General features: G+C 69.5%; 49 protein-coding genes and 1 pseudogene (1 of these 50 cut by a window edge). 20 read left to right on the forward strand and 30 right to left on the reverse strand.

Going from position 1 to position 56974, the window contains the following annotated elements:
* The first annotated feature begins 282 nt into the window (after positions 1-282).
* Positions 283-729: a hypothetical protein gene (locus ACFWBT_RS04645; protein WP_385695846.1), complete on the forward strand. Its 447-nt coding sequence runs from the start codon at positions 283-285 to the stop codon at positions 727-729.
* On the opposite strand, the gene ACFWBT_RS04650 is transcribed toward ACFWBT_RS04645, so the two are convergent.
* The 4 genes and pseudogenes from ACFWBT_RS04650 to ACFWBT_RS04665 all read right to left on the reverse strand — a co-directional run bounded on the left by ACFWBT_RS04650 (position 710) and on the right by ACFWBT_RS04665 (position 3648).
* Positions 710-1138 (reverse strand): HIT family protein, encoded by a 429-nt coding sequence (locus ACFWBT_RS04650; protein WP_385695849.1) that lies wholly within the window; start codon positions 1136-1138, stop codon positions 710-712. The two genes, ACFWBT_RS04645 and ACFWBT_RS04650, sit on opposite strands and share 20 nt — an antisense overlap.
* Positions 1139-1140: 2 nt before the next feature.
* On the reverse strand, positions 1141-1581 hold the full coding sequence (locus tag ACFWBT_RS04655) for a TIR domain-containing protein (RefSeq protein WP_385695852.1): 441 nt from the start codon (positions 1579-1581) through the stop codon (positions 1141-1143).
* A 392-nt stretch (positions 1582-1973) separates the two neighbouring features.
* Positions 1974-2603, reverse strand: a complete 630-nt coding sequence (locus ACFWBT_RS04660; protein ID WP_385695855.1) for a hypothetical protein — start codon at positions 2601-2603, stop codon at positions 1974-1976.
* A gap of 425 nt (positions 2604-3028) precedes the next feature.
* Positions 3029-3648, reverse strand: a pseudogene (locus tag ACFWBT_RS04665) (replication initiator).
* Between the two features lie 454 nt (positions 3649-4102).
* Here ACFWBT_RS04665 and ACFWBT_RS04670 point away from each other — a divergent pair.
* From ACFWBT_RS04670 to ACFWBT_RS04680, 3 genes are all read left to right on the forward strand, one after another.
* Positions 4103-5098 (forward strand): toll/interleukin-1 receptor domain-containing protein, encoded by a 996-nt coding sequence (locus ACFWBT_RS04670; RefSeq protein ID WP_385695858.1) that lies wholly within the window; start codon positions 4103-4105, stop codon positions 5096-5098.
* Between the two features lie 216 nt (positions 5099-5314).
* Positions 5315-5701 carry a hypothetical protein gene (locus ACFWBT_RS04675; protein WP_385695861.1) on the forward strand — a complete coding sequence of 129 codons (387 nt, stop codon included), beginning with the start codon at positions 5315-5317 and terminating at the stop codon, positions 5699-5701.
* Between the two features lie 637 nt (positions 5702-6338).
* Positions 6339-6776 (forward strand): VOC family protein, encoded by a 438-nt coding sequence (locus ACFWBT_RS04680; protein WP_385695863.1) that lies wholly within the window; start codon positions 6339-6341, stop codon positions 6774-6776.
* Positions 6777-6824: 48 nt separating this feature from the next.
* On the opposite strand, the gene ACFWBT_RS04685 is transcribed toward ACFWBT_RS04680, so the two are convergent.
* The gene (locus ACFWBT_RS04685; RefSeq protein WP_385695866.1) at positions 6825-8015 is read right to left on the reverse strand and encodes an IS110 family transposase; all 1191 of its coding nucleotides are present in this window, start codon (positions 8013-8015) and stop codon (positions 6825-6827) included.
* Between the two features lie 339 nt (positions 8016-8354).
* Here ACFWBT_RS04685 and ACFWBT_RS04690 point away from each other — a divergent pair, with 339 nt between their 5' ends.
* The gene (locus ACFWBT_RS04690; protein ID WP_385695868.1) at positions 8355-9224 is read left to right on the forward strand and encodes a hypothetical protein; all 870 of its coding nucleotides are present in this window, start codon (positions 8355-8357) and stop codon (positions 9222-9224) included.
* Positions 9225-9492: 268 nt separating this feature from the next.
* Here the strand turns inward: ACFWBT_RS04690 and ACFWBT_RS04695 are convergent, their stop codons facing one another.
* The 5 genes from ACFWBT_RS04695 to ACFWBT_RS04715 form a co-directional block, all read right to left on the reverse strand.
* Complete coding sequence (locus tag ACFWBT_RS04695; RefSeq protein WP_385695870.1) at positions 9493-9795, reverse strand: hypothetical protein; 303 nt, start codon at positions 9793-9795, stop codon at positions 9493-9495.
* Positions 9792-10535, reverse strand: coding sequence for a GntR family transcriptional regulator (locus ACFWBT_RS04700; protein WP_385695872.1), 744 nt, complete (start codon positions 10533-10535; stop codon positions 9792-9794). Before ACFWBT_RS04700 ends, ACFWBT_RS04695 begins: the two co-directional genes overlap by 4 nt.
* A complete protein-coding gene (locus tag ACFWBT_RS04705; protein ID WP_385695875.1) occupies positions 10532-10756 on the reverse strand; it encodes a hypothetical protein in 225 nt (74 codons plus the stop codon). Before ACFWBT_RS04705 ends, ACFWBT_RS04700 begins: the two co-directional genes overlap by 4 nt.
* Before the next feature lie 208 nt (positions 10757-10964).
* Positions 10965-11147 carry a hypothetical protein gene (locus tag ACFWBT_RS04710; protein WP_385695877.1) on the reverse strand — a complete coding sequence of 61 codons (183 nt, stop codon included), beginning with the start codon at positions 11145-11147 and terminating at the stop codon, positions 10965-10967.
* 141 nt (positions 11148-11288) lie between these two features.
* On the reverse strand, positions 11289-11567 hold the full coding sequence (locus tag ACFWBT_RS04715; protein WP_385695880.1) for a hypothetical protein: 279 nt from the start codon (positions 11565-11567) through the stop codon (positions 11289-11291).
* A gap of 78 nt (positions 11568-11645) precedes the next feature.
* Between ACFWBT_RS04715 and ACFWBT_RS04720 the strand changes: the two genes are divergently transcribed.
* Both ACFWBT_RS04720 and ACFWBT_RS04725 read left to right on the forward strand, forming a co-directional pair.
* A complete protein-coding gene (locus ACFWBT_RS04720; RefSeq protein WP_385695882.1) occupies positions 11646-12401 on the forward strand; it encodes a GntR family transcriptional regulator in 756 nt (251 codons plus the stop codon).
* Between the two features lie 39 nt (positions 12402-12440).
* The gene (locus ACFWBT_RS04725; RefSeq protein WP_385695885.1) at positions 12441-12788 is read left to right on the forward strand and encodes a hypothetical protein; all 348 of its coding nucleotides are present in this window, start codon (positions 12441-12443) and stop codon (positions 12786-12788) included.
* A gap of 482 nt (positions 12789-13270) precedes the next feature.
* On the opposite strand, the gene ACFWBT_RS04730 is transcribed toward ACFWBT_RS04725, so the two are convergent.
* The 8 genes from ACFWBT_RS04730 to ACFWBT_RS04765 all read right to left on the reverse strand — a co-directional run bounded on the left by ACFWBT_RS04730 (position 13271) and on the right by ACFWBT_RS04765 (position 23018).
* Positions 13271-13948 (reverse strand): GAP family protein, encoded by a 678-nt coding sequence (locus ACFWBT_RS04730; protein ID WP_385695887.1) that lies wholly within the window; start codon positions 13946-13948, stop codon positions 13271-13273.
* A 229-nt stretch (positions 13949-14177) separates the two neighbouring features.
* Entirely contained in the window at positions 14178-14597 is a 420-nt protein-coding gene (locus ACFWBT_RS04735; RefSeq protein ID WP_384462218.1) for a roadblock/LC7 domain-containing protein, read from the reverse strand.
* Positions 14594-16612: a nitrate- and nitrite sensing domain-containing protein gene (locus tag ACFWBT_RS04740; protein WP_385695890.1), complete on the reverse strand. Its 2019-nt coding sequence runs from the start codon at positions 16610-16612 to the stop codon at positions 14594-14596. The genes ACFWBT_RS04735 and ACFWBT_RS04740 overlap by 4 nt, the downstream gene beginning before the upstream one ends.
* A 791-nt stretch (positions 16613-17403) precedes the next feature.
* Positions 17404-17823, reverse strand: coding sequence for a hypothetical protein (locus tag ACFWBT_RS04745; protein WP_385695893.1), 420 nt, complete (start codon positions 17821-17823; stop codon positions 17404-17406).
* 142 nt (positions 17824-17965) lie between these two features.
* Positions 17966-19447, reverse strand: a complete 1482-nt coding sequence (locus ACFWBT_RS04750) for a helix-turn-helix domain-containing protein (RefSeq protein WP_385695895.1) — start codon at positions 19445-19447, stop codon at positions 17966-17968.
* 309 nt (positions 19448-19756) lie between these two features.
* On the reverse strand, positions 19757-20884 hold the full coding sequence (locus ACFWBT_RS04755) for an HTTM domain-containing protein (RefSeq protein WP_385695897.1): 1128 nt from the start codon (positions 20882-20884) through the stop codon (positions 19757-19759).
* Positions 20874-21590, reverse strand: a complete 717-nt coding sequence (locus ACFWBT_RS04760; protein WP_385695900.1) for a DUF5819 family protein — start codon at positions 21588-21590, stop codon at positions 20874-20876. The genes ACFWBT_RS04755 and ACFWBT_RS04760 overlap by 11 nt, the downstream gene beginning before the upstream one ends.
* Positions 21591-21716: 126 nt before the next feature.
* On the reverse strand, positions 21717-23018 hold the full coding sequence (locus ACFWBT_RS04765) for an ice-binding family protein (protein ID WP_385695903.1): 1302 nt from the start codon (positions 23016-23018) through the stop codon (positions 21717-21719).
* Between the two features lie 783 nt (positions 23019-23801).
* Between ACFWBT_RS04765 and ACFWBT_RS04770 the strand changes: the two genes are divergently transcribed.
* Positions 23802-24467, forward strand: coding sequence for a DUF2637 domain-containing protein (locus ACFWBT_RS04770; protein WP_385695906.1), 666 nt, complete (start codon positions 23802-23804; stop codon positions 24465-24467).
* On the opposite strand, the gene ACFWBT_RS04775 is transcribed toward ACFWBT_RS04770, so the two are convergent.
* Complete coding sequence (locus ACFWBT_RS04775; protein ID WP_385695907.1) at positions 24461-25660, reverse strand: MFS transporter; 1200 nt, start codon at positions 25658-25660, stop codon at positions 24461-24463. The two genes, ACFWBT_RS04770 and ACFWBT_RS04775, sit on opposite strands and share 7 nt — an antisense overlap.
* A gap of 235 nt (positions 25661-25895) precedes the next feature.
* Here ACFWBT_RS04775 and ACFWBT_RS04780 point away from each other — a divergent pair, with 235 nt between their 5' ends.
* The 4 genes from ACFWBT_RS04780 to ACFWBT_RS04795 all read left to right on the forward strand — a co-directional run bounded on the left by ACFWBT_RS04780 (position 25896) and on the right by ACFWBT_RS04795 (position 29477).
* Positions 25896-26903, forward strand: coding sequence for an ArsR/SmtB family transcription factor (locus tag ACFWBT_RS04780; protein ID WP_385695909.1), 1008 nt, complete (start codon positions 25896-25898; stop codon positions 26901-26903).
* A 9-nt stretch (positions 26904-26912) separates the two neighbouring features.
* Positions 26913-27410 (forward strand): glutathione peroxidase, encoded by a 498-nt coding sequence (locus ACFWBT_RS04785; RefSeq protein ID WP_385695911.1) that lies wholly within the window; start codon positions 26913-26915, stop codon positions 27408-27410.
* Between the two features lie 66 nt (positions 27411-27476).
* Positions 27477-28343, forward strand: coding sequence for a MerR family transcriptional regulator (locus tag ACFWBT_RS04790; RefSeq protein WP_385695912.1), 867 nt, complete (start codon positions 27477-27479; stop codon positions 28341-28343).
* Between the two features lie 198 nt (positions 28344-28541).
* A complete protein-coding gene (locus ACFWBT_RS04795; RefSeq protein ID WP_385695915.1) occupies positions 28542-29477 on the forward strand; it encodes an alpha/beta fold hydrolase in 936 nt (311 codons plus the stop codon).
* 130 nt (positions 29478-29607) lie between these two features.
* Here the strand turns inward: ACFWBT_RS04795 and ACFWBT_RS04800 are convergent, their stop codons facing one another.
* Entirely contained in the window at positions 29608-31497 is a 1890-nt protein-coding gene (locus tag ACFWBT_RS04800; RefSeq protein WP_385695917.1) for an MFS transporter, read from the reverse strand.
* Positions 31498-31698: 201 nt separating this feature from the next.
* Complete coding sequence (locus ACFWBT_RS04805; RefSeq protein WP_385695920.1) at positions 31699-34728, reverse strand: D-alanyl-D-alanine carboxypeptidase; 3030 nt, start codon at positions 34726-34728, stop codon at positions 31699-31701.
* A gap of 221 nt (positions 34729-34949) precedes the next feature.
* Here ACFWBT_RS04805 and ACFWBT_RS04810 point away from each other — a divergent pair, with 221 nt between their 5' ends.
* The 3 genes from ACFWBT_RS04810 to ACFWBT_RS04820 all read left to right on the forward strand — a co-directional run bounded on the left by ACFWBT_RS04810 (position 34950) and on the right by ACFWBT_RS04820 (position 37515).
* Positions 34950-35705, forward strand: a complete 756-nt coding sequence (locus ACFWBT_RS04810; RefSeq protein WP_266759779.1) for a GPP34 family phosphoprotein — start codon at positions 34950-34952, stop codon at positions 35703-35705.
* Positions 35706-36164: 459 nt separating this feature from the next.
* Positions 36165-37022 (forward strand): helix-turn-helix transcriptional regulator, encoded by an 858-nt coding sequence (locus ACFWBT_RS04815; protein ID WP_351541387.1) that lies wholly within the window; start codon positions 36165-36167, stop codon positions 37020-37022.
* A gap of 283 nt (positions 37023-37305) precedes the next feature.
* A complete protein-coding gene (locus ACFWBT_RS04820) occupies positions 37306-37515 on the forward strand; it encodes a DUF397 domain-containing protein (protein WP_266759783.1) in 210 nt (69 codons plus the stop codon).
* Between the two features lie 133 nt (positions 37516-37648).
* Here the strand turns inward: ACFWBT_RS04820 and ACFWBT_RS04825 are convergent, their stop codons facing one another.
* Complete coding sequence (locus ACFWBT_RS04825) at positions 37649-38488, reverse strand: hypothetical protein (RefSeq protein WP_385695924.1); 840 nt, start codon at positions 38486-38488, stop codon at positions 37649-37651.
* A gap of 107 nt (positions 38489-38595) precedes the next feature.
* Here ACFWBT_RS04825 and ACFWBT_RS04830 point away from each other — a divergent pair, with 107 nt between their 5' ends.
* Positions 38596-39381, forward strand: coding sequence for an SDR family oxidoreductase (locus tag ACFWBT_RS04830; protein ID WP_385695926.1), 786 nt, complete (start codon positions 38596-38598; stop codon positions 39379-39381).
* A 401-nt stretch (positions 39382-39782) separates the two neighbouring features.
* Positions 39783-41354, forward strand: coding sequence for a sodium:solute symporter family protein (locus ACFWBT_RS04835; RefSeq protein WP_385695929.1), 1572 nt, complete (start codon positions 39783-39785; stop codon positions 41352-41354).
* Between the two features lie 71 nt (positions 41355-41425).
* On the opposite strand, the gene ACFWBT_RS04840 is transcribed toward ACFWBT_RS04835, so the two are convergent.
* The 3 genes from ACFWBT_RS04840 to ACFWBT_RS04850 all read right to left on the reverse strand — a co-directional run bounded on the left by ACFWBT_RS04840 (position 41426) and on the right by ACFWBT_RS04850 (position 48794).
* Positions 41426-42541, reverse strand: a complete 1116-nt coding sequence (locus ACFWBT_RS04840) for an ADP-ribosylglycohydrolase family protein (protein ID WP_385695931.1) — start codon at positions 42539-42541, stop codon at positions 41426-41428.
* Positions 42542-42710: 169 nt separating this feature from the next.
* Complete coding sequence (locus ACFWBT_RS04845; RefSeq protein ID WP_385695933.1) at positions 42711-46046, reverse strand: tetratricopeptide repeat protein; 3336 nt, start codon at positions 46044-46046, stop codon at positions 42711-42713.
* Positions 46047-46199: 153 nt separating this feature from the next.
* Positions 46200-48794 (reverse strand): bifunctional FO biosynthesis protein CofGH, encoded by a 2595-nt coding sequence (locus ACFWBT_RS04850; RefSeq protein WP_385695936.1) that lies wholly within the window; start codon positions 48792-48794, stop codon positions 46200-46202.
* A 195-nt stretch (positions 48795-48989) separates the two neighbouring features.
* Here ACFWBT_RS04850 and ACFWBT_RS04855 point away from each other — a divergent pair, with 195 nt between their 5' ends.
* From ACFWBT_RS04855 to ACFWBT_RS04865, 3 genes are all read left to right on the forward strand, one after another.
* The gene (locus tag ACFWBT_RS04855; RefSeq protein WP_385695938.1) at positions 48990-50504 is read left to right on the forward strand and encodes a CehA/McbA family metallohydrolase; all 1515 of its coding nucleotides are present in this window, start codon (positions 48990-48992) and stop codon (positions 50502-50504) included.
* An 81-nt stretch (positions 50505-50585) separates the two neighbouring features.
* A complete protein-coding gene (locus ACFWBT_RS04860) occupies positions 50586-50711 on the forward strand; it encodes a hypothetical protein (protein WP_385695940.1) in 126 nt (41 codons plus the stop codon).
* A gap of 321 nt (positions 50712-51032) precedes the next feature.
* Entirely contained in the window at positions 51033-51836 is an 804-nt protein-coding gene (locus tag ACFWBT_RS04865) for a DUF4232 domain-containing protein (RefSeq protein WP_385695942.1), read from the forward strand.
* A 25-nt stretch (positions 51837-51861) separates the two neighbouring features.
* On the opposite strand, the gene ACFWBT_RS04870 is transcribed toward ACFWBT_RS04865, so the two are convergent.
* From ACFWBT_RS04870 to ACFWBT_RS04890, 5 genes are all read right to left on the reverse strand, one after another.
* Positions 51862-52569: a TetR/AcrR family transcriptional regulator gene (locus ACFWBT_RS04870; protein WP_385695992.1), complete on the reverse strand. Its 708-nt coding sequence runs from the start codon at positions 52567-52569 to the stop codon at positions 51862-51864.
* A 119-nt stretch (positions 52570-52688) separates the two neighbouring features.
* The gene (locus ACFWBT_RS04875) at positions 52689-53438 is read right to left on the reverse strand and encodes an SDR family oxidoreductase (RefSeq protein WP_385695945.1); all 750 of its coding nucleotides are present in this window, start codon (positions 53436-53438) and stop codon (positions 52689-52691) included.
* Between the two features lie 265 nt (positions 53439-53703).
* Positions 53704-55182: an aldehyde dehydrogenase family protein gene (locus ACFWBT_RS04880; protein ID WP_385695947.1), complete on the reverse strand. Its 1479-nt coding sequence runs from the start codon at positions 55180-55182 to the stop codon at positions 53704-53706.
* Positions 55179-56909: an amidohydrolase family protein gene (locus tag ACFWBT_RS04885; protein ID WP_385695949.1), complete on the reverse strand. Its 1731-nt coding sequence runs from the start codon at positions 56907-56909 to the stop codon at positions 55179-55181. Before ACFWBT_RS04885 ends, ACFWBT_RS04880 begins: the two co-directional genes overlap by 4 nt.
* 14 nt (positions 56910-56923) lie before the next feature.
* On the reverse strand, positions 56924-56974 hold the 3' portion of the coding sequence (locus tag ACFWBT_RS04890; RefSeq protein ID WP_323178806.1) for an LLM class flavin-dependent oxidoreductase. 1068 nt of this gene lie beyond the right edge of the window; only the last 51 of its 1119 coding nucleotides appear in the window; its start codon lies beyond the right edge, outside the window; its stop codon occupies positions 56924-56926.

Raw genomic sequence — 56974 nt, forward strand, 5'->3', positions numbered from 1 at the left:
TCTCACCAATATCCGACCTGCCAGGGGCCTCGATGGCCGTCAACCCCCTCAACGCCAAGCGCGCATCAACCACACCTTGGGGACGCGACGTTAGGTCCACAGACTGCCCGACTCGCCATGAGCTTACGGGGCCATGATCACTCGCCCCAAAGCAGCTCCCGCCCAAAGCCGCTCCACCGACCTTGTGGGCTCAGCCGCCCGAGGCTGGGTGCCCTTGTGTATCGAAGCTCGGATGGGCTACTTATTAACCTTCGAAGCCTCGGCGCGAAATCAGGGGACCACGTGTCATCAGGTAGCTCCGCCAACCAATCCATCACTCAGGAAGAGATCAAGCACCTCGAATTTATACAAGCGATAGTGGCTCGACTGGGCAACGGATCATTCCTGATCAAGGGGTGGACGATGACCGTTGCTGGAGTCTTCTTTGGGATTTCAGCGAATAATCCCGGCTGGAAAATTGCCGCCGCCGGGATCATTCCAATTGGCGGGTTTTGGCTGCTCGACAGCTATTTCCTTCGCCAGGAGAGACTATTTCGCAAGCTCTATGACGACGTTAGAAAGCCTGCAACCCCTGTCGAGCTTTTCTCGATGAATGTTCAGCCATATCACGCCGTTGTGCCTTGGGGTAAGGTGATTCGATCCCACACGATGGTCAACTTTTATGGCACTCTGGCGCTTGTTGATATTGCTTTCATTGTAGGCGGAATAATCAGGGTCGCGAGGGGTTAAGTTCACGCCTCACCATGTCGGCGACTTCTGCTTTGACTTCACCGGCCCAGGGCTCACTCGGGGGCCAGATGTCACCAAATCGATCACCGGTCCATCTGGGAACCAGGTGCATATGAACATGGAAAACTGACTGAGTAGCTGCCTTGCCGGTTGAATTGATGAGGTTCATGCCGTCTGGACTCAGAGCTCTCCGCAGGCCCCGACCGACTCTGGCGACTGCCTGCGTGAGGCTTGCTACCGCGGGATCAGTCAACTCGAAGAGGTCGTCATAATGACGTTTTGGGATTATCAGAGTGTGGCCGACAACCGCAGGGCGGCGCGGGAAAAATGCCAGGTTTTCCTCGTCTTCCCAGACGACGATCGCTGGCGCTTCTCCCGTGCCGATGGCGCAAAAATCACATTCCTGCACGACTACCTCTCGTCATAAGCAGCTTCTACCCACTTACTCAAGTTATTGTACCCATCGTCGTTGACCCAGTCGTAAGTCGCGAACTCCGGGTCAAGCGGATTGATGCCCTTGCTATCCCTGTTGCCGTGCTGATCGCGGATGTTGTGGATGTAAATCCCGAAAAGCCCGTTCCCGCGCTCGATGCTCTGGGAAATCTCGTAATTAACCCAGCGCCTCATGCTCGTTTCAGCGCCAATGAGTACAGCAGTGACCGTGGTTCCGTATAGGGCGTCTGTGATGAGCTTGCGCAATGCGTCGTCTCCCTTGAGTTTCGACTCCTCCCAAAGGGAGGCATCGATAAACTCTGGAGAGATGTCCGGCTTGAGGACTGCACTCTTCCGTACCACCGCTGAACGCCAAACATCACGCTCGTAGTGGAAGCTGAAGAAAGTGCGACGAGCCATGGGCCCCCCTTTACCTAACGTCGAGAGCGCGATGTTCAAGCTCTGACGTGGCTGCTTAGCTGTGTCTCTGCGTAGCGTACTGCGACGTCCGGGGCGAGAGAGGGTAAACGCGGAGAACATCGGATCTTCGTTGTCCGGCCCGCTGGGCCAGCAGTTCCGACCCGCTGCGTTCAAGATTGATCACGTCCGCCTGCAATGCAGTGATCGTGAGCCAGCTCGCTGGGCCGTCGGAGACCACCAACGCTGACAGACAGCACGCACAGGTGACCACCCGCACCTCGCCCTGGCTGGGGTCCCGGCGATGATCTGCACACTGGAAGGGTTATGCCTGCACCCGCAGAACTTGCATCCTCAGCTGCCGAGGCTTGCGTCCGCCTGCTCACCGCTGCGGGTCAACCTGCGATTGGCAGCGCCTCGTGACGGTGCCAGATCAGATACCGGTCCTCCCTACGTAGCTCCGCAGAGCCCCACTCAATGCGCATGACTCCCTTCTCCATTGCGCAGGCGTAGGCGACCAGGACAAGCCGCACGTCTTCGGGAAGCAGCTCCAGGTCCGGGTGGACCTCGGCGTCCTCGAGCTCCCCGAGGTCCAGGTCGAATGCTTGCTGCATGGCCGGCGGGCCGTGGCGTCGGATCAGGTCTGCTCGGAAGCCTGTAGCTCGACGGAGACGTGCAGCCGTGACGGGCACATCCTTCTTGGCGTAGCGGAGGGGGTAGATAAGGTTCCCGCGAACAAGCATCATCGTGCGCCCTTGCAGGCGCACTGGTTCGCCAAACTTGGAGATGCCAGCGGCCAGTTCCTCGTATTGCACCGCATATAGGCCATGCCCATAGGCTTCGAGCGTCTGGGTATGGACGCCCTCCTGCCCCGTGCGTGCTCGATCATGAGCCCGGGAGAGGCAAGCTGGGATGTTGTCGGCCAGTTCGCTGGCTATGTCTCCGAAGGTCTCACGTGCCCACTGACTGGCTGAACCCACTACGTACCGCCCTTCCTTGGTGGACTTGCAGGCACCGAGCAGCATCCACCTAGACCGTGCTGCGGCCAGGCAGGTCACGCAAGGTCGCAACCAGCGCACGAAGGGAGCGCACACGCCGCCCGACCAGGGTTCTCTGGCACGTTCCGCTCGCGGGTCAACCGCGGTAGACCGTGGCCTTGACCGGCGTACTGCCAGTCGGCGAGGACGAGGACTGTGTCCGGCTCCTGGTCGTCGAGGCCGAGGGCGGCGTGTTCCTGGCCCCGCGGTAGTCGGCACGGGCCTGACGGAAGCGCCGAGAGTGGTCGAGTAGCGGCGGGACTTGGAGGAGAAGTGGCCTCGGAAGCCGAGCTGGTCCTCGGCGGCCGGGATCGAGACGAGGTGTACGAGTGTGCGACGGCCGCGCGGATGGCATCGGCGAGGAGGTCGACCGTTGCCCAGGCGGGCGGTGGTGCCGGGGCCGTCAAGGCGGATCACGGCACAGAAGTGCAGGGCGCCGCGTTTCTGAGTTCGGCGACCTTGCCGTACGAGACGCGTAGGTCGTCGGCGAGTTCTCGGCGGGTGAAGCCGGCGCGGGCGGCGATCTCGCGGCGGAGCCGGGTAGTGAAGCGCTGCCAGAGCTGCCCGGCGTCGTTGTGAACAGGACGGCACCCGAGTAGTCGTACGTTGCCGGGTCGAGGGCGGTGCCCAGAGCCGGGTCGTCGGCGGCCTGGTGGGTGCCGCAGCGACAGATGCCTCGGCCGGGCCGGTTGTGTACCGGGCCGATCGAAGGTGCGGTGAGGGTGGCGAAGACGCCGGGGTGGTCGCTGATGGTGGCTGGGATGGCGCGTCGGTCGTCACCGGCGAGCCCGCACGGATGAGGTCGTAGGTGTCGCCCGCGTAGGTCCAGGCCTAGGCCGGGCAACGGGAGGCGGCGGTTGCCGCAGGCGAGACAGAGTCCGGCGGGCCCGTGTTCGGTGAAGTAGTGGTGCACGGGCCTCGCCGGTCGTCTTGTCCTTGTGGAGGACCCAGCCGGCCAGGTAGACGGGGTCTGAGCAGCCGCCCGTGCGGCGGATTGGTCTTCCCAGCGGTGGTAGTCGGGAGCCGAAGCCACCCTCGCAGATTGCGACGCAACAGGATCATTTGCGACTCTCTGGACCTTGGAGTGGCCAAGGTCGTCTGCGGGGAGTGCCGTCGACGGCGCTGACTCCTATGCGCGCAGCGCCGCCGCCGACGCCCGAGTTGCGGGTCGGTGCACGCCGTATCAATTAGCGACGCGGATTGCTTAGATCGGTTCGTAGTAGGTGCCAGACACGATCAACCATACCGAACTAACACGCGAGTTCTACTGTCAGCTCAAGAGCTAGATACAAAAGGTCAAGCCCTACAGTGATGGCAATATCGAACACGCAATCGAGCTCGAGCGGCGACCAGTCGACCTAGGAGTAGGACTAGGACATATAGACATTGCTTAGCTAACCGCAGTACCATCGGCGAAGTTACTTAGGACTTAAGCACGGTCCGGCGTAGCGCGCATCGCCGAATCGTAGGCCGAAACGGGGCGCCCTGTGGGAAATAAGAAGGCATTCGTTTTTATCAACTACCGACGGCGTGACACATCCGCCTATGCCGGATGGCTTCATCACCGCCTGACAGGCCACTTAGGGGCTCCAAATATATTCAAAGACCTTGACAGCGTACCCGCTGGAACAGACTTCACGACTCACATAGCGGAAGCAATCGCGAAGTGTGACGTATTGTTGGCGCTAGTTGGCGCCAATTGGAATGCCGAAAGCGCTGGCGGGATACCCTCCCTACATGCTAAAAACGACTGGGTCCGCAAAGAAATTGAGTCGGCGTTAAGCCAAGGCAAGGAAATAATTCCTATCTTGGTCGAGGGTGCCAAACTCCCATCGCCGGTCACCCTTCCTCAAAGCTTGCAAGGCCTTCTATCTAAGCAAGCACTCACGCTGAGCGCAGATAGCTTTGACGACGACTTTCGCCGCATCCTGTCAGCAATCAGACTACTGACAGGGCCTCAAAATGAAGTTCCTCAGGGAGCAACAAGGGACCAGGCCGCTCGATTTATCGAAGTCGAGCGAATCTTCCGCAAAAAGGTCCAGGTTCCCAATTTTTTGGGCAGGATTCCGGACAAGTACACGGCCACATACAGGAGGAAAGAATTAGATCGCCTAGTCGCTTCCCTGGGTAGGCATCAGGAAATTGAGATCGTCAACTTGGCAATTGGACGCTTCCTTGTTTCCTCAAATTATGAGGTAGAGAAGGAGAAATCTGATCTGAAAAAGGCGTGGGATGTGGCAAAGCCCGTCACGCCACCATATGGCCTCCTAGCCCTGACCGCTCATGCCATAATGTATGTTCCGCGCAGGCAGCGTGAGCCAGTTGACCGCATCGCCTATGAGCGCGTTGTGGGGCTCGACGCGTCAACCTTGGGCGGGATTACCGTAACCCTTTCAAGCCATAACGTCGGAATTATTGTTAGCCCCATAGGGAAAACTATGGAACTATATGCAGACATAAAAGAGAGGCTTCATAGAGCGTAAATGGACGGCAAGCGTGACAAGTCCACCGAGACGAACAACAAGGGCACCCAGATCGAGCGAGGAATGGCCAGGGATCCGCTACGTCCAACGAGACCACGAACGGGGCGTAAAACCGGGTCAGCTCGGTACCGGGAGCCCGCAGCTTCCCAAGCTGAGGGCTCACGGTCAGCTTGTGTTCAGGCGTATACGATCCGTCACAGGCGTCGAGGGGGGACCATGGGAGCCAGCGACAACACCATGTCGGGGAAGACCTGGATCGGTAAAAGCCGGCACACCTTCTGCATCAACACGGCCCGGCACTTCGAAGCACAGCAGCGCAAGGCACTCGAGAACGGCAACAGCGAGGCCGCCGAACAGTACCGGCTCTGGGGACTCGGGTTCCTCCACGAGACAGCGGAAATCATCTCTGGGAAGCCGAAGCGGATCGTCTCCGACACGGAGGCAGCACGGCTACGGGCGGCCGAGGACGAGGCAAAGCAGGCGTCCGCCGACGCGGAACACCTGGCCGCGCTGAAGAAGAAGCTTGGTATCACGCCTCGTGCGAACGGCTCCGCATACCGCCCCTTCCGCGGCGGCCTTCCCACCCTCGGCAAGGACCGTTGACACTCAGGTGGGTACGAGGATGTGCCGGGTCCGCTCCAGAGCAGGAGTGGGACATCAGGCGCCCAGCCAGTGAGTGTCTAACTGCGTGACAACACCGACGAACGACGGCGGACGGGCGCGGACGACTGCGGACTATCTGCGCAGGTGAACTGCACACCAGCCCAAGGCAGTGCCCTCACCCAAGTTGCTTCGGGACGAAGGGGTCATCGTCCAAAGTTCCACTCCCTACGCTTCCGGTTCGGCGGTCGTCCTCGCCGTCCACGCCAACGCGTCGGCCGCTCGTAGGGGAGGACGGATGCGTGATCACGCGATGCGGTCCGGACCTGCTTTCAAGATCATCCGAGACGGGCGGCTCCACATTGCAGTGAGTCATCCGGTGGGCCGCTGGCGCCATCCCGTTGCCGCCAATAGGGATGGAAGAACACCTGAGCAGGCAGTCGATACAGACACCGCCGCAGCTCGGTTCGACCGGGCGGGCGGCGAGCGGCCGGTAGGTGGCGCTCCACTCCTGCTGCGCTTGTGTCCCGGGCCACCGATTCCTAATGCCGTTCGTCAAGCCGCGGCGCACGCTTGAGGTAGCGGGCAGGATGTGTCGGAGGTGCGCGGTACAGTCCGTTCATCCGACTGGGGAGGGCTCATGGCGACCAAGTGGAGCTTGACGATCGACTGCGCGTACCCGGCGAAACTGGCCGCGTTCTGGGCGCTGGCGTTGGGCTACGAGGAGAAGCCCGCGCCCGCAGGGTTCGGGAGCTGGGAGGAGTGGTTCTCGCATCATGAGGTTCCGGAGGACGAGTGGGATGACGGGGCGTACCTCTCAGATCCGGACGGCGTGGGCCCCACCTTGTCCTTCCTGAAGGTGCCGGAGCCGAAGGTGGCGAAGAACCGGCTGCATATCGACGTGCAAGTTGGTGGCGGCCGTGAAACCCCGTGGGAGGTGCGCTGGCCGCGCGTGGTCGAGGCGGTGGAGCGGTTGACCGCTGCGGGCGCGACCGTGGTCCGCGAGGACGAGTTGCAGGGCAGGCCGGATCACGTGGTGATGGCAGACCCGGAAGATAACGAGTTTTGCCTGGTCTGACGGGGTCGGTCAGACCAACTGGCCGCGCGCAGCGTGTCGCGTCCCTTCCTATGCGGCAGCCCTTGCCGGCGGAGCCGGCTCGTAGCGCCGTCCGTCCCGCAGAAGGGCCCAGAGGACGTTGACGCGGCGGCGAGCGAGAGCCAGGACGACCTGGGTATGACGCTTACCCTCGGCACGTTTGCGATCGTAGAACCGCCGGGATTCCTCGCACGTTCGGATGCTGAACAAGGCGGAGGTGTAGAAGACGCGTTGGAGTCTGCGGTTGTATCGCTGGGGGCGCCGTAGATTGCCGCTGATCTTCCCGGAATCTCGTGGTGCTGGGGCGACGCCTCCGAAGCCGGCGAGGCGGTCGGGAGTGCCGAAGACGCTCATGTCGCCGCCGGTGGCGGCCAGGAACTCGGCACCGAGGATGATGCCCAGGCCGGGCATGCTGGTGATTACTTCGAAGTGGTGGTGCTCGCGAAACCGGGCCTCGATGAGCTTGTCGATCTCGGCGACTCGCTGGTTGAGGCCCATCACCTCCGCCGCCAGCGTATGCACCATCCGAGCGGTCAGTCCCTCGCCCGGCAGGCTGGTGTGCTGGCGCTCGGCCGCTTCAAAGGCGACCTCGGCCAGCTGGTCGGCGCGAAGGACCTTGCGGTTGCGCAGCCACGTCTCCAGCCTCTTGCGGCCGATCCGGCGGAGGGCGACCGGCGTTTGGTAGCCGGACAGCAAGACGAGCGGGCCGACGTTGGTGACGTCGAGCGCACGCTCCAGACCGGGGAAGATGCCGGTGAGTTGAGCACGGAGCCGGTTGACGGTGCGGGTGCGGTCGGCGACCAGGTCCATGCGACGGCCGGTGAGAATCTTGAGGTCGGTGACGGTCTCGTCGCCAGCCCGTAAGGGGTGAAGGTCGCGGCGGATACGAGCCTGATCGGCGATGACGGCGGCGTCTTTGGCGTCAGTCTTGCCTTCGCCGCGGTAGCCCTCGGAGGCCCGGTGGATGGCCCGGCCGGAGAGGTAAAGCACCGGCTGGCCGTGATTGAGGAGGAGCGTGATGGCGAGGGCGGCTCCGCCGTCGGCCAGATCGATGCCCCAGGTCACCGTCTCGCCCAGGGCCAGGACGTCGGCGAGGAGTTGGAGAAGTTCGGGTTCGTCGTTGGCGACGCGCCGGGACAGCAGCCGACGGCCGCTCTCGTCGATCGCGACGCAGTGGTGATGGGTCTTGCCTGCGTCGATGCCGGCCCAGATCCTGGCCATGGTGCCTCCGTGCGGGGGTGTGCTGGTGCCTCCCGACGGACGACCTCGCTGTCGATTCCCTACGGAGCGATCATTCGCAATTCCTAATTGGCAGCCGAGTCGTCGTGGGGCATCGGGCGGCCAATCGATGGAAGCCACAGGCGGCAGAACCTTGAAAGCCACACCCGACGCCCCTGGGTGGGCCAACCATACGAAGGGCTCGCCCGGTCCCGCAGAACAACGTAGGGAAGCTTGAGCGGCGCAACTGGGGTTCACGGTCGCGCGGTCAGCCCGCTGGATAGTTCTCAATTCTGCGGTTCCTATGGCGAGACTGATGCTTGATGACCATGCTGGTCAGCTATGGGTAATGAGCCGTCGCCGGAAAGTTCCTCGTCGTCACAGTTGACGCGGCTCGGCCGCTTGGTCGGCGTCACCGTGGGTGCCGGAGCCGTGATCGCAGGGATTGCATGGGTCATCCCTCGGCTTTCCGAAGGCTCGACGAAGGGTGATTCGGCGGCCTGGTTGGGTGTAGCTACAGCGTCCTTTGTGGCTACGGGTGTCGGGGCTTTGGCCGCATGGGCGCAACAGCGCCAGGCCGACCGAGCCATCGATGCCGGTCGTGAGCGCGTTCGAGAAGCCGAGCGCGGAGTGGAAGGTGCTCTGGCTGCTCGCTCCGGACCGGCAATCGTGGTGCCCGGGGGCCTCTCGGCACCCCGGGAAGAGGCAGATACGCAACACCATCAGCGGGATCTGGCGCTGGCTCGGTTGTGGTCGCTGACTCATCGCCGACTGGACCTTTACCACGAGATTGCCACGAACCAGGCACGGCGATCGTTCGTGAGCGCGCAGATCTCAATGGTGATCGGTTTTGCACTGTTGGTGCTTTTCGTCATTCTGGCCTTGAACGTGAGCAACACGACCGGCGCGATCGTGACGGGCGGACTTGGGGCGGTCTCGGCAGCGCTGGCTGGGTTTATCAGCAAGACTTTTGTGAAGTCCCAGCAGTCTGCAGCTGACCACCTCAAGGCGTACTTTGATCAACCGCTGGAGTTCTCCCGCTACCTGGCGGCAGAGAGGTTGCTGGCCGATACAGGCCTGTCCGATGAGAAGCGGGCTGAGGTTGTCGCGGGGCTGGTCCAGACGATCGCGGCGGGGCCTGAGTCGAACGCTCCCTTGGGCGTGAATGGTCTGGCACAGCGGTTGCAAGACCTGCTGCCCGGCCAGCCATAGGCATCGTGTGCTGCCCTAACCGCTCGCGCGACCTGACCAGCGCAAGCTCACATCCATCGAGGTTCGGTGGCACGCGGTCAAGGTCCAATGACACTAAACAGCTTGGACGAGATCGGCGGGAAGGGTTCGCCTGCGCTTCGGTGTGCGATGCGCTCTGGAGCGGGTCGGCACAGCGTGACGGGGAGGGGAGCCCGATTGGTGTTAGGGCTCCCCTCCCCGTGTAGAAGGGAGGGCCGTCATCGCCAGACGCCGTTGTGCGGACGCCTCTTCAGGTGCTGTGTGGTTCGTTCACCGCCAGCAGGTGACCGCGGCTGATCGCGACGCGGAGGACGTCGCGTAGGGCCCCGGTCAGTTCCTTCGCCAGCCGTTGCTTTTCCTCTGGGTCCGCAGCCTGGCCATCGAGCGTTTCGGAGGCTCGCTCCAGCAGCTCGGCGGCCGTGCCGAGTTGGATCGCCTCGATGTTGTCCGCCAGGCGGGACATGAATCCGTCCCGGTCGTCGGTACTCAGGTAGCAGGGGTTGCCCCCAGGGCCCGACCACGGGAGGAGCCGCAGTTCGTCTTGTGCCGTCATCCTTGCGTCTGCCTCTCGTCGATCACGTGGTGGGTGGTGAAGACCGCGTCGATGCGGTCACCCAGGAAGGCCAGCAGCGCGGCTTCGACCACACGCCCGGCGGAGTCTGTAGCGGTGCGCGTGATCGCGAGGACAGACACGGTAGAGCTGATCCGAAGGGCCGACGCTTCGTCCGGTGTCGGCGGGCGGGCGCATACCGTCTCCCGGACAGCAGCTGGCGGAGGACCGAGAACGGCGAACCTTGTGGCCGCTTCTCCGTAAGCGGATTCGTCGTCGAGCACTCCGACCGGTGCCAGGTCGCGCGGGAGGTAGATGCGGGCTAGTCCTCGCGGTGACGCTCCTTCGAGGCTGAGGCACGAGAACTCGGTGAGGGGGCTGCCCGCGGGGATGTTGAGCAAGGTCGCGAGCCGTCCGTGCGCTTGAACCGTGGTGGTGCGAACGGTGACGCGCAAAGCCGCTTCGGCCGCGGTCCACGGGTCCAGGGTTCCCCAGCCGCCGACGTACATGATCTTGCGAAGGGGGAGGCGGACGAAGTTGCCCTTGCCGTGGATCTTGTCGACGAGGCCCTCCCCCTGAAGCACGGAGAGAGCCCTCCGTAGCGTCACCGTGCTGACCTTGTACCGGCCGGCCAGGTCGGCCTCGGACCGCAGGCGTTCGCCGGGCTGGATGCGGCCGGTCGCGATCTGGCGGCGGAGGTCGTCGGCGATGTCGTGATGGCGAGAGGGCACGGGCCCAGTCACCTCCTTCTCAGCGACCGCACGGCGACGAGCCGGCTGCGCGCGTGGATGGTCAGCAGTTCGCCCGACTCGAAGACCAGTTGCTTGGCCCCTTGGGGGAGTTGGAAGAGGTCTCTCACCCGGGCGGCGTGGCCGCCGACTTGGATGACGTCGCCGCGCTGCACGGTGGCCGCGGTGACCTCGATGCTGGCGACCAGCCCGCCGCCGGGGGCCCATGCGCTCATCGCTCCACCTCCGCGGCAGGGAATCGGTCGGCTGACGGGTGGCACGGGCATTCACACGCCTCGTAGATCACCGGAAGGTCGACCGGAGCCGCAGCCGGGGAAGACTCCGCGCAGGCCAGGTGCGTACCGATGCGGCAGGCGGTCGAGCGGTAGGGAACGGCCGAGGCGTCCGCGCTGGGGAGATGTCGGCGAGACGGCATTGAGGGCATCAGTGGGACCCCATGAGGGCCGACCACGCGCTGATCGGCAGATGGGGAGCGACGACCACTGAGCGCGTGCACACACGTTCCTCCCAGGCCAGCACGTACGGGCGGACGAGTGCGATGTCTTCAGCCGCGAGCGAGTGCCGACGGTCCGCGTCGGTGGAGGTCCGACCCAGGATGGCTGTCAACGCATCAGCGGACACGGGGAGAGTGGAAGCGATTGGCTGGCGGACGGCCGTTAAAGGGCGACAGTGCCTGCCCTTGGCGGAGGGACGCGCCCTGGTGAGGGAGACGGCGCGGCGGATACGGTTGAGCACGCTGTTCAGCTCCTATCGCTGATGGCTCGGTCCCCCGACATTGCCCGTCGTGGGGACCGTTTTGCGTACGACCGCCCAGAGGGTGCGGCCGTTCAGGCTGGTGGCGAGAAGCCCGAACCGGTCGGCCTCAGCCACCACGTCCAGGACCTCCCGCCATAACTCGGCGGAGAGCCCGTCCGGCACCTCCGCTTCGACCGACGTGTGACGGCGGTGTTCCTCCACTCGCGTGGGAAGCCCGAGGTTGGACAGCCGTGCGGCGATGACCGCCGCGCTAACTTCCGAAGCGGGCACAGGGCAGCCTCCGTCACCGGCGATCACTTTCAGTGAAGCTAGTTAACTAGATTAGAGCTAGTGGACTAGATTTTCCATATGCCTGAGCAGCCGCCCTACCTCCGTATCGCCGACGAACTCCGGCGACGGATCGCGGAGCACGTGTGGGAGCCGGGCGATCGCCTGCCCTCCCGCGCCCAGATCGGCCAGGAGTGCGGAGTGGGCGAGAACGTGGTCCGCCGGGCACAGGAACTGCTCATCTCCCACGGAGTGTTGGAGGGCCGCGCCGGGTCGGGTACGTACGTAGCCGAGCCTCGACGGCGGGTGCGGGTCGTGCGATCGTCGGCCCGGGAACACCCCAGCGAGTCGCCCTTCCGGACGGATATGAGAGCCGTGGGCAAGCAGGGCGATTGGGAGAGCCGGACGGATGCCAAGGTGCCAGCGCCTTCCGACATCGCCGCGCGGCTCGGGATTGCCGAAGGCGAGCTGTGCGTCCGGACGGCGTACGAGTTCCTGGCGGACGGCAAGCCGGTTCAACTCTCGACGAGTTGGGAGCCGTACGACCTCACCGCGGGCTCCCTCGTCGTCCTCCCTGAAGGAGGCCCGCACGCCGGGGCCGGAGTCGTGAACCGGATGGCCGAGATCGGCGTCACCGTCAACCATGCCGTTGAGCAGCCCGAGCCGAGGACGGCCACGGCCGAGGAAGCCTCACTCCTGGGCATCCAGAAGGCCGCACTGGTCACGCACATCCGGCGGACGTACTACAGCGACCAGGGGCGGCCGGTCGAGACGGCGGACATCGTGGTGCCAGCCGCGCTGTGCGAGATCGTCTACGAGGTCCCGGTCAATCGCTGATCGGTCACTCCCAGCACGGAGGGCCCTGCGGCAGGCATCATGACGTGCGTGGGAATCGATGTGGAACTGCACTCTGCTCGGCCGGCCCGTAACTGGAAGAAGTCGCGTGCGACGTTCCTCCGAGGGTGCTCCGGGCATTGCGAGGCGTTGGCCGACGCACTGGGGTCGCTGCACTATCTCGGCATCTCCGGTCGGCTTACCGCCGTTGACCTCTACGGGGACACGGTGATGAACGAGCAAGAGGCCGCAGCAGCCCTTGTCGAGGTGCCCGGCTTGAAGGAGAAGTGCGCGGACGAGCGGCAGCGCGCAGCACTGGATGATCTCTCGGCGGTATTGAACCAGTGCGTGGCCACCCCGGGCAGCTACGTATGGTTCGCGGGCGACTGATGCGAGGGTGCCAGCGTTTAGGGTGCGCGACACGAGCAGCGAGGCCCTGTCCTGTCCCGAGTGCGACCAGCCCCTGAGGTCGGGCGGCCTGGTGCTCGCCGGACGGGAAGACGACGGCCGACGGACCTGCCGGGCGTTGTGGCGGTGTGCGGACCGGCACACGTGGTGGCAGTGGGCCGACCGACCCGAGGAACCGTTGGAGGTCTGCCCAGTTCCGCAGCTGTTTCGGTGACATCCAACGCTGACATCAACGAGCCCGGACGGCGGCACACACCAGCGCCCCCGAGCGACCGCCGGACCAGCCGTCGACGGCCCCGAACGCGGGCATAGATCGAACTCCTAAAGCGGGTGTCGCAGGTTCGAATCCTGCCGGGGGCACATGGCTAAGGGCCAGTTCAGAGGCTTGATCCTCTCGAACTGGCCCTTTCGCATGATCCCCAACCGTGCCAAGCCCGTGCCACAAGCGCGGCCAGGCGTCGGACTCACCGGCCAAGTCCCGCGAGTCCGTCGCCCAGGATGCTGGCGCCCAGAAGGAGGAGCACGATCGCGGTGATCACGGCGCTGTTGGTGATCATGAATTGCCTGACACTGTCCAGGAACGAAGCCGCGCGCTGTCCGCCGAGCAGATGGATGAGGACGGCACCCAGGACGGTGCTGGATCCGACGAGAACGAAGACGGTGACGGCCACAGTGAGATCGCCATTGTGAGCCCCCGTTTCGACGATCGACGTGGCCGCCGAGGCCGTCAGAACGAGGTTCTTCGGGTTGGCACCCGACAACAGCGCACCGAGGACCAGCGCCCGCAGGGCCGAGACGTCATCGAGTGACGCCATCCAGCGTGGCGTCTCGGTCTCGCTGTGGACACCCGGACGCTGCCACCAAGCGCGCACCCCCAGCACCATGAGAACCAATCCGGCGAGCACCCGCCCCCAGTCCGCGATCGCTGACGAGGGGCTTTCGGGGTTGTCGGCTCCACCGAACACGAACACGACGAGCGTTGCCGCGATCCCGAGCCCGGCGATCCACCCGACCGTGAACAGCAGGCCGTTGCGTCGGCCGTGTCGGCCGGCCAGGATCAGCACGATCCCGATCAGAGGGAAGGGGCTGAGGGCGACCGCGAGTGCCGCCGGCAACACGGCTCCAATTGCCTGGATCAGCACGGTCTCCCCTTCTGAACCTCATCCCCAGGGCGCTGCGGAGTGCCCTTCTCAGGACAGTACCGAGCGCACCCCTCCGGGAAGGTCTTGCGCCGCCGTCCATATGGGTCATCGAGTGGTGCTGTCCGACGTGCCCCTCTCGTGCCAGAACGGACGGGGACTCACGGGGAACCGGAGTCCGCAGGGCGCGGATGCAGGGGCCCGAGACGCAGGTAGCCGGAGCGCGCCGCAACTATCCCGCGACCAGTGGAGCGGAGTGGAGGTCGCGTACCAACTGCGGGGTGAGCAGTTCTCCGGCGCGGTCGGCGAGGATGGCCATCTCATAGCCGACCAGGCCGACGTCACACCCCTCGGCGGCGAGGACGCCGAGGCAGCTGCCGTCGCGAATGCGACCCACCATGAGGAAACCCCCGAGCATTTCGATCATGACGAGTTTCATGCCGCGGAAGCCGTGTGCGGTGGACGCGTTCTGGGCGAGGCTGGTGATGCCGGAGACGATGGCGGCGAGGTGGTCCGCGCGATCTCGGCCGAGGCTGTCCGAGGCAGCCATGAGCAGGCCGTCGGTGGAGACGGCGACGGCATCGGTGACGCCGTCGGCGGTGCGTACGAACTCCGAGATGAGCCAGCCGAAATTCTGGATGGCGGTGGTCACGATGACGCTCCTTGTGTGCTTCGGGCCTCGGCGCGGGCGACACCTGCTCGGAAGCCGTTGAGCAGGGAGGAGACAGCGGGCCTGGCGGGCGGGGGTGAGACGGAGGGGGCCTCCACGGGGGCGAGCAGGCGTCCGGGGAGGGCAAGGAGTGCGGACAGGCCGCCGCCGGTGGTGTCGAAGAGGTGGACTTGGGCACCTTCACCGAGGCGGTGGGCGAGTCGGCCGACGACGAGGTGGCCGAGGAACCGAGTGGGCGCGGCGAGGAAGGCTTCCTCACCGGCGTCGGAGAGGCGGGCGTTGGCACGTTCCTTGTCGGCTTCGGACATGCCGATGCCGTGGTCGACGACAGCGAAGCAGTACGTGTTGTCCTCGGTGTCGTACCAGCCGTGAACCTCGACCGGTTCGGTCGGTGGCGAGAAAGTCAGCCCGTTCTCGATGAGTTCGGCAAGGAGGTGGGCGACATCGGCGACGGCGTGCCCGCGCACCCGCACTGGCTCCACGGTGGCGATCAGGACCCGTCGGTACTGCTCCACCTCGGCGACGGCGGACTGGACGACTTCCAGGCCGTCGGCGGGGGCTGCCGTGGGCTGCGGCGAATTCTGCCCGACCAGGACCAGAAGGCTTTCGGCGTTGCGCCGCATACGGGTGGCGAGGTGGTCGAGCTCGAAGAGCTCGGCGAGGGCGTCCGGGTCGAGTTCCTGCCGTTCCAGGCGGGTGATGAGCCTGAGCTGACGACGCACGAGGTTCTGGTTGCGGCGGCCGAGATTGGCCAGCGATTCGGTGGTGTTACGGCGCAGGCCGGCCTGCTGGGCAGCCAGACGGAGAGCGGTGTGTTCCACCTGGTGCAGGGACGCTGCGACCTCGGCGATCTCCGCCGCGCCGCCCAGCAGCCGTGAATCGAGGTTGTCCGGCGCGTCCGCCGGCGGGAGGATCTCAGCATGGTCCTGCAGGGACTGCTGGATACGGGCGACAGTCGCGGGCAGCCGGTGCCGCGCCACGTCGTGGGCGGCCTCGGCGAGCGCGCCCAGCGGGCGTGTGAGGGAACGGGAGGCAAAAGCGGCGAGGCCCGCTACGAAGGCGGCAATGAGCGCTCCCGCGACGAGATAGGCGGCGAGGCCGATCTCGGCGTCGTGGCTGAGCTGGTCGGCCCGGTCCCTCGCGTCGTCACCGACCGACTGCTGGACGGCGTACAGATCGTCGACGAGTACGGTCATGGCATCCCACCAGGCGCCGGCGTCGGCGTGCAGCGCGGAGCCATCGGCGGCGCCTTCCGCCCGGCTCTCGTAGACGGTGGCGCGTTCGGCGTCCTCGGTACCGAACGCGTTCTTCAGAGCCGCGCGCTGGGGTGCGGTGGCGATCTGCCGGAAACGGGCGAGGGCGGCGACGCGCGTAGCACGTACCTCGGTGAACGTGAGGTACTCGCGGCCGTGAAAGCCGCCGTTCGCGAACACGCCATTGAGGAGGCCACGTTCGAGAGCGACTGACTCCTTGGCCGCGGCCAGTTCCCGCAATGCCGTGAGTCCGTCACCCAGTTGACGGTCGGTGCCGTTCGTGGTTTCCACTACCGGGTCTACGGCGTTGAGGGCTTCGACGGCGGTGGTGTAGAAGTTCAGTGTCGCGGCCCGGTCCGCGGTGTCCGTGTCGGCGCTGTCCTTGTCGGTGGCGGCCCGAATCTCGCCAAGGCGCTGCAAGTGGCGCTGAATGACATCCTCGACGGCGCTTTCGTGGCGCATTCCGCGCAGTGCCGTGTCAACGCGCTTGCGAGTAGCGGCGAGCGGTGGGCGGAACTCCTCCTCGCCTCCCAACAGACCGTTGGTCAGGCCGCGTTCGCGTTGCAGCTGGTGCACCAGGGCCTGGATTCGCAGGCTCAGGCCAACCTCGGAACGGGTCGTCCGGGCGTCACCGAGGGCCACGGCGCGGCCGTGCACGGCGAGTCCGGCCACCGCCAGCAGCAGGCAGATCGGGACCGTGATGACCACCGCCACACGGCCCCTGATGCTGCGCCAACCAGGCATCGGCCGACGGTCAGGAGGCGTTCGGCCACTGCGGCGGCGCCCCGAACTGCCCTTGCCTAAAACGCTCTTGCCGATTGCGTCAAACCTGCCCAGCGCCAGCCGTACTGGCGTCCACACCCTCATAGTCACGAAGCTAGTCCGACCGTCGTAGCGGCCGGTTTCCGACCTGTTAGGCCGCGTGAGAAATTCAGTTGCGCCGCCCTCACATCGCGGGCCAAGAGACTGTGACCGCGGATGACAAGACAGGTGACGCCAGGCACCGGCCGCAGCCCAGCACACCAGGGGCCGTGGTCGACGTACGGCGTGGTCGAGCGCAAGGAGAAGGAACCCAAGGCAATGAACCGCAAGACACGCAAGCAGCGCTGGCCCAGCCTGACATCCACGCGGGACATCAACGGCACCGGACGCCAGCGCACTTGCATGCCCGGGCACGGAGTACGCCACCGCAGGACACTGCTGCCGGAGCGAGCACGGATCGAACTCCTATTCCAGGGGCCGAACCCAACACCCGAGACGGCGAGGCCACACGAGGTGACGGGCGATCCGTCGGCGCACCGGAAGCCCGCGCGGTGGACTTGCGGCGCCAGACGCCGTGCACGCCTTCCGGGACGAGGAGGCGACGAAACATCCGTCCCGCCTTGATCACCGCAATCCAGGCGGCGGTCGGCAAGGAGCCGAGCACAGCCATCGAGGCCGCACGTGGCCAGGAGGCGCCGTACCGCGACGAAGACCGCAGCCGACCGGCAGTAGGGAGTGGGGACCCGGGGTACGGGCCCCCTGACATCGGCTGTTCAGAACTTGCCGTTGGACAGGATCTCGGCGTCCTTGTCGTAGACCGTCACCAGGCCGTTGTCACTCGACTTGCCCCGGCCCTCTTGCCAGTCGGCGAACGCGGAAGCGATCAGCTTCCCGTCGCCGGCGTGCGAACCAAGCATGCCGCCCGAGTAATCGGTGTAGATGTCGGCGCTGTCGAGGAGGTTGTTGATCTCGCCGCCGCCCTGGACCTTGGTCACGTGCTTGACCGCGGCAGCCTCGGTCGGCGTGCCGCGCTTGGCCACGTAGTCGGCGAACTGCTGCTGAACCGACTTCGAGGCCGCCTTCGGCTTGCCGTCGTCGGCCTTGGCGTCGTCGGCCGCCTCGGCCGACTGGACCGCCGCGGACTTGTCCGCCCCGACCCGGTGGCCCTCTCGCCACTCGTTTCCTTCGGGCATGCCAAAGGACCCCGGCCGGCGTGCGGCAGGGGCCCTCGCATCAGTGGTGGTCGGTCGCTCCGGACGCCCGCCTTCCAGCGGACTTCGAGGCATGCGGAGCGGCCCTGCACCCGTCGTGCGGACCGACGCTCGAGCAGCTTCGTCAGTCGCCGGCTTCCGGGGTGTCGTAGGCGGTGGTCATGGGGACCCAGCCAGGGGGGTTGCGGTACCAGTAGTGCGGCAGCCCCTTGATGCTGGTGGTGCGGAACGGGCGGCCGTGGTCGTCGATGCGCACCGTGCCGCTCCGGCCCTGTGAGGACCAGTCGAGGTCGAGGTACCAGTCGCAGGTGCAGGACTCGGTGCGCGCGGAGAGCATCAGGACCTCCGGCTCCTGCAGGGACACCCGGTACGGGAAGTTGATCGCGGGGGCCGGTCTGTCCGGGTCGTTGCCGGGCATCGAACGGGCCAGGGGTCGGGACACGTCGAGGTTCACGGAGAAGTAGCGGGGGATGAGGACGGCGCCGCAGCCTTCGTACATGGAGTAGGCGATGCTCTGGCCGGTGGCGGGGGTGACGCGGTTGACCACGCGCACATGGAGTGCCTCCAGGACGACGGCGGCGGAGCCGCGTCCCTGCACCGAGATCCGCAGATCGGTGGTGCGCCCGTGCACCGCCCGCTGGGACGCGGCCCACGCCGCGGCGTCCCCCGGCCTCGGCGGCGGCGGGACCTGCTGCGGTGGCTTGGCGATGACGTAGTCATGGTCGCATTCGAGTTGCCAGAGGTGGGAGTTGGCCGTCCAGGTGAGCGGGACCGCCGGTGGGACCGTGCCGGCGTTCCCGCCGTTCTTCTGCGGGCTTCCGCCGCTGGGCGTGGCCGACGCGGAGGGTTTCGGTGTGGTGGGGGCGGAGGCCGACGGCGGGACCCTGCCGGCGTTCGCCCGGTTCTTCGGCGAGCTGCCGCCGCTGTGCGTGGCCGACGCGGAGGGGTCCGGTGTGGTGGGGGCGGAGGCCGACGACTCACCGCCGGCGGAGGGGGGTCCGGCAGCGGATGTGGTGAGGCCGGCGAGCGCGGCGGCGAGCGAGGCCGCCAGCGCTATCGATCGCACCCGCCGTCGTCGGGGGCGCCCGGCGTGGGGCTGCCTGCCGGCCGGCGGGGTCGGCCCCGGGCGCGGGTCGGCCGGCGAAGCCGGCTCAGGGCGCCGGTCGGCCGGAGCAGTCGGCTCAGGGCTCCGGTCGGCCGGAGCAGTCGGCTCAGGGCTCCGGTCGGCTGGAGAGGTCGGTTCGGGGGTCTCGTCCGCCGGGCTGGTGTGGCTCGCGGATGCGGCCGATGCCGCGGTGCTCGTGCTGTCGTGGGGCGCCGGTGCCGGCCGGGCATCGGACGGGCGTGGTCGTTGCCGTGCCTCGACTGCCAGGATCCACCGGCGGTGCAACTCCAAGCGTTCCTCGGACGAGGCTCCGCAGAGGGCGGCGAACCGCTCGATCCCGGCGAAGTCCAGGGGGACCGCCTCTCCGGCGCAGTAGCGGTGCAGCGTGGAGGCATTCATGCCCAGACGGCGGGCCAGCGCCGCGTAGCTGCGGTCCGTGCGCTCCTTCAGACGCGTCAGCAGCGACGCGAACTCCGCCACGTCATCGTGGATTGCATCCATGTGGTCCGTACTCGCATCCATCCGTCGGCCTGCGCGGTCATGTCCCGATCCGGGACGGCTTCCCAGGCACTCCCCATACCTGCACGTCGATACGGCTGGGATGGTTCCAGGGTTGCGAAACGTGAGCTCGCACGCCACCGGCCGGAACACCCCGTGCGGGTCGTCCTCCATCGACGCCACTGCCGTGCCGGATGCAGGGGCCGGCCGCGGTCAATGAGGGTCTCCCGCAGGCGCGTTGCCAGGCAGCACAGCACACCAGGTGTCGAAGCAGGCGATCTGCGAAACGGGCGGTACGGGGCAGGCGCGGCCTCAGCCGGTGGGTTCGCTCGGTGCAGGCACCGGTGCGTGGGGTGTCCGGGAGGCGTCCGCCCGTCCTCCGGAACCCCATCCCCGAACGGCGCGTCGCCATAGCCGCCCCAGAGCCCGGTAGAAGCGGTCCGGCAGGAACACGGCGTCGGCGATGATCATCGCGCCGGAGAAGAGGGGCAGTCCCATGAGAACCGCGATACCCAGGTGCATGCCCAACAGCATGGTCAGAACCGGGTACTTGAGCCGCCCGAACAGGACGAACGGGAACGCGACCTGCAAGAGCACTGTCAGGTAGCAGGCGATGGCGATCAGTACGTCGTGCTCGTCCACCATGAGGGAAAGCCCCGGCCAGGGACGGAACAGGTCGAGGTTCAGGACGTAGTGCAGGGCGGTCCCGTTGCCCCAGGATCCGCCCTGCACCTTGTACAGGCCCGCGGACCCGTAGAGGAAGCAGACCTGGGCCGCGATGACGAACATCCCGCAGTTGTGCAGCACGGCGGTCAGCGTCCGACGGGAAGCGCGGAGGTGATGCCGGAGCCCACTCGCCGTCCGGTCCGCCGACATGGGCAGCGGAGCAGCCGCGCCTGTTCGAAGCCTGGTTCTGCGTGCGTCCAGGGACCAGCGGCGGCCGCATGCGGTGAGGACGAGGTAGACGGCCATGAGGAGGATGAGGTTGTCTCCTCCGTCGGTCATGAAGATCGCCCTGCCGTGGAACGACGCGACCACGACCGCGAACAGCACGGACACCGCCCTGGTCCGCCAGCCGAGGGCGAACAGTGCCGATGCGCCGACGGCCAGTGCGTAACAGGCCTCGAAGTAGGCCCGGTTGTCGGAGAGGGTGAGGATGCTGATCCAACCCGTCTGGTCGAACAGTTGCCTCGCCAGTTCCGGCGTCCACGGTGATCCCGGGCCCCAGATCTCGTCGCGGTGCGGAAACTCGCGCAGCAGGAAGACGAGGTAGACGAGTCCGTATCCGATGCGCAGGACCGCCGCGGCGTACAGCGAGACCGGCCGCTCGGTCAGGGTGTCGAGGGCCGCACGAACACGGTCGGGTCCGAGGTGCGGCGCGCCCGCTCTCGGCCTCCGGTCGGTTCGCGGGTGCGGTGCGGGTGGCTGCTCAGTTTCCATGGGAGTCCGTCTCCACCTTCCACCAGGGCAGATACCGCGTGTCGGGCGCCTTCGGCGCGCCCGCGGCCACGGCGGCGCCGACGGCCGGGGCAGGCGCGGCGATGGGCAGGGTGACCACCCGTAGCTGGATGGCTTCGAAGTTCCCGCCACGGTGGGCGGCGACACGATCCGACGCGATGTTGGTCAGGTACTGCTGGGTCATCAGCGCCCGCTGCGTGCGCGACTGGTCGTCCCCGACGTGGTTCTCGAGGTAGGAACTCCAGGCCCGCCGCAGCATGTTCTGCGCCGTGTGACTCGGGAAGGGGTTGTGCTCCACCGCGGAATTGTCTACGGCAGTCAGGTCGAACCAGCCGCTCACCCGCGCGGTTCCGTCCGGGGCGGTGTGCATGGTCCTCGCCGAGATCTGCCGGTTGACGGACTCCGGATCGGGAGCGAACAGTCGCCAGTTCTGCTCGAACAGCGGGAAGACCCACGCGTTGACTTGCCGGCTGTACTGCTGGGAGAGCGGGTTCGGAGGTGCCACGTGCAGAAACACCAGAAGCACATGGACCAAGGCCGTCGCCAGGCAGAGGAACATCGCAGCAGTCGTTGCCGCTCGCAAAATGACCGGCGGGGGCTCCGATTGTTCTGCGGTTCTCTCCACGGATTGCTGCGGGAATTCCTCCGTGGATTCGTCCGCAGCCGTCGATACAGTGCCATCCAGCATGGCCCCACCCGGCCTTTCGATCCCGGCTTCTCTCACTGCTTCTCCTGAGCTTTCGGCGGCGGCGCGCGACGGAACCGATAGCGATCCGCCGCGTGCCGCCCGTCCCTTCAGGGACGCATGCACGACTCAGTGACGAGCGCTGCCGTATTCGTCGTCCTTGCCGGGCTTGTTGCCGTACCCGCTGTCACCGCCGTGCTCTTCGGGCTTCCCGCCGTGGTCATGACCTTCGGGCTTACCGCCGTGGTCATGGCTTTCGGGCTTACCCCCGTGGTCATGGCCTCCGGGCTTACCTCCGTGGTCATGGCCTCCGGGCTTGCCCGGCTTGCCATGGCCGTGGCCGTGGCCTTCCGGGTACCCGCCGTGGTCGTGTCCGGTCCCGCCGACCACGCCGCCCGTGGTGGCACCCGTGGTTCCGCTTGTCGTGGCGCCCGCGACGAGGCCGCCGAGCACTCCGCCCGTGGTGCCGCCCGTGGTCAGGACGCCGCCCAGCAGGCCACCCAGGACGCCACCGGTTCCGCCGCCCGTCGGCACGCCGGCGATGGCGCCGACCGTGGTGCTGCCCGTGGTGCCGGCGGTCGTGGCCCCGGCGATCACACCGCCGGTGATCAGACCGCCCGTGGTCCCGCCGGTGCCGCCGGTCCCGCACGGCCCCTGGAAGATCCTGTTGGTGTCCAGCGTCACGGCGCCGTCACCGCGTGCGCCCGCGTCGGCCAGCAGACGGCCGTTGATGGTCGCCCCCGTGGTGGCGGTGATCGAGGTGTCGGCCAGGATGGTGCCCACGAACGTGGAGTTGGTACCGAGCGTGGCCGAGCTACCGACCTGCCAGTAGACATTGCACGGCGAGGCGCCATTGATGAAACTCACCGAGCTGGCGGACGCCGTCGACAGCGTCGAACCGATCTGGAACACCCACACGGCACTGGAGTTGCCCTGGGCGTCCAGGGTGAGTGTGCCGGTGATCCCGGCGGAGCTGTTCGCCCTGTAGAGGCCCGGCGTCAGCGTCTGGCCGCCGAACTCGTGGGGAGCGTCGTTGTAGATCGCGTCCGTCAGAGTCTGTCCGGCCGCCTGGTTGTACGCCGTGGTCAGGTCGATCTTGGCTTGGGCGGCGACGGCATCGGCAGAGTGCAGGGTCCCGGGCGGGGTCACCGTGCCGGGCCCGCCGTCGGACGTGAGGAACCCGGTGATGGCGGTCCCGGGGCTCACACCGACGTTGAGACCGTTGACCACGGTGGGACCGGTGTTGGTGACCGTGGCGCCGGCCAGTACTCCGAAACTGGCTGCCGTGCCCAGCGGCACAGGGCTGGCGACAGCGTTTGCGCGCGTCGGCGTCATCGCGAGGACGACAGCGGCGATCACCACGGCCGTCACCGCCGCGATCCACACCGACAAGGTGCGCCGTGGAGGCGCGTCAGGGATATTCAGCGTCATCGAGGGGCCAACTCCTTCGAGAGGATGATCTTGGAGATTCCCGGCCAGCCGCAGAATCTGATTCTGCGGCTGGAATATTACGCAGGAAACCGCTCCGGATTTACGGCCCTCCGGGCGGTTCGCTGAGATGGAAGAATTCGGCGCGTGATCTGCACAAATGATTAATGGGCCGGATGGCCCCGCCCTTTAAGCCGTCTCAGCAATGGGCGAGCCGCTCACCATTCCCTGGCGGACCGGCCCAATAGGCGAACATCGGTCACCGCGGTCCGCAGTCGGCGTTGAGCCGGGGGAAATCCGCGCATCAGGTCGCACCGAAAGGGAAACCGGGCGTCGCCAACCTCACGCGCCTCGCCAACAGGTTCGAGCGATCCACCCAGTGCTGATCCCAGCCCGATGGCCGCTCCATCGGGACCGCGCGCCGGTCGACCGGCGTGAATCCTATTTACTACTTAAGAAAACACAAGAAGACCCGCTCGGCCCATAAAGTGCGAGTGATACACAGAGGAAATCAATCAAGAAGTGCCTTCCTCACGTTTCACAACGACAGGGTCACTCATCTGCCGCGCATCTGGAGGAGGGGGAGCGGCGTTAGCGGGATATGACGAAAGCAAGGTCCCGGGGCGTGCCTCAACGCAACGCGGGGACGGATAATCTTCCTGCGGTCCGGGGTGCGGTCCTATGAATCATGACTATGTTGATCCTTCCTTCGCGCGGCGCGAAGGGTATTCCGACGGATACCCCTACGGGTCGGGCACCGGTTGGAACGGTGGACCTGTCGACAGCGTGCACGAAGGGGTCCCCCTGACCCCACCCGACGCGGGCTGGGACCCGGTCGAGGAACTTGCCTACCTCATGCAGGAGGCCGTTCCGGCGGAGCAGACGGCCAGGGTGCCGCCACCGCGCAGCGAGTCCTCATCCGATGTCGACTTCACCGACCCGATGGAGAGCCTGGCGCAGGTCACCGCTCAGCTGCCGCCCACCCGGCGCTCCTCTGCCGGGCACCGGAAGATCCGAGTCCGAAAAGTCCGGTTCAAGTGGTTGCAGATCGGCAGCTTCGTCATCGTCGCGCTCATCGCCGTCATCGTGGCGATGGTCAGCGTCTTCGGCGGCATCGTGGCCTACAAGCCTCTGCGCAACGTCACGTCCGGAACGGGAGGTGGAACGTTCCCGATGTGGCCTCTTCTCGTGTACGGCCCCTGGATGGTGGCCTCTCTCTCCATCCTCCGTACTGCCCTGCATCAGCGCCGAGCCGTGCACTCATGGTTCATCGTTCTGCTCTTCTCCTCCGTCGCGATGGTGCTGTGCGTAACACAGGCGGACAAGACCTTCACCGGTATCGCCGGGGCTTGCCTGCCTGCTCTCGCGTCCCTCGCGTGCTTCCACCAACTCATCCGGCAGATCACACTGACCCTGCCCCCGCGGCAGGCCGCGCGCCGCAACCGTCAGTAGCGGAGCGAGCCGCTCCCTTGGCGATCGGGGGACGCGCGGCGGCGCGGCAGCGAGGGGGCGAGCGTCAGCGTCACGGCGACCGAGGCGGCGGCCATGACGGTCATCGCGGTTCCGGGCGAGGCGAGTTGGGCGATCCCGCCCGCCAGCGCCGCGCTCACGCCCTGCATCGTGAGCATGCCCGCCGTGTGGAGCCCGAGGGCGTGGCCGCTGAGTTCGTCGGGGATCAGGACCACCAGACGTTCCTGCTGGATCAGGCTCGACCCGAAGCCGATCGAGGCGACGGCGACGAGGACGGCGGCGACCGCCACGCCCGGACGCAGGACGAAGAAGAGGTACGGCGTCGCGAGGAGCAGCAGGAAGGGAACGCCCAGGCGAGCGCGTACCCGGGGCGGCAGGAAGCGGCCGGTCGTCACGTCCCCGACGAACATGCCGAACGCCGCGAAGGCGAACAGCGCGCCGGCCCGGCTCGGCGCGTACGACACGTACAGCGATTCGCAGCCGACGACCAGGCCGTTCGGTACCCAGAGCAGGAGATAGAGGGTCCGGCGTTCCGGTGAGGAGAAGAGGCGGGCGTTCGTGCGCCAGGTCCGGGCGACGGACGGGCGGCCGGTGGCGCGGGGCGGGCGGGGTGTCAGGCCCAGCCGGGCGGTCAGGGCCGCCGCCAGGTACAGGCCGGCGGTGAGCAGGAGCGTGACCCGCGGGGACAGCAGGGCCACCAGGACGCCGCCCGTCGCGAACCCTACGACCTGGGCCACTCCGCTCATCATGTTGAAGACCGAACGCCCCAGCAGATAGCCCTCCTTGGCGAGGATCTCGTTGAGCAGGCCCCACTGGACCCCGCCGCCGCAGGACTGGATCAGGCCGAGGAGCAGGAGCAGGGCGAAGATCGTCCACACCGGGAGACCGGGGATCGCCATGACCGCCGTGCCGAGTCCGAAGAGGGCCGCGACACCCGCCACCGTCGCCCGCGGCGGCAGCCGGTCGGCCGCCGACAGCAAGGTGGTCGCGCCGGCCACCTGGGCGAGCGAGGGGCCGAACATGCTGAGCGCGGTGAGCAGCGGTGACTGCGTCGCCCGGTGGACCAGGGTGGCGAGGGCCAGACCGCTCACCGTCGAGGCGGCGGTTCTGAAGCAGGAGGACAGGAAGAGCGGGGTGAACTCCCGCGTGCGGAAGAGCTCGGAGTAGCTGCGCATGCGCGGAGTCTCCGGGGCCGGACGGGCGGTCGATAATGTTTCGCACGGTGGCGAAACGTCAGGGGAGAAGGGGGCCCGGCGAGAACCGGTTCCTGGCAGAAGGGTCCCGGCGAGATCCGGTTCCTGGCAGAAGGATCCCGGCGAGAACCGGTTCCTGGCAGAAGGGTCCCGGCGAGAACCGGTTCCTGGCGAGAAGGGCCCGAGGAGAAGGGACCCCAGGAGAAGGGGTGCGGGGATGGGCTGGTGGCAGGTGAACGCCGACACGCTCGCCGGGAGCCGTTTCGTGCTGTCGCCGCTGGCGGAGACGTTCGCCTGTCTGAAGCTGCTGCACGCGGGGACCGCCACGCACCCCGGTGAGCGCGCCTGGCTGGGTGTCCATCTGCCCGCCTACCGGAAGCGGCTGGCCGCCGACCCGGTCACCGCGCTGCTCGTCCGCTGCGGGCTCGGGCAGGCGTGGATCGCCGACTTCCTGACCCCGACTCCGTACGGCGACGAGACCTTCGAGGCGGAGGTCGCCCGGGTGCGGGAGGCCTCGCCCCAAGAGGCCCGCGCCCATCTCGCCCGTTCGGTGGGCGGTCCGCTGCCCGCCGGTCTCGCGGACCGCGACGATCTGCCCGGGCGGGCCGCCGCGCTGCTCACCGCCCTCTGGGAGGAGTGCGTACGCCCCGACTGGGAACGGCGGCGGCGTGTCCTGGAGGCCGATGTGGTGGCGCGGACCGCGCAGTTGAGCCAGGGCGGCTGGGCGGCGGCGCTGGACGGACTGCGTCCGGGAACGCGCTGGCTCGGCGGCAACCGGCTCCAGGTCAACCTCCACGAGTACCCGCCGCGCGAGATCTCCGGCGCCCAGCTGGTCTTCGTGCCCGTCACACCGACGGCGGGCTGGGTGTCGTGGGAGGAGTCCCGCCGCTACGCCGTGGTCTACCCGTGCACGGGGGCGCTGGCCGATGTACGGGCCGAGGCGGTGCCGGAGAGTCTCGGGGCGCTCCTCGGGACCGCCCGCGCCGGGGTGCTCGCCCTCCTCGGCTCCCCCCTGTCCACCAGTCAGCTGGTGGCCTTGACCGGGCAGGGGCTGGGGTCGGTCGGGCGGCATCTGCGGGTGCTGCTGGACGCGCGGCTGGTGGAGCGGCGGCGGGCGGGGCGGTCGGTGCTGTACTCACGGACGGCCGCCGGTGAGGCGCTTGTCACAGCGCAGCGCGACGGACGGACCGGCGGGACCGGTGGGACCGTCACCTACCGGAGTTAGCATCCGCTTATGACTACTGACAACTCTGTGCTCGACGTGGAGATCGGGGCCCTCCAGGGGGGCTCCGCCGATCTGTCCCAGTTCGCGGGCAAGGCCGTCCTCATCGTGAACGTGGCCTCCAAGTGCGGTCTGACCCCGCAGTACGCCGGTCTGGAGCAGCTGCACGCGCGCTACGCCGACCAGGGCTTCACCGTCCTCGGGGTGCCCTGCAACCAGTTCCTCGGACAGGAGCCCGGCAGCTCCGAGGAGATCGCCGAGTTCTGCTCCGCGACCTACGGCGTGACCTTCCCGATGACCGAGAAGGTCGAGGTGAACGGCGACGGGCGGCACGGACTGTACGAGCGTCTGGTGGGCACCCCCGATGCCGAGGGGCACACCGGCGACATCCGCTGGAACTTCGAGAAGTTCCTGATCGGCCGCGACGGCACGGTCGTCGGCCGCTTCTCCCCGCAGACCGAGCCGGAGTCGGCGGAGCTCGTCTCCGCCGTCGAGAAGGCGATCGGCTGAGCCCTGCCGTTGACCTTTCCCCTGGGGCAAGGGGGAGCGTCCTTGTCACCGGGCGGAAGTCGCCCGGTGACGGAGGATGACAGGGTGGACAAGGATCTGCTCACCATCGGCGCGTTCGCCTCGCGGGCGCGGCTCTCGGCGAAGGCGCTGCGGCTGTACGACCGGCTGGGGCTGCTGCCCCCGGCGTATGTCGACGAGGACAGCGGCTACCGCTACTACCGGGCCGAGCAGACCGAACGGGCCCGGCTCGTCGCGCTGCTGCGCCAGCTGGACATGCCGCTGGCGCGGATCGCGGACGTGGTGGAGGCGCGCGGTGCCGACGCGGCCGCACTGCTCGCCGCGTACTGGGACGGCGCCGAGGCGCGGTTCGCCTCGCAGCGGGCGCTCGCCGACTACCTCCGTGGACGTCTTTCCGGGAGGAGTTCCGAGATGTACGAGAAGTTCGTCGTCGAGACCGCCGAGGTGCCCGAGCAGGTCGTACTGACCGAGAAGCGGCACGTCCTGGCGCCCGAGCTGCCGGTGTGGATCCCCGGCTCACTGGGACGGCTGGAGGAGGGCGCCCAGGAGGCCGGGGGTGTCACAGGGCCGCCCTTCGTCGTGTACTACGCCGAGGTCAGCGTGGAGAGCGACGGTCCCGCGGAGGCGTGCGTGCCGGTCGCCGACGAGGCCGCGGCGCGGGCCTGGGCACAGGGACGGGGACGGGCCACCGGGGTGGAGGTCCGGGTCCAGCCGGCCCAGCGCATCGCCTATGTCCGCATCAGCAAGGCACAGGTCGCCCACCCGCAGATCCTCGCCGCCTTCGAGGCGGTCGAGAGCTGGATCACCGAGCAGGGGCTGTCCTCCGACGGCCCGTGCCGGGAGATCTACTTCGCCGACTGGGACGCGGCGGGGCCCGAGGACGCCGTGTGCGACGTGGCGTTCCCGGTGAGGTGAGGCGACGTGAGGTGAAGTGCGGTGACGTGAGGCGGCGCGAAGTGACGTGAGGTGACGGCGTGGCGCGGCAGGCGTGCCGCGCCGCGCCCACCTTCGTGTGGTGCAGCGCCCACCTTCGTGTGACATTGCGGGCGTCGCACCCGGTAGCCGTGTACGAGTGGGAGTTTCGGTGGTCTCGTCCCCTCTCGGGAGTTCGCTGTGCTTTCTGTCGCTTCCTCGCTCGACGTTCCCGCCCAGGCGACGGGAGGCGGGGCATCCACGGCAGTCGAGGAACGCCGGCTCTCGTGGGAGGGATACGCGTACACCGCCCGGGTCGCCCGGCACCGCGCCCCCGTCACGGAGCCGCTGCTCGTGCTGGGCGGTTCGGACCAGACGCGGTACTCGTGGGTGCGGCACGAGCGGTGGCTCGGGGAGCTCGGGACCGTCGTCACGGTGGATCTGCCCGGGTTCGGGGACGCCGACTTCCTGCCCGCCGAGCACGGGATCGACTTCCTCGCCGAGTGCGCGGGACACATGCTGCGCGAGCTCGGGCTCGGCCCGGTGAACCTGTACGCGGGGTGTTACGGCGGGGCGGTCGGGCTCCGGCTGGCCCAGCGGTATCCGGAGCTGCTGCGGCGGGTCGCCGTGCAGGGGATGTCGGATCACATTCCGGACTGGTTCGCCGAGGCGCTCGTCGGCTGGGTGCGGCTGCTGGAGGAGGGGCGCGTCGAGGAGACCGCCGAGGAGTTCGTACGGTGCTTCGTGCCGCCGCCCGGCGACCGCACCGTACGCAAGCACGTCGCGCTGACCCGGCTGATGTACCGGCAGTTCGCGGCACAGACCCCGCGCGACGTCGCCGTGACGGTCGAGCGGAACCGGCGGCTGCTGGCCCACGAGTGGTACCGGCGCGCGCCCGTCCCCGCCGTGCCGTATCTCGCGTTCACCGGCGAGCACGACACGCTCACCACGCCGGGCATGGTCCGCTCGGTGGCGGCGGACCTGCCGGGCTCGCGTTTCACCACGATCGCGGAGTGCGGGCACCTGGCCCATCTCCAGCGGCCCCAGGACTTCTGCGACCTGCTCGTCCGGTTCTTCCGCGACCAGCGTCCGGAGGACGCGGGCCTCCCCTACTGCGGGCCGTTCGAGCAGTTCTAGTTCCTGTCGCATCACACGGTCCGGGTGCCTGTCACCGCACACGGGCCCGGTGCCCGTCACGCCACACGGGCCCGGTGCCCGTCACCTCGCAGGGCCCGGTGCCCGTACGGCACCGGTGGCCGGCCGGGACTCAGCGCAGCTCCTCCGGGCACGGGGTGCCCCGGGGGAGCTGGTACGGCGCCGCGAGCCGGTAGGTGCCCGGCTTCGGGGCCAGCAGCTCCGTCCACTCGTCGCCCGCCGTGGTCTCCTCCGTCGGCATCAGACAGCCGTTGAGGTTGTCGTACGCCTTCGAGGTGCCGTCCCCGCTGTCCTTCGACGCCCTCGTCTCCTGCGGCGGCTTCAGGCTCTTGCCGTCCTCGTCGACGATGCTCAGCCACGGCGAGTACGGGATGCGGATGAGGATGCGGCCCGCCTTCTTCACCTCGATGGTCAGCTCACCCTGCTCGGCGCGGTCGACGACGGCGTTCGGCTCGGCGAGCGGAGTGGGGTCGGTGACGGTGAAGAGCTGCCAGTTGGCGTCGGCCCAGACCTGCCGGAGATAGGGCATGCCCCGCTGGACGAGCTCACGTTCGCGCAGGCCGCCGTCGCCGTCCGGTTCGCCCTTGGGCAGCACGACGTAGTGGATGGCCCAGCGCTGCAGCCACTCGTGGTAGTTCGCGGAGTTGAGCGTGTCGTCGTAGAAGAGCGGGTTGCGCTCCATGTCGGCCTGGCGGTTCCAGCCGCGGGCGAGGTTCACGTAGGGGGCGAGGGCGGACGCCTCGCGGTGCGAGCGGGCGGGGACCACCTCGACGCGGCCCTTCTCGGCGTTCACCACCTGGAGCTGGTTGACGAGCGGCGCCAGCTCGCGCCCGAAGGACGCCGCCGGGGTCGTGTGCACGATGTCGTCGATCGACTTGAAGCCGATCCACCCGTTGAAGACGAGGACGGCGAGGACGATGGCGTACCACTTGCGCGACTTCCGCACGGTGAAGGGCAGCGCGGCGATCAGGACGACGCCCGCGAAGAGCATCGCGAGGCGGGTGATGTTCGAACCGATCTGGGAGCTGATCAGCCAGACGAGGAGTACTCCGAGGCCGTAGACCGCCGCCGTGGTCCGTACCGTCAGCCACTCCTTGGGGACCAGGAGGTAGACCAGGACGGCGTACGCGAACGGCAGGATGACCGAGTAGAACGCCATCGGCTGGGTGCCGGAGAACGGGAAGAGCCAGGCCGAGACCGCGACCACGAGCGCCGGGGCGATGCCGAGGGCGTAGGCGCCGGGGCGGCGCTTCTGGAGGAACAGGGTCACCGCCACCAGACCCACGAACAGTCCGGCGACCGGTGAGGAGGCCGTCGCGAGCGCGGCCAGCGGCGCCGCGCACAGGGCTTTCGCCCAGCGCTTGTAGCGCCAGCGGTAGGGCCAGCAGAACACGACGGCGACCGCGGCGAGCGCGAACATCGTGCCGAGGCCGTACGTCACCCGGCCCGAGATGGCGTTGCAGAGCAGTGCGAAGACACCCGCGAGCGCCGGAGCGGCCGGGTTCCGGACCGCCCGGCTGCGGATCAGGATCATGGTCAGCAGGCCGGCCGAGAGCGTCCCGGCGATCATCATCGTCGTCCGGACCCCGAGCACCGACATCAGATACGGCGAGACCATGCTGTACGAGACCGGGTGCATTCCGCCGTACCAGGCCAGGTTGTACGCCGAGTCCGGGTGCCGGCCGACGAACTCCGCCCACGCGTCCTGCGCCGCCAGGTCCCCACCACTGTTCGCGAACGTGAAGAACCACACCACGTGGAGCACGCCGGCGAGGAGGGTGGAGAGAACGACGGGATGGCGGCGGAAGAGGTTCGGCAGTGCGGCACCGGCCGACGCGGGAGGTCCGGTCCCGTCGGGGTCCTCGGTGTCACCGGGGCCTTCGGTGCCGCCTCCGCCTTCACCGCGGACCGCCTCGTGGGTACGGCCGTTCAGCGGTATTCGCGGGCCCGTTCCGTTGCCCGGATCGGCGTCGTCGGCGTGGGTCTTCTCCGCTGTCGCCACTGCAAGGTTCTCCCCGTGTCCCGTTGTCCGTTCTGGGCCGGGACCCGCGGCTCGCGAGCAGCCCCGATTGTCGCGACGCTAGCACGCACTCCCCCGGACAGCGCCCGGGTGGGGCGCCGTCCGACAGAGTGCGTGCGGGTGCTGCTCCCCGGTGTACGTCACCGATGCGTGCGCGCGTACGTCATCGGTGTCCGGGTCCGCTCAGCCGACGCGGGTCAGCTTCGCGCCGAGGCCGGGCTCGGCGAGGTCCGACTGGAGCGCGACGGGGATCTTCACGGCCTGGCTGGAGCCGTCACCGACCGTCAGCTGACCGACGACCGTGCCCGCCTTGCCGGAGTGCGGGACCGCCGACGTGCCCTCGCCGATCGACAGCCGGGTCTTCAGACCGGGCCAGCCGACCGCCGTCATGTTCTTGGTGGCGACGACCGGGGTCCGGCCGCCGAGCTGGTCGTCCACATAGCCGACGACCTGGCCCTTCTTCACCACCGTGGCGGTGATCAGGCTCTTCTGGACCTTGTCGATCAGCTTCTGGCTGTTGCCGAGCGCCAGCTGGAGACTGTCCCAGACCTTGCCGGTGCCGGCGTCCTGGTTCATCACCGCGCCGTAGATCATCCGCGTCTGCCCGTTCACGACCTTGGTCGCGGCCCACACCAGGTTGCCGCCCGCGGGCGTCGACGAACCGGTCTTCAGGCCGATCACGCCGACCTGCTTCACCAGCAGGTCGTTGTTGTTGTAGATCGTGTTGTCCAGCCCCGGGACATCCGCCTTGGCCATCCCGACGACGCTGCGGAACACGTCGTTCTTCATGACCTTCTTGGCCAGCTTGATCTGGTCGGTGGGCGTGCTGACCGTCGTCTTCTGCAGACCGCTCGGGTCCGTGTACGTCGTGTTCGCCATGCCGAGGTCCTTGGCGGCGGCGTTCATCTTGGCGACGAAGCTCTTGCTGTCGGAGTCCCAGCGGGCCAGCAGCCGCGCCGCGTTGTTGCCGGAGGGGATCATCAGCATCTGGAGCATCTGGCGCTCGGTGAACTGCTGGCCCTTCGACATCGCCGCCGTCGACTCGTCCGGCAGCTTCGACTCGTCCTCGGCCTGCTGGTCGACGGTGATCTTCTCGCCGTCCTCGTTCCCCTTGAGCGGGTGCTCCTGGAGGATCACGTACGCCGTCATGATCTTGGCGACGCTCGCGACGGGGGCGGGGGTCTGCTTGCCGTCGGTCCCGAGGCTGCCCACGCCCTCGACCTCGATCGCGGACTGGCCCTGACCGGGCCAGGGCAGGTCGAGGGTGCCGCCGTCGAAGGTGTACGTCTCGCCGGCGGTCAGCGTGAGACCAGGGGCCGGCAACGGACGGAAGGCCTGTGCGACTGCGAAGATCACCACGAGCAGCAGGACCAGCGGCGTCCAGATCTTGACCCGCCGCACGAAGGTCCGGACCGGGGTCTGCGGCGGCGGCGGAGTGTTCGTCAGCTCGGCCAGCAGGTCGAGCGGGGGCTTGGGCGGAAGCGGCTGCTGGGTGGTGCGCTCGGGACCGACCTGCGGCATGGCCGTGGTGGCCGCCGCCGGCCGGTCGGTGCTCCCCGGAGCGGATGCGGGCTTCGGCCGCGGCGGGGCGGCGGGCTCGTCGGGCCGCTTGAGGGGGACGAACCTGCTGGTGCGCTCGGGGTCGCCGGCGGGCTTGGCGCCCCGCTCGTCGGCGGGCTGCCCGTCGGCCTTGGAGGCGGCCTTCTCGTCGGCCTCGGCGGGCCTGTCGGCGGGCTTGCCGACGGGCCCGGTCGCGGGCTTCCCCTCGGCCGGCCGGCGGGTGGCGCCGCCCAGCTTGAGCATGGTGGTGGGCTGGTCCACGGCCGGAGGCCGCGGAGCCTTGAAGATGGCGGTGGGCTGATCGACGGGGGGCTCGGGGGCGGAGTCCGCGCCAGTGTCCGAGGTCTCGTCGGTCGCGCCCGTCTCGTCGGGCTTCGCGTCCGAGGTCTCGTCGGTGGAGTCGGAGTCGCTGCCGGGACGGCCCTTGGGCGCGTCCGACCGGTCCTCGGCCGCGGGCTCGGGAGCGGTTGCCCGTGCGGAGGCGCCCGCGGGCCGGTCCTCAGGCTCGTCGCCCCGAGCCGCCCGGGGCTCGTCCCGGGGCTCGTCCCGGGGCTCGGGCTGGGGCTCGGGCTGGGGCTCGTCCCGGGGCTCGGGCTGGGGCTCGTCCCGGGGCTCGGGCTGGGGCTCGGGCTGGGGCTTGTCCTGGGGCTCGGGCTGGATCTCGTCCGCGGCCTCGTGCGCGGCCTCGGCGGCGGCGCGGGACGCGAGAGCGGCGTCCAGCGCGGACGTCGGGCCGGACTCGGCCTCGGGCTCGTCGTCCGAGGGAGTCCCGCCGGAGGCGGCTTCCGGCTCCTGGTCGGCCGCGCGCTCCTCGTCGGTCTCAAGGTCGGCGGCGGATGCAGCGGCGGTCTGCGCGTCCCGCTCGGACGCCGCGTCGGTCGCGTCCTCGACCCCTCCGAGCCGCTCCCCGGCGGCGTCGGCACCGTCACCGGTGGCGTCGGCCGTCGGGTCGGCACGATCGGTGTCGGCGCCGTCCGTGGCGGCACCGTCCGTCGAGGCACCGTCCGTGTCGGCGTCGCACGTGGCGGTGTCGTCCGTCGAGGCACCGTCAGTGGCGGCACCGTCAGTGGCGGCACCGTCCGTCGCGGCGTCGTCCGTCGCGGCGTCGCCCGTCGCGACACCGTCCGTCGCGGCGTCGCCCGTGTCGGCACCGTCCGTCGCGACACCGTCCGTGTCGGCGCCGTCCGTCGCGGCGTCGGTCCCGTCCGTGGCGGTCGTGGCGTCGTCGCCGGTTTCGGGTTCGGCGTCCGCGGTCGCCGGAGCGGGCTCGCCGGGTCCGGCGACCCACGCGGCCACCGCCGCGCGCAGCCGGGTGTCGCCCTCGGCGCTCTTGCCCCCGGCGGCGCCGGTGACGGCCTCGGACTCCGAGCTCCGCTCGGACTCGGCCGTGCGCGAGGCGTCCGCCGACAGCGCCTTCGTGGAGAACACCGCCGTCGCTTGATCCACCCGTACCGTGGCGGCCCGTTCACGGGCCATCGCCATCCGGGGGTCGGCCGGAGCCGAGCTCTGGGTCGACGTCGACACCGGCGCGCCCGACCGCGCCGGACTCGGAACCGGCGCCGGGGTCACCGGCGTCGCTTCTGCCGACGACGCCGACGACTCGTGCTGCTTCGACCTGTCGGGGGACTCGCCCGCCACCGATGCCTCCTCCATGCGGCGCACGCCCTCCGCGCGCCGAACCGAACCGTCAAACCCTTGAACCGCCGCCCGGACACCGCTGTCCGAACCATGTACCAGTGTCCTGTGTGAGGGCCTGACCCCTGCGGTAGACGAGAACGACATACCTGCCGGTTCCCTCATATTCCGGTCACGCGCTCTCGACAGACCAATGTGAGAGGGGTCACCCTGTCATTCATCCACGCGGGGAGGCATGGATGGGCAAGAGCCGCAGAACAATTCCGGAGGAGCTTCTGCTGCTGGCGTTGGACCCGGCCACGGGTACCACCGCGCAGCCGCAGTCGCTCGACCTCGGTCTGGCCGGAGCACAGCTAGTGGAGCTGGCGCTGGCCGGACGGATAGCCCCAGACGGGGATCGTATCGCCGTGGTGGTGCCACGGCCGACCGGAGATCCAACACTGGACTGTGCGTTGGAACTGCTTCGCCGACGCGGAGCACCCGTACGCGCGGTCAACTGGATTGGCGGACCCCGACTGGGGCTGCGCCAGACCTACCTTTCGCATCTGGAGAGGTGCGGCATGGTCCATGCCGTGGCCGGCCAGATGTGCGGGGTGCTTCCGACGACTCGCTACCAAGCGACGGACACGGATATCAGCCGGGAGATCAGAACCCGGCTGGACAACGCGATCCGCACCGGCGTCCCGCCGGACCCGCGGACCGCGGCGCTCGCCGCGCTGGCCCATGCGGTCGGTCTCGGCAAGCACCTGTATCCGGGGAACGAGGGACGGTCGTCCCGATCCCGGCTGCGGGACCTGATCAGGCACGACCCCATGGGCGGCCTCGTGGCGCACGCCGTGATGGACGTTCAGAACGGTGTGGCCGCACAGCCACGCCGCAGCCCGGCACCGGCAGGCCGTCCGGCCACCGCCGGAGTCAGGTCCGCACCGGAGACCGCCCGCGGTGTTCCGATGCAACCGCGTCATGGTTCGATGGCGCGCGCCGTGGCGCACTGAGCCGCAGCCCCACCGCGGCCCGCACCACCGCAATGCCGGCAGGACCCGCAACACCCACAGCACCCGCACCGCCAGCACCGCCGTAAGACATGAACGCCGCACCGCAGTCCCCATGATCCGGTTCGGGAGCCGCTGGCTCGCGCGGGGTGGTGGGACCGTACGTCCGGACGACGACACGGTTCCGCCGCCCCGCGCGGCCGCATCCGACGACGGCCGCGTCCGGGGAGAGCACTTCTCCAAGGGCCGTGTCCGCCTCCGCGGGACCTCATCGACGGATCTCTCACCGGGAGTTCGCGGGCCCGCGAAGACCGCGTGGGGCCGCATATACACGCCGGATCCGCGAACATGCGCCCACCCAGCGCATATACGCCGTTTCCCAGCGGTAGAAAGCACCTTGGTGGCAATCTGCTCAACAGCAGATACGCAAAGTACAGGCCCGCAGCCGGAGGTGCACGTCCCGTGGCGTCAAGTGTCAATCCCACCGTCCGGCGGCGCCGGCTGGGTCAGGAGCTGCGCCGGCTCCGCGAACTCAAGGGCATGACGGCCGAAGAGGTCGCCGAGCGTCTGCTGGTCTCGCAGTCGAAGATCAGCCGCCTGGAGAACGGCAGGCGCAGCATCAGCCAGCGCGATGTCCGCGATCTGTGCGGGGTCTACGAGGTCGAGGACCACCGGATCGTCGACTCGCTGATGCAGATGGCCAAGGACTCGCGCCAGCAGGGCTGGTGGCACTCCTTCGGCGACATCCCGTACAGCGTCTACATCGGCCTGGAGACCGACGCCGCGAGCCTGCGTGTGTACGACCCGCAGGTCGTCCCGGGGCTGTTGCAGACCCGGCCGTACGCCGAGGCGCTGATCGCGGGGGCGCTGCCGGAGACCGCGGCCGCCGACATCGACAAGCGCGTCCAGGTGCGGCTGAAGCGGCAGGAACGAATCTCCGCCCCGGACAACCCGCTGCGGCTGTGGACCGTCCTCGACGAGGCCGCGCTGCGCCGTGCCGTCGGCAACCGCTCGCTCATGCGCGAGCAGCTGGAGTACCTCGTCGAGCAGTCCCAACTGCCGCACGTCACCGTGCAGGTGATCCCCTTCGACATGGGCGCGCACCCGGGCCTGAACGGCCAGTACGCGATCCTGGAGTTCCCCGACGCGGCCGACTCCAGCGTCGTCTACATCGAGGGCGTGACCAGCGACCTGTACCTGGAGAAGGCGAACGACGTCCAGAAGTACAGCGTGATGTACGAGCACCTGAGGGCGCAGGCCCTGAACGTGGAGCAGTCGCGCCAGTTCATCGCGGACCTCGCGAAGGACTACGCGCGCTGAGGGGGCCAGGGGCGGCCTCGCGAGGGCGCCCCCGCCGATGAGGTGCCGGACAATACACCTTGGTCACCTCAGCGCGGAAGACCCCACTGGAATATGCCATCCAGTCGAGTGAATAGTCGCTTCGTCAGCCGATGTTGGCGAGTAGCGTCGATCACGCCACCAAGCAACAACGTTGGCGCAAACCGAACCGCGGGTCACCTGACGGATCCGCAGCCCGGTGACAGCGCCGCGATGGCGTCGATGGCGGCAACTCATCGAAGAACGACTGCTTTCTGGAGCGATCATGGCAATTCAGCAGGGCGCCACCGACACGTGGACCAAGTCTTCCTACTCCACCGGCAACGGCGCCTGCGTCGAGGTCAAGTCCCCCGTGCACTCGGCGATGGCCGTACGGGACTCCAAGGTCCCCGCCGGGCCCACGCTGGCCTTTCCCGCGGACGCGTGGAACACCTTCGTGGCCGAGGTGAGCCGAGGGTCTTCCGACCTCGTCTGATTCGTCCGACGCCACATGGCCCCGTACAACTTCATACGCTCCACCGAAAGAGCCCTCTCGACCGGCCCGCCGTCCTGGCCGAGGGGGCTCGGCCCCTTTTTCGGGGGCTAGGTTCGCCGTAGGGCACCCTTCTTCAGCGCAGCCGGTCCACGTACGTGTCCGTTCCCGGCACCGTGGGGACGAAGGGGGCCACCAACTCCACCCGCCCGAGCCCCGATTCGGCCACGGCCTCGTCCAGGCCCGTGAAGGACGCCTCCCAGCACTCCCGCGGGTCCGCCTCCAGGAACCACAGCAGGGTCAGCCGGGTGTCCACGCCCTCGACCTGCTTGACGTAGGTCATCCGGTCGCCGGGGAGCGGGGTCGGCCGGAACAGGGTGACCAGGGCGGCGGGCGAGCCGGCCAGCCGCCCGGGGAGATGGCGGGAGCGCAGCCACTCCAGCAACTCGGCTCGTTGGTCGGCCGATTCGGCGTCGACGACCTCGACCACGAGCCCCGCGTAGGGGTGGTCGAGGGCGTGGAAGTCCCGGGGGCCGGCGGCGCCGTCGCGGTAGACGGTGGCCTCGTGGTCCTGGAAGGCCGTGAAGACGTGCGTACGGTCCTGGTAGACGCGGCCGTCGCGGTTCAGCCGCCTGTTGATGCCGACGGTCCACTTCATGTGGTCGTCGTAGCGGCCGTCGGTGACCCAGTAGGTGGAGATGTAGCAGCCCGCGGTGACCGGCTGGGCGACGGCCGACTTCTCTGGGTAGCGCAGCAGTTGGAGGTCGCGGGTGGCCACCCAGCGGCGTCCGGCGTACATCCAGGGCATGGCCATCGCGCCGGCGTAGTAGTGGTCGTCCTCGTACCAGCGGTTGTAGGCGTACTCGTGGCCCGGGTGCGGTTCGACCATGGTGATCAGGGCGTGGCCCGGGTGGACGCCGTACGGGCCGAGGGCGGCCAGTTCCGCGTAGGTCTCGCTGCGGGTCTCCTCAGACATGGACGGTCTCCTTCCTCGGTGGAACGTGCGCGGGACTTCCTTCCTCCGCCGGACGCCCATACTCTGACGCCCCGTCAGGAAATCCGCCAGAGTCCTGGAGGTATGCGATGTCACTGCTCACCGGCCGGACCGTCGTGGTGTCGGGTGTCGGAGCGGGGCTCGGCCATCAGGTCGCGGCGGCCGTGGTGCGCGACGGGGGCAACGCGGTGCTCGGGGCGCGCACGGAGGCGAACCTGGCCAAGTCGGCGGCCGAGATCGACCCGGACGGCGCGCACACGGCGTTCCGCGCGACGGACATCACCGACGAGGAGCAGTGCGAGGCTCTGGCGGCGCTCGCGGCGGAGCGCTTCGGGCGGCTCGACGCGGTGGTCCATGTCGCCGCCTGGGACAGCTACTTCGGCGGTCTGGAGGACGCCGACTTCGCGACCTGGCGGTCGGTCATCGACGTGAACCTGCTCGGCACGCTCCGGATGACCCGGGCCTGCCTGCCCGCCCTGAAGGAGAGCGGCGGCTCGGTCGTCATCATCGGCACGCAGTCGTCGGTCGCCGCGCCGAGCCAGGTGCGGCAGGCGGCGTACGCGGCCTCGAAGGGCGCGCTGACGAGCGCGATGTACTCCCTGGCGCGGGAGCTCGGTCCGCACCGGATACGGGTCAACACCGTGCTGCCCGGCTGGATGTGGGGCCCGCCCGTCGAGGCGTACGTGCAGTTCACGGCGTACACCGAGAAGGTGCCCGAGGCGGACGTGCTGAAGCGGCTGACCGAACGGATGGCCCTGCCCGAGCTGGCCACGGACGGGGACGTGGCGGACGCCGCGGTGTTCCTGGCGTCCGACCGGTCGCGGGCGATCACGGGACAGTCGCTGCTCGTGAACGCGGGCGAAGTCATGCGCTAGGCGGTGCGGTGGGCGCGGCCCCCTTTCCCAGGCGCACGGGACCCGCATCCCGTACGGCTGTCGGTCGGTCATCGCTGCTGTGGTGCTGCTGTGGGTGGTGCCGTGGTTCTGACGAAGTGCCCGCTCATCGTGTGTTCCACGTCACGAGCACGACAACAGCCCGACGGGTAAAGTAGAGGCAAAATCGTTCTGCTTTCTGATCTGCGTTCATATCTGTGACCGCGTGAGGTCTTGACCGGCTGGTCGAACCAGCGGTTCAATCCCCCAAGTCCCCGCTCCCGCACGGGGGCGCCGCCCTCCCCCAAGCCCTCGGGTTCGCTCGAGCAGGGGGACACCATGCGTACTGGCGAAGTGCCGTCCGGTATCTGCAGGTTCACAAGGCGGACCCCTGGAGGGGGCACATGAACGGTCTCGACTGGGCCGTCCTGGTCGCGTATTTCGGTGTCATGACCGCGATCGGTGTCTGGTCCCACAAGCGTGTGGAAGATGTCAGCGACTTCTTCACCGCGGGCGGCAAGATGCCGTGGTGGCTGTCCGGCATCTCGCACCACATGTCGGGCTACAGCGCGGTGATGTTCACCGGTTACGCCGGCATCGCGTACACCTACGGCATCACCTCGTACGTCACCTGGGCACTGCCCATCGCCATCGGCGTCGCCATCGGCGCCAAGGCCTTCGCGCCCCGGCTCAACCGGCTGCGCTCACGGCTGCACGTCGCCTCACCGCTCGAATACCTCAAGGACCGCTACAACGTGCCGACGCAGCAGGCGCTGGCGTGGTCCGGCATCCTGCTGAAGATCGTGGACGTCGGCGCGAAGTGGGCGGCCATCGCCACCCTGCTCAGCGTCTTCACCGGCGTCACGCTCACCCAGGGCATCATCATCACCGGCGGCATCACGGCCGTGTACTGCACGATCGGCGGGCTGTGGGCCGACGCGCTGACCGAACTCGGCCAGTTCATCATCCAGTTGCTGGCCGGTCTGGCGATGCTGATCATCGCGCTGAACAAGATCTCCGACCAGGGCGGCCTCTCCAAGGCGCTGGACTCGCCGAAGCTGCACGGTCACGCGGACGGGTTCGCGGGCCCGTACATGACGGTGTTCTTCATCGCCTACCTGTTCATCAAGCTGTTCGAGTACAACGGCGGCATGTGGAACCAGGCCCAGCGCTACATGGCGACGGGCAGCGCGAAGCAGGCCACCCGGTCCGCCTTCCTCTCCGCCGGTCTGTGGTTCGTGTGGCCGCTCATCCTGTTCATCCCGATGTGGCTGTCGCCCCTCCTCGTCACGGCGGAGAAGCCGGACGGCTCGGACGCGTACGGCCTGATGACCGAGCAGCTGCTGCCGCACGGTCTGCTGGGCCTGGTCGTGGTCGGGTTCTTCTCGCACACGATGGCCATGTGCTCCTCGGACGCGAACGCCATCGCGGCCGTGTTCACCCGGGACGTGGCGCCGGTGCTCTCCAAGGCCGCGCGCGCCTGGGACACCCGTGCGGGGCTCATCGCGGGCCGCGTCACCACCGTCGCCTTCCTCGGCTTCTCCATGGCGGTGGCCACCCAGGTCAACTCCCCCACGTTCAAGGACATCATCACCGTCGTCATCAAGTGGGTGGCGGGGCTCATGGGACCGATCGCGATCCCGTTCATCCTGGGTCTGCTGCGGCCGTTCCGTAAGTCCGGCCCGACGGCGGCGCTGACCAGCTGGGCCTGCGGTCTGCTCGCCTTCTTCTTCGTCAACTACAACCTGGACTTCTCCCAGCGCACGGACGTGAAGCTGGAGTACCAGGTCTCCGTGCCGATGGCCATCTCGCTCGTCCTGTACATCCTCATCGGCTTCCTGAGGCCCGAGGACACCCCGGAGCGGGACGCCCTCATCGAGATCATCAACACGGACGACGACGGCTCGGCCGCCGCGGCGGTCCCGGCCCCGGCGGGGGCGCCGGACGGGGTGGTGGGCACTCCGGTGAAGGACTAGCGGGACGAACGGAGCGAGAGGTCCGGGAAGGGGAAGGTCCGGGGCACACGGGGCGTGCGCCCCGGGACGGCTCAGGCCCGCGGGTAGCGGGCGAGCCAGCCCGGGGACGATCCGGTGGGCCCGTGCAGCGCGGGCCCCTGGGTCATCTCCATCGCGAAGTCGTCCGCGAGCACCAGCACCGTGGGACGGCCCTCCAGTTCGGCCAGCCAGGCCGGCGGGAGGGCCGTCTCGCCGTGCAGGGCGCCCAGCAGGCCGCCGGTGAGGGCGCCGGTCACCGCGGAGGGCCCGCCGTGGTTCACCGCGAGGCACAGGCCGTGCCGGACGTCCTCGCCGACGAGCACGCAGTACACCGCGACGGCGAGGGCCCCCTCGGCGGTGCCGCCCGCGGCGAGCTCCTCGACCCGCGCCGGTGAGGGCATCCCCTGCCGTACGGCGCCCAGCGCGTACTGGAGCGCGTCGGCGACCCGCTGGTGCCCGGGACGGGTCGCGAGCAGCGCGAGGGCCTGCTGCACGGCCGCGTCGAGGTTCTCGCCGCGGGCGAGCGCGTGCACGATCACGGCGTACGCGCCCGCCGTCAGGTAGGCCGTGGGGTGACCGTGCGTCTGCGCGGCGCACTCGACGGCGAGTTGCATCACGAGCTGCGGCTCCCAGCCGACGAGCAGCCCGAAGGGCGCGGAGCGGGCGGCGGCCTCGGGGCCCGGCTCACCGGGGTTCTTGGGCGCGTCGAGCGTGCCCATGATCTCGTCGGCGAGGCCGAGGATATTGGCCCTGGCCGGGTCGCGGCGGGCGTAGAGCCACTCCTCGCGGGCCAGCCAGCCGTCGTCCTTGCGGCGTTCGTCGGGCCCCCAGTCGCTCTGGGTGGCCGCCCAGCGGCGGTAGGCGCGGTGCACGTCGAACGGCGGATGCCAGGCGCCGGTGTCGCGGCGCACCTGGGCACGGATCAGCCCGTCGACGCTGAACAGGGCGAGCTGGGTGAGGTGCGTGACGGCGCCGCGCCGGCCGTACGCGGAGGCCAGGTCGAGGAGTCCCTCCGCGCCGTGCGCCGACCGGATCTCCTCCAGGGAGAGCCCGTCGAGCGGCGCGCCCAGGGCGTCACCGACGGCCGCGCCCAGCAGCGTTCCGCGGACCCGGCTGCGGAAGTCCTGCTGTTCACCACGGCCCCAGACGGCACCGGCTGTCGCACCCACCGAGACCTCCTGAGGCACCGTCCGTACATCCGACAGCTAAGCACTGTAATCGAACGGGAACGGTCGGTTGAGGCTGCGGATCCATAAAGGGGATGTGGTCCTGGTGTCCCCAAGCGGTCGGGTACGGGCAGTGTTCGGGAGAATGCGCAGACTTCGGACCCTCCCGCCGTCAGTCCGTGTAACGCGCCCGGATCGCGTCGCGGGCCGCTGTGACCGTCGTGAGGCGCGGGGTGAGGCGCGCATGGTCGGTGTCGGGTCCGAGCAGGAGTTCGGTGAGGATGTCCGCGAGCTCGGCCAGGTCGTCCCAGTCGGGTTCCGTGGCCAGGACCTCGGCCAGCCCCCGGTCGGCGTCGGCCCAGTCCCCGAGGGCCCAGCCGATGATGCACCGGCCCGACAGACGGGTGAGCTCGTCCGGTTCCTCCGTGTCCAGGAGCCGTTCCAGCTCACGCCACCAGGGTTCCGCGGCCGCCCGGCCCCGGGACCGCGCTTCGGTCATCGCCAGCTGGAACGTGCCCGGTAGCGGTTCCTCGGCACGGAGCCGTTCCGAGAGGTGCCGGGCCCGCGCCCACTCCCCGGTGTGCCGGAAGACCTCGACGCGCAGGTAGTCGAGGTCGAGGTCGAGCGGGTCGTCCTGGCCCGGCGCCGGGTCCGCCTCGGACAGCCGGGCCATCGCCTCGTCCCACCGGCCGCAGTGGAGCAGCGTCTCCACGATCTTGCAGCGTGCCGTGTCCCGGTCCCGGTCTCCGGTCCCGCCCAGGGCGATCAGCCGTTCCCAGTCGGCGAGAGCCCGCTCGGTCCGCCCGGTCGCCAGGAACACGTGGGCTCGCTGGTCGTACGCGTAGGCGTAGTCCGATTCGGCCGCCAGGGCCCGGTCCAGCCAGGTCAGCGCCGTCGCGTAGTCCTTCAGGTCGCGGTAGGTCGCCCCCAGGCAGCCGAGCGCCGAGGCGTTGCCGGGATCCCGGTCCAGCACGCGCCGGAAGACGGTGATCGCCTCCTGGTGCCTTTCCTCGATCCGGAGGGCGTTGCCCAGCTCGACCTCGATCCAGTCGGCCTCCGGACTCGCCGCGAGCGCGCGCCGCAGATCCTCGTGCGCGCCGGACAGGTCCTCCAGCCGCCACCTCACCCGGGCCCGCATCACCAGGGCCCAGGAGTAGTCCGGCTCCAGCGCGACGGCACGTTCGAGATCGGCCAGCGCCCGCGCGCTGTCGCCCAGCCCGTGGTGCGACACCCCGCGGCTCGCCAGGGCCGAGGCGTAGTCGGCCTTGAGTTCGATGGCCCGGCCGAGTTCGGCGACGGCCTCCTCGAAGCGGCCCGCGAGCCGGTAGGCGTCGCCCCGTTCCGACGCGACCCAGGCGGAGTCCGGCTCCAGGCGGGCCGCCCGGTCCAGATCGGCGAAGGCCTTGTCCCACTCGCCGGTGTCACGGCGCAGCCGGGCCCTGCGGACGAGCGTCCAGAGGTGGTGCTCGTCGATGCCCAGCGCGCGGTCGAAGTCGGCGCCCGCCGCCTCGAACCGGTCGAGGGCGTGCCGGCACACCGCTCGGGAGGCGAGCGAGTCGGCGTCCGTCGGGTCGAGGGCGACGGCCCGGTCGAAGTCGGCCACCGCTTCCTCGAAACGGCCCGCCAGGCGGTGCGTCTCCGCCCGCTCCGCGATGATCCACCCCGTGTCCGGCCGCAGCTCGTCCGCGCGGTCGAAAGCGGCCAGCGCCGCGGTGAAGTCACCCAGCAGCTGGTGGGTGAAGCCACGGCCGTAGTGCGCCCGCGCCTCGTCCGGATCGATCTCGACCGCCCGGTCGTACTCGGCCAGGGCCCGCTCGTACTCCCCGCCGGTGCGCAGCTCCCTGGCCCGCACCCCGTGCGCCAGGGCCCGGCCGGGGCCGTGCAGCGCGGGGCGGGCCAGCAGCAGATCCATCGCCCTGGACACCCCGTCCTCGTCGTCCGCGAGGGCCTCGGTCAGTCCCCGGCCCAGTTCGCGCAGGGCAGGGTCGCCCGCCGCGTCTCCGGCCTCCTGGAGCATTCTGGCCCAGTTGCGCCCGGCCACCTGGTCGGCGCGGCACGCCTCGACCACGTTGCGCAGCGCGTCACCCAGCGCGGCGAGCGGCCTGGCGCACAGCCGGTGGTACGACTCCTCCAGCAGCAGCCGGCGCCACGGCTCGTGCTTCCACACCTCGTCGGGGGCGAACAGGCCGCTCCCCGCCTCGCCGCGCCAGCGGCCGAAGACCTCCGCGAGCCTCTCGTGGCGCTCGGTCCAGCCGCGCGGGGAATGGCGCCGCTGCAACCGGAGCATCGGCTCGCGGACCAGGCCGTGGTACCGGACCCGGTCACCGCGGCCGTCGACGAACGGCAGCCCGCGCAGCCAGCCGAACAGCGCGTCGGCGTCCTCGTCGGCGCACTCCACGGCCGCCCGGAACACATCCAGGTCGAGGCTCCGGGGAAGGGCGCACGCGAGGGCCACCGCCCGGCGGACCGGGTCCGGTTCCCACTTCAGGAAGCGTTCGACGGCGGTGGCCGAGGGGTCGCCGATGTCCTCGGGGTCGGCGGGGCGCTGCTCGGCCAGCGTCGAGACCAGCAGGGGCAGTCCGCCGGTGAGGCGCAGCACCTCCACGACCACGGGCTCCGCCACGACCCCCTTGTCCGCGAGGAGGCCCCGCGCCTCGGTCTCCGTGAAGGGACCGAGGGGCAGGTCGGTGACGAAGTCGGTGAAGCCGCCCCAGCGGGAGGTGTCGAAGGGGCGCTGCCCCGCGGTCACCACGACGACCGTGGCGGGCAGCAGGCCGTGCTCCCGGGTCGCCATCACCGCGTGGAGCCAGGCGTCGAGGAACGGTCCCGTCCGCTCGTAGGTGTCGAAGAACAGGACGATCCACGGTACGGCCGACGCCACCTCGGCGAGCTCCGCGACGAGGACCGGGGTGAGCACGGCGTGCGGCGACAGGACCAGCCGCACGTCCTCCTGGTTGCGGAGGCGGGCACTGAGTCCGGCCCGCAACCAGTCGGCGCCCTGCGCCAGTTGGGCGGGGTCGAGGACCCCGGCGAGGGCGCCGACCCCGGGCACCATCCCCAGCCCCACCAGTCCGGCCCGCGCCACCGTCAGGCTGCCCGCCGAAGGGCCGGGCCGCTCGGGCTCCTGCGGGGCGAGGGCGGCGGCCTCCGCCTCGTGCCGCCGCTCGTGGTACGCCGTCAGCAGGCGGTCCAGTTCCTTGAACCGGTGCCCCTGCGCGGCGAACCGACGGCTCAGCGCCGCCATGGCCTCGGGCAAACTGCCGACGCTCTCGTCGACGTAGGCCGTCAGCGCGCCGCGCTCACGCGCCAGTTGTTCCATCTCGCGGACCAGGAACGTCTTGCCGACGCCCGCGTTGCCGTGCACATGGAACAGGAACCGGTGCCGCTCGTCCTCGGGTGGCAGGTCGAAGTTGGCGCGGAACGTGGCCCGTTCGGCCCCGCGCCCGACGAACCCGTGCCGCCGCCGCCCCTCGATCAGCTCCTGCATCGACGGCCGCGCCCGCACCATTCGCCCGCCTCCTCCGCCTAGGCACACCCGGTGCGCCCGGCCCGCCCGGTTCCGTCCTCCAGTCTGACGCAACTCACCCCGGAATGAACGGCGGTGACACCGGTGGACGGACGGCCGGAACCAGTTTCCGGCCGCCCCCCAACCGCTCTTCCCTCAGTCCAGCACCGGGAGCAGTTCCGGCAGGTGACCGTCGGAGGCGGCCGCGGCCCTCTGGCGTTCCTCGGGGACCTCGCCGTACACGGTGGTGCGGGGTCTGGCCGGGCGGCCCGCGGCCTCGGCGACCGCGATCAGGTCCTTGACCGACTTGTAGGAGCCGTAACTGGAGCCCGCCATACGGGAGATGGTCTCCTCCATCAGAGTGCCGCCCAGGTCGTTGGCGCCGGAGCGGAGCATCTCGGCCGCACCCTCGGTGCCCAGCTTGACCCAGCTGGTCTGGATGTTGGGGATGTGCGGGTGCAGCAGGAGGCGGGCCATTGCCATGACCGCGCGGTTGTCGCGGGTCGTCGGGCCGGGGCGGGCGATGCCGGCCAGGTAGACGGGGGCGTTGGTGTGGATGAACGGGAGGGTCACGAACTCCGTGAAGCCGCCGGTCTGCTGCTGGATGCGGGCGAGCGTGCGGAAGTGGCCGAGCCAGTGCCGGGGCTGGTCGACATGGCCGTACATCATGGTGGAGGAGGAGCGGATGCCGAGTTCGTGGGCCGTGGTGACCACCTCGATCCAGGTCGCCGCGGGCAGTTTGCCCTTCGTCAGGACCCAGCGGACCTCGTCGTCCAGGATCTCCGCGGCCGTGCCGGGGATGGTGTCCAGGCCCGCTTCCTTGGCCGCCGTCAGCCACTCGCGGATCGACAGGCCGGTGCGGGTCGCGCCGTTCACCACCTCCATCGGGGAGAAGGCGTGGACGTGCATGCCGGGGACGCGTTCCTTCACCGCCTTCGCGATGTCGAAGTACGCCGTGCCGGGCAGGTCCGGGTGGATGCCGCCCTGCATGCACACCTCGACGGCGCCGAGGTCCCAGGCCTGGGCGGCGCGGTCCGCGACCTGGTCCAGGGAGAGCGTGTACGCGTCTGCGTCCGTGCGGCGCTGGGCGAAGGCGCAGAAACGGCAGCCGGTGTAACAGACGTTGGTGAAGTTGATGTTGCGGGTGACGATGTACGTGACGTCGTCGCCGACCGCCGCCTTGCGCACGTCGTCGGCGATCCGGCACAGCACGTCCAGCGCCGGTCCGTCGGCGTGCAGCAGCGCGAGGGCCTCGTCGTCGGTCAGCCTCGTCGGGTCGTCGGCGGCGGTCGCGAGCGCGGCCCGTACGTCCGTGTCGATCCGGGACGGCACCATGCCGGGGGCCGCGGCCTCCCGCAGCGCCTCCCAGTCGCCGTACACCGCGTCGAAGTCGTCGCGGCGGTCGCCGGTGCGGCCCTCGGTGTCGATGGTGTGGTGCAGGTCGGTGCGCCCCGAGGAGGTGAAGGCCTCCTCGGGCTCCTGCCAGGGGTGGCCCTCGACCACCGCGTCCGGCACCGCGAGGCCGGTCTCCGGGTCCGCCAGCGCCCGTACGTGCGGCAGCAGACGCGGGTCCAGCCAGGGCTCGCCGCGCTGCACGAACTCCGGGTAGACACACAGGCGTTCGCGGAGTTCGAAGCCCGCCTCGGCCGACTGCTCGCGCAGCAGCTCGATCTGCGGCCAGGGGCGCTCGGGATTGACGTGGTCGATGGTCAGGGGCGAGACCCCGCCCCAGTCGTCGATGCCTGCCCCGATGAGCCGCCCGTACTCGCTGTCGACCAGGTTGGGCGGGGCCTGGAGACAGGCGGCCGGGCCCATGATGTGCCGGGCGACGGCGACGGTGGCGACCAGCTCGTCCAGCTCCGCGTCCGGCATCCCGCGCATCGCGGTGTCCGGCTTGGCGCGGAAGTTCTGGATGATCAGTTCCTGGATGCCGTGGTAGGCCCGGGAGATCCGGCGCAGCGCGAACAGGGAGTCGGCGCGCTCCTCGTACGTCTCGCCGATGCCGATGAGGAGCCCGCTGGTGAACGGGACGGAGGAGCGGCCCGCGTCCTCCAGGACCCGCAGCCGGACGGCGGGCTCCTTGTCCGGGGAGCCGTGGTGCGGGCCGCCGGGCTCGGACCACAGCCGGGTCGCGGTCGTCTCCAGCATCATGCCCATCGACGGGGCGACCGGCTTCAGCCGCTGGAAGTCGGTCCACGACATCACCCCCGGGTTGAGGTGCGGCAGCAGGCCCGTCTCCTCCAGGATGCGGATCGAGATGGCCCGTACGTACGCGATCGTGTCGTCGTAGCCGTGCGCGTCCAGCCACTCGCGGGCCTCGGGCCAGCGGTCCTCCGGCTTGTCGCCGAGGGTGATCAGGGCTTCCTTGCAGCCGAGTTCGGCGCCCCGGCGGGCGATGTCCAGGACCTCGTCCGGGGACATGAACATCCCGTGGCCGGCCCGGCGCAGCTTTCCGGGGACGGTGACGAAGGTGCAGTAGTGGCACTTGTCCCGGCACAGCCGGGTCAGCGGGATGAAGACGCTCTTGGAATACGTGATGACACCGGTGCGGCCGGCCGCTTCCAGGCCCGCGTCCCGCACCCGGGCGGCGGAGGCGGTCAGGTCGTCGAGGTCCGCGCCGCGGGCCTGGAGCAGCACCGCCGCCTCGGCCACATCGAGCGCGACGCCGTCCCGGGCGCGCTTGAGTGCACGCCGCATGGAGTTCGCCGTCGGCCCGGATCCGGGAGTCGCGCCCGTTGCGGAGGTCGTCATCCTTCGAGCATACGGTCGAGGTGATCGGGTATCGCCGGGCCTGACCCCATTCGGGCCGCGCGGCATCTGTCGGTCTCCCCGAAAGCCGCCGATTCCCGTGCCGTGCCCCACCGTTCACCGCGTGCTCCCAAGGTGGTCCGTGGCACGTCGCATCACCCATGTCACTGTCACGCCGGACACCCTGGGAGCAGCAGCATGTGCGAGGACGACCACGGCATCGGCAGACGCGCGCTGTTCGTGACGGGAGCGGCGGCGGCGCTTACGTTGGGAAGCGTGACCTTCCCCAGCGGTGCGGACGCGGAAGCGGCGGACAACCAGGAGACGAGGACGGTGCGCGGCACCCTCCCCACCGGCTCCCCCGACTTCGTGTATCTCCCGGTCGAGGTGCCGGACGGGGTCGCGGAGATCAAGGTCTCCTACACCTACGAGAGGCCGTCCGTCCCGGCCGGGACCACGGGCAACGCCCTGGACATCGGCATCTTCGACGAGCACGGCACGGAGCTGGGCGGCCGGGGCTTCCGGGGCTGGTCGGGCGGCGCGCGCACGGAGTTCTTCATCCGCTCCGACGACGCGACCCCCGGGTACATCCCCGGCCCGGTCCGCCCCGGCACCTGGCACATCGCGCTCGGCCCGTACACGGTGGCGCCGCAGGGACTGGCGTACGAGGTCATCATCACGCTGACGTACGGCAAGGGGGCCGCGACCCCGGAGCCGGTGTACCCGCCCTCGCGCGCCAGGGGCCGCGGCCGCGCCTGGTACCGGGGCGACTGCCATCTGCACTCCTGGTACTCGGACGGCCGCCGCACCCCCGCCGAGATCGCGGCGCTGGCGCGGGCGGCGGGCCTGGACTTCATCAACTCCTCGGACCACAACACGCATTCCTCGCACCCGCACTGGGCCGACCAGGCGGGGGACGATCTGCTGATCATGCTCGGTGAGGAGGTCACCACGCGCAACGGGCACGTGCTGGCGCTCGGCACGGACCCCGGCACCTTCGTCGACTGGCGCTACCGGGCCCGCGACAACCGGTTCGGCCGGTTCGCGCGCCGTATCCGCGACGCCGGCGGGCTCGTGGTGCCCGCGCATCCGCACGCCACCTGCGTCGGCTGCGGCTGGAAGTTCGGCTTCGGGGAGGCGGACGCGGTCGAGGTGTGGAACGGCCCGTACACCCCCGACGACGAGGTCGCCCTCGCCGACTGGGACAGCATGCTGGTCGCCTCCGTGCGCGGGGGCCACGACTGGCTCCCGGCGATGGGCAACAGCGACGCCCACCGCGACCACGACCCGGTCGGCAGTCCCCAGACGGTCGTCCTGGCCGACGACCTGACCCGCGAGGCCGTCCAGGAGGGCATCCGCGCGGGCCGCTCCTACGTGGCCGAGTCGAAGCTGGTCTCCCTCGCCTTCACTGCGTCCGGCGGCAGGGGCCAACACGCGGGGATCGGGGAGCGCTTGAGGGTCGATCCGGACACCCCGGTGACCGTCCGCCTGGAGGCCACCGGCGCCCCGCGCTGCACCGTCCGCTTCGTCACCGACCAGGGCGTGCTGTTCACCAGCGCCCCGCTCCCGGTCGCGGGCTCCGGCACGGTCGAATGGCGTACGACGGCTGCGTACGCGGCGTACGTGCGCGCTGAGCTCCGCCACGAGACGGCGGCGGGGCCGGTTCCGGGGGCGCTGGCGGCGTTCACGAACCCGGTCTTCCTGGGGGCGTGACAGAGTCGACGCCGGCCTGGTCACCGGGCGCCCACTCCGCCCCGGCACTCCGCCCACAGCACCCTTGTGAAGGGACCCGAAATGCCGACATGGGCGTTCGCCGGGTCCCAGGTGGCCCGGCTGCACACCCTGCCCCGGGGCGACAGCACGGCGGTACGGCTGTTCGGTACGCGGCCGCTGACGGTGCGGGTGGACCTGCGCGGGTGAGGGGCGGCCGGGCGGGCGTCCCGGCAGGCATCCCAGGCTTCTGCGTTTTTGCAGGTCATCGGGGGTGGGATGGTTCCACCGTCCCAGGTTGGCGGGCGGCTGTTGTCCCAGGCCCACGAGGAATCCCATGCTGTGGCTGTCGCACCGGCTGGGCACGTCGTCCGCTCGGCAGCGCCGACACCCCGGCCCGCCCGTCCACGGGGGACACCCATGTCCTCATGCACCCAGGACGGGCGGATGCCCAGGGCGGATTCCCCGAGTGGGTGCCCGGCCGCCGGCGCATGCGACCTCCATACGGATCGGAAAAGGAACGGGGACACCATGAACACGCCTGCCCGCAGGAACCACAAGAGCCCGGGGAACTGGAAGTCCTACGCCCTCGGGGCCGTGGCGGCCGCGGCACTGCTCGCGACCACGGCGTGCGAGCCGGGCGCGGCCGAAGGTTCGGACAGCTCCACGTCCTCGGCACAGCCGAGCGCGACGGCTTCGGCGAAGCCGGGCGGCGTTTCGGGCAACACGGGCGGCGACAAGGCCGGGAGCAGTGCCAGCAGCCCGGGGAGCGGAGCCAGCAGCCCCGGCAGCGGTGGGGGCACGAGCAGCGCCGGCGGCACGGGCGGCACGAGCAGCGGTGCCACCGGCAGCAGTGGCGGCACCTCGGGCGGTGGTGGCAGCACCGGCGGTGGCGGCAAGGCGACGATCGCCGCGTGCTCCCAGAAGGAGCTCGGGGTGTCCGCGGTGAAGGAGCGGGACGCCAGGCACCTCGTCCTCACCGTCCAGAACGCCGGCACAAAGAAGTGCAACCTCTACCGCTATCCCCTCGTGCGGCTCGGTGACGGTCGGACCACGGCGCCCGTGATCAAGGAGAGCGACGCGACCCCGGGGGTACCCGTCACCCTCGCTCCGGGTCAGGAGGGATATGCCGCTCTGCTCGTCAGCGGCCCCATGGACGAGTACGAGGCGAAGAGCATCACCCTCAGCCTCCAGGGTGCCAAGCCCGGCAGCAGCGCGGGCAAGCCGATCGATGTCCCCATGCCCGTCGACACGTTGTACGCCAACGACTTTCAGCGTGTCACCTACTGGACGACCGCTTCCGGCTACGCCCTGGACTTCATCATGTCGAAGTGACGAGGTGACAGGCCCCGACCGGACCTCAGCCCGTGTTGGACAGGCGGTCCAGCCACTCGGCGAACAGGGCCGTCTCGGCGGGGGTGAAGGCGGGGCTCGGGTTCTGCCGGAGCTGTGCGCCGAGGCGGGTCGCGGTGGCCGGGACGCCGGGGGTGTCGGGAGTGGCCGGCCGCGCTCCGGGGGTGGTCACGTCCGGGGTGAAGACCACGGCGTGCACCGCGTCCCGTACCCGGCGGGACAGGGTCTCGTCCGTGAAGGTCGCCGGGCGGGAGACCAGCATCAGACAGACGCCGACGTTGGCGGACATGATCATCTGCGCGGCGAGTTCGGGGGCGAGCCGCAGCGTGCCCCGCTCGGCGGCGCGGCGCAGGTCGCCGGTGAGGATCCGGTGGGCCTCCAGCGCCGCGGCGGGCGGGGTGCGCATCGCCGGGGAGTGCATCAGGCGGTAGAGGTTCGGGTTCCGCAGGGCGAACTCGGTGTGGCCGTCCCAGCCGTCGCGCAGGTCCTGTACCGGGTCCGTGCCGGGGTGGCGTTCCCGCTTGGCCGCCAGGTACCGCTCCCAGCCGTGGTCGACGACGGCCGACAGGAGGCCTTCCTTGTCACCGAAGTGGCGGTAGAGCGCCGGGGCGCCGACTCCGGCGGCCTCGCACACGGCCCGGGTCGAGACGTCCCCGTCCGGGGACCGCGCGACCAGCTCGGCGGCCACGGCGAGGATGCGCGCCTTGGTCCCCACGGGGGCGTCGGTGACGGGGTTTCCGGCGACGGGGGCGACGGGGGTGGCCTCGCCTGGGTTCGTACGGTCGCTCGACACGGAGTTCCTGACGTCGTCGGGTGGCGGGGGAACGGACGGGGTCAGACGATGCCGCCGTTGGCGCGCAGGACCTGGCCGTTGACCCAGCGGCCCCCGGGGCCCGCGAGGAAGGCGACGACGGAAGCGATGTCCTCGGGGGTGCCGAGGCGCTCCAGGGGCGGCTGGGACGCCATCCGCGCGATGGTCTCCTCGTCCTTGCCGTCCAGGAAGAGGGCGGTGGCGGTCGGGCCGGGGGCCACGGCGTTGACGGTGATGTCCCGGCCGCGCAGCTCGCGGGCGAGGATCAGGGTCATGGCCTCGACGGCGCCCTTGGTGGCGGCGTAGGCGGTGTAGCCGGGGATGGCGAGGGCCAGCACGGAGCTGGAGAAGTTGATGATCGCGCCGCCCCCGCGCAGCCGTCGTGCGGCCTGCTGGTCGACGACGAAGGTGCCGCGGATGTTGGTGCGGTGCATCCGGTCCAGGGCGTCGAGGTCGAGGTCGACGAGCGGGGCCAGGGTCATGACACCGGCCGCGTGGACGACGACGTCGACGCGGCCGAAGGTCTTCTCGGCCAGGTCGAAGAGGGCGGCGACCTCCGCCTCCTCGGCGACGTCGGCCCGGAAGGCGACGGCCTGCCCGCCCGCCTCGCCGATCGCCGCGACCGCCTTGTCGGCCTCGGCGGCGTTGCCCGCGTAGTTCACGACGACGGCGTATCCCTCACCGGCCAGCCGCTCGGCACTCTCGCGGCCGATGCCCCGGGATCCGCCGGTGACGATCGCGACGCGCGGGGAGGTGCTCGGCTGCTCACTCATGGCGTTGCTCCTTGTCTCGGCCGGGGCAGCGGGGTCCGCTTCCCGATAGGAGCAACGCTAACATCGAATCGATAGCAACGCTACGCGGCGCGGCACCCCACCCCGTAACACCGCTACGCCCACCGGAAAGGAGCGCGCCCGAGCCCAGGGCCAGGCACTCGCGCCGGAAGGGCCAGGCACGCCCGCCGGAAGGGCCAGACACTCGCGCCGGAAAAGACACGGCCGGAGCACCTGGCCCGGCCGCGTCCGTCCCGCACCGCGGGCTTCACCCCGGCCAGACGATCGCCTGTGTCTCGCTGTACGCGTGCAGGGCGTACGACCCCACGTCCCGTCCGACGCCGCTCTTCTTGAAGCCGCCGAAGGGCGCCTCCATGTTGCGGCCGACGGTGTTGACGCCGACGCCGCCCGCGCGCAGCCGGCGGGCGACGCGGAAGGCGCGGGCCACGTCCCCGGACCAGACGTAGTCGATCAGGCCGTAGTCGGAGTCGTTGGCGAGGGCGATCGCCTCCTCCTCGTCGTCGAAGGGCAGGACGACGACGACCGGGCCGAAGATCTCCTCCCTGACGACCCGCATGTCCGGTGTGCAGTCGGCGAGAAGCGTGGGCGCGACATAGAACCCGATGGGCAGGGAGGGCCGTTCACCGCCCGCCACCACCCGCGCGCCTTCCTTGCGCCCGAGTTCGACATACGACTCGACCCGGTCGCGGTGGGCCGCCGAGACGACCGGACCGACCACCGTGCCCTGCTCCCGCGGATCGCCCACTTTCAAGTGCCCCGCGTAGGCGGCCAGTTGCTGCACCAGCAGGTCGTGCACACCCCGCTGGACCAGCACCCGGGTCGGCGCCGTGCAGATCTGCCCGCTGTAGAAGGAGAAGGTCGTGCCGATGCCCGACACCGCCGAACCCAGATCCGCGTCGTCGAACACGATCGCCGCACCCTTGCCGCCCAGTTCCATCAGCTGGCGCTTCATGCCGCGCCCGCACACCTCGGCGATCCGCTGCCCGACCGCCGTCGAGCCGGTGAAACTGACCATGTCGACGTCCGGGGAGTCGACCGCCGCCTCGCCGGACTCCGCCGTCGAACCGCTGACCACGTTCACCACGCCCGGCGGCACGCCCGCCGCCTCCAGTGCCTCGGCCATCCGGTACACGGAGAGCGGGTCCTGCGGGGCCGGCTTCACCAGCACGGTGTTGCCCATCGCGAGGGCGGGGGCGATCTTGCCCGCCGGGTTGGCCCACGGATTGTTGTACGAGGTGATGCAGGTGACCACGCCGACCGGCTGGCGCACGGCGAGCGCGCCCATCACGGCCGCCCCGCCGAACGGCCCCGCCTCGTTGATCTGCGGCGGCAGCGGCTGCTCGACCGGTTCGGGCCGCGCGTAGCGCCGGAATCGGGCCACCCCGACCCCCACCTGCATCCCGCGCGCCGTCCCGGTGGTGGCGCCGCTCTCCGCCTGCGCGAGCTCGGCGTAGGGCACGAAGTTGCGCTGGATGACGTCCGCCGCGCGGGCGAGGACGGCGGCCCGCTCCTCGGCGGGCGTGCGCGACCACGCCCCGAACGCCTCACGGGCCGCTGCGGCGGCCGCGTGCACCTGGTTCCGCGAGGCCTCGGGGGCCCGTCCGACGACACCCTCGGTCGCCGGGTCGATCACCTCGTAGAACCCGTTGTCGGGCGCCACCCACGATCCGCCGATGAACAAGCGCTGCTCGGCGGCCCCGGGTTCCTTCCCGGCCCCGCCCGTCACCGGGTGCTCACCGTCCGGGTGTCGCGGCCCGACCGCAGCACCTTGCCCGGCACGGCGCCCGTCACCACGTCCTCCCGGATCGACTCGACGCCGTTGACCCACACGGCCTTCACCCCGATCGCCCGCGAGTCGAGCCGGGGACTGTCACCCGGCAGGTCGTGCACCAGGGTGGCCTTGCCCGCGTCGATCCGCTCCGGGTCGAACAGCACCAGGTCGGCGTGGAACCCGACCTCGACGCGCCCGCGGTCGCGCAGCCCGAAGAGCCGCGCCGGATCGTCCGTCAGCATCTTCACCGCCTGCTCCAGGGACGCGAGCCCGCGACCGCGCAGACAGTCGCCGAGGAACCGGGTGGTGTACGGGGCTCCGCACATGCGGTCCAGATGGGCGCCCGCGTCGGAGCCGCCGAGCAGGACGTCCTGGTGCTGCCAGGTCTCGGCGCGCAGCGCCCAGGAGTCCGGGTCGTTGTCGGTGGGCATGGGCCACAGGACCGTCCGCAGCTCGTCGGCCGCGCAGATCTCCACCAGGCACGCGAAGGGCTCCTGGCCGCGCTCGGCGGCGATGTCCCGCACCACGCGCCCGGTCAGGCCCTCGTTCGCCGCGCTGTAGGTGTCGCCGATGACGTACCGGCCGAAGTCGGCGAGCCGCCGGAAGACGCCCGCCTCCTTGCTGTCCGCGCGGCGCAGCATCTCGGCGCGGACCTCCGGGTCGCCGAGCTTCGCGATGCGCTCCGGGACGGGCAGGCCGAGAATCGGGCCCCAGCCGGGGATCAGGTTCAGCGCGCAGAAGGTGCCGAGCGACATGTTCATCGGGGTGAGGATCGGCATGGTGAGCGCGACGACCCGGCCGCCGGACTTGCGGGCGCGCTCGCTCGCCTCCAGCTGGCGCGGGACGCGCTCGGGCACGGCGGCGTCGATGGTCAGGACGTTCCAGTTGAGCGGGCGGCCGGCCACCGCGCTCATCTCCACGAACAGATCGATCTCGGCGTCGCTGAACTGGTCCAGGCAGCCGGCCACGATCGCCTCGATCTGGGTGCCCTCGTGCTCCCCCACGGCCTCTGCGAGGGCCAGCAGTTCGGCCGGCCCGGCGTGCCGGGAGGCGACCGGGCGGCCGTCGCCGTCGGAGTGGGTGGAGGACTGGGTGGTGGACAGGCCCCAGGCTCCGGCGTCCATGGCCTCGTGGAACAGCCGCAGCATGTCCGCGAGTTGTTCGGGCGTGGGCTGTCCGCCCACCGCGTCGGGGCCCATCACGTACCGCCGCAGCGCGCAGTGCCCCACCATGAAGCCCGCGTTGACGGCGATCCGTCCCTCCAGGGCGTCGAGGTACTCGCCGAAGCCGTGCCAGGTCCAGGGCGCGCCCTCCTCCAGGGCGACCAGCGACATGCCCTCGACCTTGGACAGCATGCGGCGGGTGTAGTCGGCGTCCTCGGGGCGGTCGGGGTGCAGCGGCGCGAGGGTGAACCCGCAGTTGCCGCCCGCGACCGTGGTGACCCCGTGGTTGAGGGACGGGGTCGCGTACGGGTCCCAGAAGAGCTGGGCGTCGTAGTGCGTGTGCGGGTCCACGAAGCCGGGGGCGAGGACGAGTCCGTGCGCGTCCTCGCTCGTCCGGGACGGCTCGGTGACCGTGCCGATCACGGCGATGCGGCCGTCCCGTATCCCCACGTCCGCGGTGTACGCGGGCGCGCCCGTCCCGTCCACGACGGTCGCGCCCTTGATCAGGTGGTCGAGCATCGCGGAAGTACCCCCTAGACGGCTTGGCGGAACCGGGTCGTGCGGTGCACCGGGTCCGTGTCGAT

Origin of the sequence: Streptomyces sp. NPDC060027 (genome assembly GCF_042737005.1) — a bacterium.
In the GTDB taxonomy this organism is placed as follows: Bacteria; Actinomycetota; Actinomycetes; order Streptomycetales; family Streptomycetaceae; genus Streptomyces.

What these genes read in the sequence shown, in the direction of transcription:
- ACFWBT_RS04760 (WP_385695900.1), bottom strand. Translation starts at nt 21,590, where the DNA reads ATGCTGGATGGCACTGTATCGACGGCTGCGGACGAATCCACGGAGGAA.
- ACFWBT_RS04805 (WP_385695920.1), bottom strand. Translation starts at nt 34,728, where the DNA reads ATGGAGGAGGCATCGGTGGCGGGCGAGTCCCCCGACAGGTCGAAGCAG.
- ACFWBT_RS04745 (WP_385695893.1), bottom strand. Translation starts at nt 17,823, where the DNA reads ATGCCCGAAGGAAACGAGTGGCGAGAGGGCCACCGGGTCGGGGCGGAC.
- ACFWBT_RS04785 (WP_385695911.1), top strand. Translation starts at nt 26,913, where the DNA reads ATGACTACTGACAACTCTGTGCTCGACGTGGAGATCGGGGCCCTCCAG.
- ACFWBT_RS04690 (WP_385695868.1), top strand. Translation starts at nt 8,355, where the DNA reads ATGGGTAATGAGCCGTCGCCGGAAAGTTCCTCGTCGTCACAGTTGACG.
- ACFWBT_RS04675 (WP_385695861.1), top strand. Translation starts at nt 5,315, where the DNA reads ATGGGAGCCAGCGACAACACCATGTCGGGGAAGACCTGGATCGGTAAA.
- ACFWBT_RS04780 (WP_385695909.1), top strand. Translation starts at nt 25,896, where the DNA reads ATGGGCTGGTGGCAGGTGAACGCCGACACGCTCGCCGGGAGCCGTTTC.
- ACFWBT_RS04765 (WP_385695903.1), bottom strand. Translation starts at nt 23,018, where the DNA reads ATGACGCTGAATATCCCTGACGCGCCTCCACGGCGCACCTTGTCGGTG.
- ACFWBT_RS04830 (WP_385695926.1), top strand. Translation starts at nt 38,596, where the DNA reads ATGTCACTGCTCACCGGCCGGACCGTCGTGGTGTCGGGTGTCGGAGCG.
- ACFWBT_RS04860 (WP_385695940.1), top strand. Translation starts at nt 50,586, where the DNA reads ATGCCGACATGGGCGTTCGCCGGGTCCCAGGTGGCCCGGCTGCACACC.
- ACFWBT_RS04720 (WP_385695882.1), top strand. Translation starts at nt 11,646, where the DNA reads ATGCCTGAGCAGCCGCCCTACCTCCGTATCGCCGACGAACTCCGGCGA.
- ACFWBT_RS04755 (WP_385695897.1), bottom strand. Translation starts at nt 20,884, where the DNA reads ATGGAAACTGAGCAGCCACCCGCACCGCACCCGCGAACCGACCGGAGG.
- ACFWBT_RS04685 (WP_385695866.1), bottom strand. Translation starts at nt 8,015, where the DNA reads ATGGCCAGGATCTGGGCCGGCATCGACGCAGGCAAGACCCATCACCAC.
- ACFWBT_RS04660 (WP_385695855.1), bottom strand. Translation starts at nt 2,603, where the DNA reads ATGCTGCTCGGTGCCTGCAAGTCCACCAAGGAAGGGCGGTACGTAGTG.
- ACFWBT_RS04810 (WP_266759779.1), top strand. Translation starts at nt 34,950, where the DNA reads ATGGGCAAGAGCCGCAGAACAATTCCGGAGGAGCTTCTGCTGCTGGCG.
- ACFWBT_RS04825 (WP_385695924.1), bottom strand. Translation starts at nt 38,488, where the DNA reads ATGTCTGAGGAGACCCGCAGCGAGACCTACGCGGAACTGGCCGCCCTC.
- ACFWBT_RS04865 (WP_385695942.1), top strand. Translation starts at nt 51,033, where the DNA reads ATGAACACGCCTGCCCGCAGGAACCACAAGAGCCCGGGGAACTGGAAG.
- ACFWBT_RS04820 (WP_266759783.1), top strand. Translation starts at nt 37,306, where the DNA reads ATGGCAATTCAGCAGGGCGCCACCGACACGTGGACCAAGTCTTCCTAC.
- ACFWBT_RS04855 (WP_385695938.1), top strand. Translation starts at nt 48,990, where the DNA reads ATGTGCGAGGACGACCACGGCATCGGCAGACGCGCGCTGTTCGTGACG.
- ACFWBT_RS04695 (WP_385695870.1), bottom strand. Translation starts at nt 9,795, where the DNA reads ATGACGGCACAAGACGAACTGCGGCTCCTCCCGTGGTCGGGCCCTGGG.
- ACFWBT_RS04655 (WP_385695852.1), bottom strand. Translation starts at nt 1,581, where the DNA reads ATGGCTCGTCGCACTTTCTTCAGCTTCCACTACGAGCGTGATGTTTGG.
- ACFWBT_RS04705 (WP_385695875.1), bottom strand. Translation starts at nt 10,756, where the DNA reads ATGAGCGCATGGGCCCCCGGCGGCGGGCTGGTCGCCAGCATCGAGGTC.
- ACFWBT_RS04875 (WP_385695945.1), bottom strand. Translation starts at nt 53,438, where the DNA reads ATGAGTGAGCAGCCGAGCACCTCCCCGCGCGTCGCGATCGTCACCGGC.
- ACFWBT_RS04725 (WP_385695885.1), top strand. Translation starts at nt 12,441, where the DNA reads ATGACGTGCGTGGGAATCGATGTGGAACTGCACTCTGCTCGGCCGGCC.
- ACFWBT_RS04885 (WP_385695949.1), bottom strand. Translation starts at nt 56,909, where the DNA reads ATGCTCGACCACCTGATCAAGGGCGCGACCGTCGTGGACGGGACGGGC.
- ACFWBT_RS04750 (WP_385695895.1), bottom strand. Translation starts at nt 19,447, where the DNA reads ATGGATGCAATCCACGATGACGTGGCGGAGTTCGCGTCGCTGCTGACG.
- ACFWBT_RS04740 (WP_385695890.1), bottom strand. Translation starts at nt 16,612, where the DNA reads ATGCCTGGTTGGCGCAGCATCAGGGGCCGTGTGGCGGTGGTCATCACG.
- ACFWBT_RS04775 (WP_385695907.1), bottom strand. Translation starts at nt 25,660, where the DNA reads ATGCGCAGCTACTCCGAGCTCTTCCGCACGCGGGAGTTCACCCCGCTC.
- ACFWBT_RS04835 (WP_385695929.1), top strand. Translation starts at nt 39,783, where the DNA reads ATGAACGGTCTCGACTGGGCCGTCCTGGTCGCGTATTTCGGTGTCATG.
- ACFWBT_RS04850 (WP_385695936.1), bottom strand. Translation starts at nt 48,794, where the DNA reads ATGACGACCTCCGCAACGGGCGCGACTCCCGGATCCGGGCCGACGGCG.
- ACFWBT_RS04845 (WP_385695933.1), bottom strand. Translation starts at nt 46,046, where the DNA reads ATGGTGCGGGCGCGGCCGTCGATGCAGGAGCTGATCGAGGGGCGGCGG.
- ACFWBT_RS04680 (WP_385695863.1), top strand. Translation starts at nt 6,339, where the DNA reads ATGGCGACCAAGTGGAGCTTGACGATCGACTGCGCGTACCCGGCGAAA.